Genomic DNA, 57,671 nt, shown 5'->3' with positions numbered 1-57,671 from the left:
TGACCAGCTTAACCGGATTTCCGTTTCCCGCTGGGGAAGCAATCATTTATAAAATTTCGTTATCTGGGGAGGTATCTGTTTATCAAAAAGGGCTTACTATGCTCGTAGATATCGTGGAAGGTGATAACTCCAATCGGCTTGTGGCACAACACGCCAGCTCGTTTAAACCGGCGTCTGGATTTGCCCCTAATTCAGGATCACTTATATGGACAAACGGAACAAATACAACGGTACTGGCAGATGGGTTGAGCCAACCCGTAGCTATCAAACAGGTGGACGACCATACCTGGTATGTGACTACATTGGGTGATGGATCGGTGATCAAGGTGACGTATCAATAAATAGTATTTTGGATTACTTGTCTGTCCTAACTTCAATGAGCGAAATTTAGAGTTCAATTCCTCGTATGTATCCATAAACTTTTGGACAAGTGATTGGAAAAGAAGGCCTGTTTATTTAGTTCTAATTCGTGGATCAGTTTCGGATGAATTTTCAAACATTACGGTTTCATCTAAGTATTCAATAACGACTCTGTTTTGCTGAAATTCTGACATTAAGGATTTTGTCATAGTTTCAATTTCAGTCTTAAGAACAGTTTCTTCCAATGGAAATTTCGGATAATTAATAAAATTGAGATTTAAGTGAGGCTCTTCTTGGCCACTTAATATAATGGTACATTCACTTAAAGAAATGCTCAATAATAGTCCCTTATCATTAACTAATTGATCTTGATAATTTTGAATAAATTTAATGACCAAGGATTTATCTATGGGCTCTTTTGAGTAGCCTTTCTCAAGACCTAAAGTGATTTTAGCGGAAAATGGTTTTATAGATACTCTTTTCAACTTTGAAATGTTTTAAAAATGCGTTTGAGATCTTCTTTTACTTTTAATGGAATCCTAATGTCAAGTCAGGTCTACTTCGTCGTTTAAAACCAGTGATTTTTTAAATTAGGACGAACGGATATTTTATTCACACCCAAATTTCAGCTCTATTTTTAAGATCTAATTCAGTTTCTTGATCTTGATATCTTTAAACTCTACGCCTTGGCCCTCTGCCTGTAGGGCAATAAAACCTTCAGTTAGCCTTTTTCCGTCGACTTTAATTTTCGGGTCATACCCATTGACCACGCCACCGCCAATTTGCGGTTTTGTATATTCTAGAACTTTTTTCCCATTTACCTTATGGATAACCAAAGAATCGCCATAAACGATTAATTCTGAAGAGACCCACTCATCCCATTCATGAGTTTCCGAGGAAGAATCGATACAATGTCTAGGATCCATTTCTCCATGAAAGTAGACTTCTGTGCCGGGAGAGCACATATTTCCCGTTGGTCTGGGTACGCCATCCTTTTCTCGAGCCAGCATTTGATATTCGACAGATATTGGCCAATCTTGTTCTTTTAAAATTGTAGCGGGATCCTGTGAATGGAACATGACCCCGCTGTTTCTGTACGTGTAGCCTGGAGCATCTGCCATCCATTGATCTGTAAACCGATACTTAAATTTCAAGTGGTAGGAAGAAAATGGTTCTTTATAATATAAATGTCCGTAACGTTGGTCAAATTTCTCATACCCATCGTAGTTCACCTGAATGACGCCATCTTTGACTCTAAACGTATCGGCGTAATTATCACCCACATCATGATGGTGTATTTTTACAATCCAGTCTTTTAAATCCTTACCGTTAAAAAGATGTTGCCATCCTTTCTGGCTTTCTAAAGAAGTATCCGTCTTTTCCGAATTGTTCTTTGAACTTAGACAGGAAGACATAATGGAAATAATTAATAAAGCGGGAATTATTCTACTAATCTTCCTGATAAATAACCGAAAGGCACTTGTTTTTGAGATCATAATTATATTAGAAATTCGGATTTGAAAATACTTAAAACTTTTTGTTTGGATATTGAGGTTTTACATCACTTCGGTTATTCCTGGTATTGGAATAGGATAGGTTCCATCTACTCCCGGAACGGTTGGGGGATTATCATCCCAAGTGACGACTGGCGGCATAAGAATTTTTTCTGATTTCAAGGCGTCCTCCCAATTGATCATCTGCCCGGAATAGGTGGCCATTCTTCCCATAATGGCAGACATGGTGCTTTTTGCTCCGTTTTCGGCATCACTGATCACTTCTTTATTCCGTATGGAAGCAAAGAGTCTGTCGTGTTCAACTTGATAAGGATTGGGGTCATTTCGGCCTCTGTAGTCAAAAATAGTATTGCCTTTATGATCGACAATACTTGCTGCTCCGGCATCATTCATATTTATAGTGCCATTGCTACTCTGGAAAGTTTCTCCCACTTTAGACCATGTTCCAGGTTGATGGCGACACTGGCTGGAGATTACCGCACCACTTGGGTATTTAAACTCCACAAAGTGATGGTCAAAAATTTCGCCGTGATCGAGCCCTGTTCTCACCAAACGACCGCCCATACCTTGTGCGGATATTGGATATTCACCAATATACCAATTAGCGACATCTATGTTGTGGATGTGCTGTTCTAGAATATGATCTCCGCAAAGCCAGTTGAAATAGTACCAATTGCGCATTTGGTATTCCATCTCACTTTGTTCGGGCTTACGAGGCCTTACCCAGACCCCGGCACTATTCCAGTAAACCTGGCCTGAAGTTATAGTACCAGCTTTTCCTTCGTCAATTTTCTGTTTTATTGCCAGATAATTATTTTGATAGCGGCGTTGCAATCCAACCACCACGTTCAATTTTTTCTCTTTGGCAATTTTTGCCATTTCCAACACTTTTCTTATTCCCGGTACATCGGTGGCAACGGGTTTTTCCATAAACACGTGCTTGCCAGCATTTATGGCATACTCAAAGTGGTAGGGGCGGAATCCTGGTGGTGTGGCAAGAATGACCACGTCGGCTTGATCGATTGCTTTTTTGTAGGCATCAAAACCGACATAACGGTGTTTTTCCTGAACATTTACCTTTTTGCTCCCCTCAAATTCTTTTTGAAGGCTCAAGAGACTTCCATTTAGCTGATCTTCAAAGGCATCAGCCATAGCCACCAATACCACATTTTCATCTGCCTTTAAGGCCTGATTGGCAGCGCCTGTACCACGACCGCCACAGCCTATTATTGCAAGTTTAAGGGTTTTGTCATTGAACACATTGACCATTGCGGACATTTCCATAGTTGGGAGCAGCATCCCCGCGGTAAAAATTGCCGTATTTTTAACAAAATCTCTTCGTGACGATTGAAGAATAGGTTTCTGATTTTTTTTAGAATGATTCATAATTTTAGTATAATAAGTTAATGGGCTTCTGAACCCCAGTATTTCTTATAATCGCTTTCTTTAGGTGGATTTTGTACTCTTACGATCCTAAAACCTACAAAAGGTGCATCTGTATTCCACCATTTGCTTTTTGGGAATTGTGGATCCCGCATTTTCCAGTTTTCAGTAGACCCCAACCGAGCAGCACTTCTTAGGTATTCGGCATCATCATAATAAGATCCACCTCTAACGGAGCGAGGGTATTCCTTTACAGGAAACTCTATGGGGTTTTGGGTTAACCCTGTTCTACTTCCATAAGCTTCCGGCAGGTATTGATCTAAGGTCCATTCTGCCACATTGCCGTACATATCGTACAGTCCCCACGGATTTGGCTTTTTCTGGCCTACCTTATGATAGGTGTCCTGACTGTTATCATAATACCAGGCGTATTCATTGAGCAATTCTTCATTATCCCCAAAATGAAATGCCGTTGTGGTTCCGGCACGTGCGGCATATTCCCATTCTGCTTCTGTTGGCAAACGATAAAAATGTCCAGTTTTGGCGGAGAGCCATTCACAGAATTTTGAAGCCGCGTAATGGGTGACATTGGCCACCGGTAAATCGTCACCGCTGCCCATTCCTAAACTCATATCCACATAAGGCACTGTAGCTCCGGAAATAGCATCTATGTCAATAGCAACTTGCGAAGCTTTAGTAGGATTTTCAACTTTGTCTATTGCGCGGTTCACAAATAAATTATATAAGTCCCAAGTGATTTCAAATTTGGACATCCAGAACGCTTCAATGCCGACTTTATGGGCGGGCGATTCGTCTTTTTGGTGGTGTCTTTCGTTTTCTGGACTTCCCATAGTGAAGCTGCCTTTGGGAATGGCAACCATTTCAATTTTTAAATCTGAACCTGCTATTGCTTGTGTGTAATTCTCAATTTTCTTTTCCTGCGCAACTATTAGTGTAGTTTGTAAAAGAAGCAGTAAAAAGAATAGGGGATATGTAATCTTCATGTGTTAATATTAAAGCTTTAATCTAAAAAATTCTCCGATGGTTTGAACATGCATTGCGTTTTGAGAAGTTTTTTATAGTAAGGGGTAACGTTCTAGTTTTTGAATGCTTATAGGCGAGTGATTTCTATTTTCTTGAATTCCACTTCGGCACCCTCCGCCTGAAGTGCAATTTGGCCTTTAGTGGCGGTCGCATTGAAGCCGTCATTCACCAGATTGCCGTTGACCCACACCTTGATGGTATTGCCTCGGCATTCAATGATCATCGTGTTCCATTGTCCCAAAGGAGATTCGGAACCATTGGTCAAGTTTCGGATTCTACGTTCCTTATCGCCGGTGGTACCCCAATTTTCTTTTGGACCACGTCGTTCTTCCATATTAGGAACTTCAATATCCTCTACGATGCACCAAAAATCGCCGGCATTTTCATGTTCCATCTGCACTTCGATTGATTTTGGGAACATCCCGTACAGAGCTCTTGGCGTGGACGCATGTACAAGAACACCACAATTGCCCGGTTCTCCTGGAAATCGGTAATCAATTTCTAATTTATAATATTGATAAATACTATCTGTAATGAGGTGTCCACGTGGCTCTCCCAAGCTTACAAGCATGTTGTCACGAACGATAAAAGGGTTTTTAGCTTGGGCATTTTTGTCCATTTCGGGTGCATCAACGTGCCATCCCGTAAGATCTTTTCCGTTGAATAAGCTATAGGGTTTATTTTCTTTTTTTAAATCAGGAATTTGCCAGGATAACAACAGAAAGGAGATCACAAAAAGTGGTATAAATGTTCGCATTGGTCTGGTTTTTCATTTGAACCACAATATAAGATTAATATTTACTATTTATATTTTGAGATGCTCTAAAAGGGGACGGAAAAATGGATCAGGTAATAAAAAAACCTTCTTGAATTTTGTATTTAGAGGTATGGAGCAGAAAATAGAAGTATTATAATATAAATTGGTTAAGTTTTTCGTGATTATGTGGTTCCCAGAAACTTCAACAGCTTTATCAGAAATTTTTACGGAAGAACTCAAAACACTCTCGGTGCTTGACCGTTTCTATACAACTGTATGTAGTAATTTTAGTCTATCGCTTCCGTATAACTCCAAGTCGATTTAGCATTATTTTTCCTGAATTCTAGTTTAATTTTAAAACTTTCTTCCAACTTGTTTTTCGAATTATCAATACAATCAGGGGTTCTTGATTCTTTATTGAGTTTTTCAATTAATTTTTTAACAATAAATGCGCGATAATCGTCATGCACTGTTTCAACGTGTAGCATATACCAATCGTGTTTATCGTGAATCAGTTGAAATGGCTTTTCGAAATTTTCATATTCACTATTTTTATTAACATCAAGTCCTTCTTCGGTAAAGTCATATTCGCTATGGTTATATAAAAACTTTTCTCCCGCTTTGGTTTTTTGTCGTTTAATATTAATTCCTCCACCTTCACCTAAAATTTCAAAAACTGTTTCTGTTATCATAATAGTTGTTTTTATTAAATCTATACTTGACACTCTTGAGCAAGATATAGTATTTATCAGAATCAGGCAATTGAAAAGGATTAACGGCTAAGTAATTGATCCACGATAGGATAAAACTCAAGAGACACTCATCTTTTTATTTCTTTTTAAATACCTTTAGATATTGAATATTTAAAGTGTTAGTTCAATTAGTTGACTTATTTATTTCAGAATATTTTTATAATTCCAATGAGTCGGTTCCGTGGATGTGCTCTTATTTCTAAACTTAAATATATTTAAAAATGTGCTATGATATAAAAACATCCGTTGAGGCCCAACTCAAGCGTGCGGAGCGAAAAGGAGATAGGAATGCCGTCAATGAAATAATGGAACGACTTGTTCCACTCACTGATTTACCGCTTTATCATGCCATGGGCTTTGACCATCCTAGCTTATTGATCTATACCGATCGATCTCCAGACTTTCCAGAAGTGGCAACTTGGGGCTTGATACCTCATTGGGTGCGTGACGAAGCACAAATGAAAAAGACTTGGAATACCACCCTCAATGCCCGTGGCGAAACCATTTTTGAAAAGAACTCCTTTCGGACTGCGGCTAAAAAATCGCGATGTCTAATTTATGTTGATGGATTTTACGAACATCATCATTTTAATAAGGAAACCTATCCCTTTTTTATTTACAGAAAAGATAAAGAGCCAATGATTTTTGCTGGGCTTTACAGTGAATGGCATCATCCAGAAACCGGTGGAACGATGACTACATTTTCAATAGTGACAACCAAGGGAAATTCGATAATGTCAAAAATCCATAACAATCCAAAATTAGATGGACCAAGAATGCCAGTCATATTACCTGATCAATTGGCTGATAAATGGCTGATGGATTATCAGGATGATCTTGACAAACAATCCATTGAAGATTTGATAAGAGAATACCCAGATGAGGAGTTATCAGCATACACTGTCAACACATTAAGAGGCAAGAATAGTGTAGGGAATAGTGAAGAAGCTTCTAAATTTTTTAAATATACTGAATTACCTGAGTTACAAATTAGGTAAACAGGGTTTTATTGATTGCTACCAATTCCAATGGAAAGAATGGTAATGCTTTCATACTTTTAAACCCGTAAACGATTGATTTAAAGGGAATAATTTTGAATCTGGATAGATTAACAGCTAGTTTGCAATCACTCTCATCGTGCAATTACAACTGTTTATCCTTTCAGCGCAGCGGCTTTAAAACAACAAAATCCGTTCAAGCAAGCCTGACGGATTTTTATGGTTTCAATTCACAAACCATTAGTGATTTATTGTGGAGTCGGAGAGAATCGAACTCTCGTCCAAACAAGTTACTAAAGGGCTTTCTACACGTTTATTCTTTTCTTGTTTTTTCGATTGCAAGCTGGTTAAAGACAACCCACTTACAACTTATCTTCTTTAGTTTCAAGAGCAAATCAAAGCGCTTTGCTCCCTATGTCAACATTTACGATGTCTCTGAGCTGACCGCCGCTGACCAGGGCTTTCAAGAGACATTTAGCTTCCCTACCTAGTAGGGATTAGCAAATCCTACTGTAATTCGGATTACGCAGCTAAAGCGTAGTTATTCTCGCCGTTTAAAAGTTTGAAATAGTCTTTTACGTGTTTCAATTTCATTACACGACGTGCTTACCGTTAAATAAATCTCGCTGTCAAAACCAGTCGACCCCATTATTCCTGCGTAGGCAGGAATCTTATTTATTAAAAAGATAATTTTTATTCTAATGGCGTTCCCTTTCAGGTCGCGCTCTCGGCAGTCGCTCTTTTCAAGGAGCTCCAACAATGCCTCCATCGCTAACGCAGCTTGCAAAGTTACCAAAAAGATTCTTCTAACCTTGCAACTCTGTCCAACTTATTTCAAAAATTATGCCAACACGGCCATTCATCCCAAATCATGCCAAAATGACCTTAACTGCTCAAATTAAACATAGAAAATTCAGGAAAATTGTATTATTTCACCTAAATAAAGTAATTGTGAGAAATTTGTAGGATAATATAGTATTGATAATTGCTAATTTAATATGATGATGTAATGGGCATTAAAGCTTAATTTTACAACCTTTGAACTTAAAGAAGTGACCATGACAAAACCAAGAGTTGCACTAGCGATTGGTATTATTTGTATATCAATATTTCCAATTTTGGTGAAGTTAAATTTAACTCCCGGACTTATTTCTGCGTTTTATAGGATGGCCATCGCTTCTGTCATTCTTTTGCCCTATGTGATTATCACCAAGCAGTTTAAGGTGACCTCTCGAAAAGCATTTTGGCTCTCAGTGATTTGTGGGGTTGTTTTTGGTTTGGATGTTGGCGTCTGGAATATTGCCATTCAACAATCCACCGCCACACAGGCAACACTCTTGACAAATTTATCGCCAGTTTGGGTGGGGATAGGTGCGTTCCTGTTTTTAAAGGATAAACCAAAACAAAATTTCTGGATCGGTACTGTGGTTGCTATTATAGGGATGGTGCTCTTGGTGGGCTTTGAATTATTTCTCAATTTCGATTTTAATCTGGCCTTCATTTTTGGGATCCTCTCAGGAATGCTCTATGCCATTTATATGTTGACCAGCAAACGCATTTTAGGAGAACTGGAAGTCATGACCTTTATGACCGTAAGTTTACTGTCTTCTGTTGTAGCATTAGGAATATTGAGCTATGCATTGGGCGAGCCTTTTGGTGGCTTTTCAAATATGGGGTGGCTTGTTTTGGTCATACAAGGGGTGGTGTGCCAGCTCTTGGCCTGGTTACTCATCAGTTTTGCTACCAAACACATGCGCGCCACTAGAGTGTCGGTGAGTTTGTTGGGACAAGCGGTATTGGCGTCAATTCTGGCGTGGTGGTTGCTTGATGAAATGATTTCGCTGCAAATGGTTATTGGAGGATTTGTATTGCTTTTGGGCATTCGATTGACCTTTTATGAAAGGCCATTCTTTAAAATGAAAAAATAAAACACTTTTCATAAGCATTCGCTTACATCTCAAGAATAACTCGTCTAAAATCCGCTAGACTTATAATGGGATTTTCGTAAGGGCGAAGATTACAAAGAAATAAGCACATTTCATAAATATTTTAATTAGGGAATGCTTGCGAAAACTCGCAAATCGACTTATTTTCGTGACCGTGCTAAAATAATAATTTTTCCTACCGATATCTATCGGGATTATGGGAATGACTAATCACCTTTTTATATGAAATTTGCCCTTATCAAAGAACGTAAAAACCCGCCTGACAGACGTGTCGTATTCTCCCCAGAAAAATTAGCGAATGTTAGAACACAATTTCCGCAGGCTGAGTTTATTGTGGAGTCAAGTGATATTAGGGTATTTCCCGATTCAGCTTATAGGGCCTTGGGATTTGAAGTTACGGATGATATCTCCGATGCTGATGTCTTAATAGGGGTTAAGGAAGTTCCAATAGAGGCTTTGATTCCGAATAAAAAATATTTTTTCTTTTCACATACCATCAAAAAGCAGTCTTATAATCGGGGTTTACTTCAAGCAATTTTGGAAAAGAATATCGAGTTGTTCGACCATGAAACCATCGTCAAACAAAGTGGCACCCGCTTGATCGGTTTTGGGAGGTATGCTGGATTGGTAGGTGCTTACAATGGTTTTAGGGCATTAGGCCTAAGAGATGGTTTGTTCAATTTGCCAAAAGTGGAAACGCTTGCTGATTTGAATGCTGTTAAAAGAGAGTTGGATAAAATAAGTATCCCACCAATCAAGATATTGCTTACCGGAACGGGCAAAGTTGCGCATGGCGCCAAAGAAATTATAGATCACTTAAATATAAAAGAGATCAGTGATGCGCTTTACCTGACCTCAAAGTTTACAGAACCAGTTTATTGTATGATTGATGTGATGGACTATAACAAACGTAAAGACGGAAAAGTAGGCTCCAAACAAAAATTTTATAAATACCCAGAGGATTATGAAAGTAATTTCATGCCCTATGCCAAGCAGACCGACCTATTTATTGCTGGACATTTTTATGGGAACAATGCACCGTATCTATACACTCGAAATGATGCGAAGTCGCCAGATTTCAAGATCAATCTTGTGGCAGATATCAGTTGTGATATTGATGGTCCGGTAGCTTCTACCTTGAGGGCTTCAACAATTGTGGATCCGTTTTATGGTTATGATGCCCAATCGGAAAAAGAAGTTGCTTTTGATGCTAAAGATGCCATTACTGTTATGGCGGTTGATAATTTACCTTGTGAACTCCCAAAGGATGCCAGTGAAGGTTTTGGTGAGATGTTTTTGGAGCACGTCATTCCGGCATTTTTCAATGACGATGAACGTGGCATTCTTAAGCGTGCTAAAATGACCCAAAATGGTCAACTCACAAAACGATTTGAATATCTACAGGAGTATGTGGACGGGGAGTAGTCTGCAGTCTGCTATCTTCAGTAGGCAGTCTTTAGTCCTCAGTTTGGTATAAATAAAAAAGTCTGAAATTAAATTTTTCAGACTTTTTAAATTTCTATATATTGTTATCCGTTTAAAAAAGTCATACTCGAGTTATCTTATATTGATAACTTCTATATCAAAAGTCTATATCCTATTAGTTATAATCGATCCTCTAATTACGATTTCAGATAATGAATAGGATAAATGGGTTTAAAACCTCTCAAATTACAGTTTCACAATCTATTCTATCTGTATCTTTTCACCTAGAAACTTTGGCTGTACATTGAATAACACGTCAATAGACGCTTTAACCCTTGCGAAATATTCTCTTGCCCGTGTTTTCAGTCCGTAGCGATTAGTGACATCCCTGGCATTAAACGCGATGGCATTGATATTAAAGTGTTTTGCTAAATAGACGGCGCGCTCATTATGGAACTTCTGGGAAATTATCGTAAAAGACTCTTGACCAAAAACTTCTTTTGCTCTCAACACAGAATCCAAAGTTCTAAATCCTGCAAAATCCAGTACAATTCTGTCTTCGGGAATCCCTCTTTTGATGAGGTCATTTTTAAACGTTGTAGGTTCATCGTAGTACTCGGTTTCATTGTCACCACTAACAAGGATATAGTCGATTTTTCCAGCGTTGAATAGAGCTACCGCCGCATCGATCCGATAGGCATAATAAAGATTGATGCCTCCTTGAACCCTGTATTTACTGGTGCCCAAAAGTAAACCCACCTTGTTTTTTGGAAGATCATTGACTTTAGAATACACATCGTCCTTTGCTTGGTAAATAATCCAATAGTTGCTTATAACCAAAACAGCAACTACAAGGATAACCATGAACAAGAGAGTTTTTAGGAATTTCATAAGTTAGAATATACAAGGTTAATTTGAATTATTGAACAATAATCACGTTCATATATCAACCTTATTAAAGCGGTTTAATTGTTTGGATGAAAAGATAGCACATCGAAAATCATCAATTCTGGTTTTTAACACTATTTTTTAAGGGATAGTCTCTTCTGGGAAGAATATCTAGGATTAACTGTCCAATTAATGATTATGGATTTATAATTGTGATTGTTGGTTGAGGCACAGGCTGAGTTCACTTTTGAATGTTCAATTACGGTAAAGTTCAGCCCAATGGACGCTATGAAAATTATTTTTTTTAACTTAGAAACAAGAAACAAGAAACAAGAAACAAGAAACAAGAAACAAGAAACAAGAAACAAGAAACAAGCCTGCCCGTCCGCCTGCCCGTCCGTAGGCGGGTAGCTTTTGCGAAGGCGGGAAACCAAAAACAAGCCAAAAACTCCAATCCCATGAAACCAGCCGAAGCCTATATTCTAAAACAATCTGAGCCATATCTGTCCATTAAACTGCATATAAAACGTTACGTTTATGAGCCGTTGCATGTTTAAAGATCGAATTATTCCAATTTGGAACCGACTGTGGAAGATCTGCAGGATTTTCCAAGTTGGACGAATTTAGCAATCGCTTATAGCGCTGCTGTGCGTAGTTTTTATTCGTTTATTTTCTTTTTTAGATCCATTCTCTCGTGTAAAATTCTTGCGATTTCGACATGGTTATCATTCAATGATCGATAGAAAATGATATGTCTATTCGATTTTATTCCAAGAAGATTTTGAGTAATTCCGTCATAGTTTTTTCCTAAACTTGTGTTATCAGCAATTTTTTGACAGTCAGAAATAAGCGATTCATAGTATATATCCGCTTGCCTTTCTGACCATACTTCAAACGTATAATCCCAGATTTTCGATAAATCCTCAACAGCTTTATTTGTAAACTTAAAATTAGCCATTTAAGTGTTTTTTCGATTTTAGAGATTCAAGATGTTTTTTAGGATCAAAATCGTGCGCGATTCCGCTATCAATGCCGTCCTGAATTGCGTTCCTCAGTGCAATTACCTTAATTTCTTCTTCTTCTAAAAGCCTCAATCCAGCCCGTATAACTTCGCTTACATTTTTAAATCGACCCTCTTTGATTCGACTTTGAACGAATTCTTCAAAATAATTTCCGAGTGATATTGATGTGTTTTTGCTCATTTTGTTTCAACTTTACTCAAATGTACCAAAAATTGGTAAAGCATCCAAGTATTCAAATTTTGAATAAGGTTTTTTGAGTGTTCTGAAAATTGACTTTTAGTGTTCTTTCATTTTCAGTTTATATTTTGATTTTCTTGAAAGGTAAGCTTTAAGAGATTAATTTTTCCCGAAATGGGAGACATTACACACAACTGCTGGTTGAGGTAACTATTCCTGATAGTGAGTTATTATTTAAGTGGCATTTACCGTTTTTTTATGTGGACAAGCGTCCCATTTGCTATATAAACCAAAGCAAGGGTTATGTGGATTTGGTGTTTTGGAATGCAGCACGTTTTATGAAATGCACAGAATTGCTGGTGGCAGATAAGCGGAAACGGATGAAGTCGCTGCGTTATACAACTTTAAATGATATTGATGATGTGGTCGTGATTGAAATGCTTAAACAAGCCTATCACTTTAGGGAATTTAAATTTCTGACTTAGTTTTTTTGAAGAACAGTTTTCCATTTATTAGATTCTGCAAATTCCTTAATAACTTGATTTCGATCTCTAAGAAAATTGGTCATGTATTTTTTAAGGAATAGGTAGTTGGCCAATTTACCTAAAATGCCAAAAGGCGACACAAAACTGAATATGTCCGTCATGACTGTAACACCATGAATATCTTTAAAATGATGCTCATGTTTAAAACTTTTAAAAATACCAGTGACCATTTCATCTGTAAAATAATTTGGGAAATTATACGCTGTTATTTTAGAGGTCAAAATATGATAAAATCCAAAATGCTTGGCACGCCAGACCACCGATTCATTTAAAATTATGAGTCCGCTCGTTCTTCCAGAAATGGCGGTTTCCTTTGTGTTTTCAGTTGATATTTTATGGAGATCAATACTGCGGGCCAAATCAAAAACGATTAATTTATCTGCCTTTATAGTCGTGGTTAAAATGATTTTTGGCATTCAGAAGGTAGTGAAATTTACAATTCTTTATATACCTTATAAATTTCAAAGGCCAGACCTTTATAGTTTTTCTTTTGCTTCTTTTCAACGAGGTAATATTGGTCTTCAAAAAATGGAAGGGACGTAATGCTAACATCGGCTTTGAGAACTTCATAGCCCTTTGCCAAGGCTTGAGATTCAATGATTCGCATCAATTTGATCCCAAATCCTCGTCGCAAATGATCTTTATGAACATAGAGCCCGTCAAAATAATTGCCTTTGGTGAGGTAGGCAAATCCTACGACAGTGTCTTTTAATTCGGCAACAATAAAATAGGAATTCATAATGCGGTCCTTCCATATATCGATGTCCAATGCACCTGATGTCCAGACGCGTATTTGCTTTTCAGAATAATCCTTTGCATTGACATGCGTGATGGAATCCCTAAAAATAGTCGTGATATAAGGAATGTCTTCTAAGGTTGCTTCTCTAATTTGTATCATTCTAAATTCTAAATTTTCCACCTAGGCTAAAAACGCTCTCCCCAAAGAAAAAGTATTGTGAAGCGCCTTCGTTTGCATTTTGGGTGGTTCTAATATTGCCCATATTGATATACCCGCCTCTCAGATCGCCTTGAATAAAAAAGTGCTTAAAGAAGGTCAAGTTCAAGCCGGCAGCAATTGAAAAGCCATATCCGGAAACATGAAATTCATCATAACGATCTCTGTCAAAAAGGGTCGTGTTGGTTTTTGGATAAAGAATGCCTGCGCCAACGCCCTCTGTGATGTTTATCTGGAATTTATCGGTATTTTGAATGTTGAAAAGTGAGGAGATATCATCATGTCGGGCAAATTCTAGGTACACATAATTTAGGCCGTCAGTATGTTCAAACTGTAAAAAATCTTCAGAAATCAAAAAATTCTGATTGTAATAAACGCCGTTAAATACCGATCCTACATCATCAGAAGGCAAATTGATATAGCCATCAACCACTCTTATTTTATCTTTGGGCATGACATACTTCATATGGTCCATTCCAATGGCTATGGAGTAATTATCTGAAATAAAATAGCCCAATTTAAAGTTGGTCTGCGGGATGGTAATACGTGTTGGATTGATATAATCTAAGTGCCAACCTTTTGGTTTGTCCTCTGCCGTAACATCTTTTATGGTAAAATTGTAATCCTCTCCTTTGAAGGTGATATCAGAATTTGTAAACGCTGCCCTGTTTCCACCCCAGCTCACAAAAAACTTGCCTTTGTTGGTTGCTGTGTACCTTATAGGTTCTGTAATGTCTTGTGAATAAGTATTGAATGTGAGCAAAAAAAGTAGTACACCAACTAGTGGTGTGTGAATTTTTTTAAACATTTAAAAGTATTATAAACTATTAATTGTTTGTCTAATGGCCACTAAATTAGTGAGTAGTTTTTCCAAATTGTCTAAGTGGAGCATGTTGGCGCCATCACTTTTGGCATTTGCAGGATCGAAATGTGTTTCAATAAACAAACCATCCACATTATTTACAACGCCAGCTCTAGCAATTGTTTCAATCATATCAGGCCGCCCTCCGGTAATACCGATGCTTTGGTTGGGTTGTTGCAAAGAGTGGGTGACATCCAAAATCGTTGGTGCATATTCGCGCATGGTAGGAATACCTCTAAAATCCACAATCATGTCCTGATAGCCAAACATCGTACCTCTGTCCGTGATCCAAACTTTCTCATTGCCGGCATCCTTCACTTTCTGGACCGCGTGCTTCATGGCTTCCGGACTCATAAACTGCCCTTTCTTAAGGTTGACCACTTTTCCGGTTTCTGCGGCTGCTACAACCAAATCTGTTTGTCTTACCAAAAAAGCCGGAATTTGTAAAACATCCACATATTCTGCTGCCATGGCGGCATCGGAAATTTCGTGAATATCAGTTACTGTTGGGATGTCAAAAGTTTCAGAAACCTTGAGGAGTATTTTAAGTGCTTTCTCATCGCCGATTCCCGTAAAACTATCTATTCTACTGCGATTTGCTTTTTTAAAACTCCCTTTAAAGACATAAGGAATTTGTAATTTATCAGTGATTGCTAAGACTTTTTCAGCAATGCGAAGCGCCATTTCTTCACCTTCAATGGCACATGGGCCACATAATAAAAAGAAATTATTAGCTGTTGTATGTTTTAATTTTGGAACGTCTTTGAGAGTCATTTGCTTATTAATTTAAAAATGCAAAGTTACGGAAAATAATGCACGAAGTTGTTCTTGTGGGATATGGAATTTTAATGTTAGATATGTTGCTGTTTTTCTTATGGCGCGTATCGCTTTTTGATGTTTTCGATCAAAGGTTTCTACAGTGTTTTTCGTTAGTGTCCATTAGAGAGTTAAGATAGGAATTGAGCAAACTGAGAATTTTAAATCTTCTAAAAATTCAATCTTATTGCGCTAACAGCGGTGCCATCCGCTATCTGTCTAAAATACCTTCCTGATGCTGTTGCGAATCATCCAGAGCGCCATCACAAAATTACCAACAACAAAAAACCATCCCATAATTAGGAAGCGTTTGGTTTCATAAGAAATATTCACGATGTTTAGGAGATCTGATAAATAAGCCAATATTATATAGGAGGAAAGACAGACGAATGTGATTCCCAAAGAAAAATTAAGCTTCTCATTAGGTTTTATCAGCTGCCATAAAAATGGGATTCCAAACAATAATATTGGATAGGCTGTAAGGCCTTCACTTCTGTTAACGTCAGTAAACCAATAGATAATTACTGCAATAAAATAGAGGTAGGGGATGAATTTTGAGTATGTTCTAAGTGTTTTCATCTGTAAATTGTAAAACTTCTAATCCCTGTACCTATCAAAAAAAACAATGGTTATTTTGCTAAGATGAACAGGTGTTTGAAATAGTAAACTATCAGATGTAAATTGCCAATGATTTAGATCGGATGTGGAATGGCTATTTACTATTAATCAATTCTAAAAGGAAAGATACCACTTGAAAGTCTGGATTTTTTCAATTATAACATTTTATTAACGATCTAAAATCGGCATAAATTTTGGGTTTAACCTACTAAAATTAGGACCTTAAATAGTTGGTATAAGGATATAACCAGCTTCATTCTAAACTCCTAATGGAGAAATCTGAAAATCTCAAAGCACTAAAAAGCTGTGTGAAAAAAAAATAACGTACATTTGCACGCTGAAAAAAAGCACCATATATATGGCTAAGATAAAAAATATTGCAATTATTGCACACGTTGACCACGGTAAAACCACCTTGGTTGATAAGATTATGTACCATTGTCACACGTTTCGTGAAAGCGAAAATACGGGTGATTTATTCCTTGACAATAACGATTTGGAGCGTGAAAGAGGCATTACTATTACCTCTAAAAACATTGCTGTAACTTACAAGGACACAAAAATTAATGTTATTGATACTCCAGGTCACGCGGATTTTGGCGGTGAAGTGGAGCGTGTATTGAACATGGCTGATGGCGTTTTGCTTTTGGTCGATGCCTTTGAAGGCCCAATGCCACAAACGCGTTTTGTGCTTCAAAAAGCACTTGATCTAGGTTTGAAACCTTGCGTTGTGGTCAATAAAGTTGACAAGGAGAACTGTACTCCCGATGAGGTGCACGAGGCTGTTTTTGATTTAATGTTCGAATTGGGCGCTGAAGAGTGGCAATTGGACTTCCCTGTCGTTTATGGGTCTGCCAAAAACAATTGGATGAGCACAGATTGGAGAAAACCAACCGATTCCATAGAGCCTTTATTGGACATGGTTATCGAACATATCCCGTCAATGGAAGTTGAAGAGGGAACTACCCAGATGTTGATCACGTCTTTAGACTATTCATCATTTACTGGTAGAATTGCTATCGGACGTTTACAACGTGGGATTTTAAAAACTGGAATGAACATTTCTTTGGTGAAACGCGATGGAAAAATCGTGAAATCCAAAATTAAGGAACTTCATGTTTTTGAAGGTGTAGGTCGTAGAAAAGTAGAAGAAGTACAAGCTGGAGATATCTGTGCTTTGGTAGGACTTGAAGGATTTGATATTGGTGATACCATTGCCGATTATGAAAATCCGGAAGGATTGGAATCTATTGCGATTGATGAACCAACCATGAGTATGTTGTTTACCATTAACGATTCGCCATTTTTTGGTAAGGATGGTAAGTTTGTTACGTCTCGACATATTAAAGACCGTTTGACAAGAGAACTTGAGAAAAATTTGGCACTACGTGTCAACGCTACGGATAGTGCTGATAAGTTTTTAGTGTTTGGTCGTGGTGTATTGCATTTGTCTGTATTGATTGAAACCATGCGTCGTGAAGGGTATGAGCTTCAAATTGGTCAACCTCAGGTAATCATTAAAGAAGTTGATGGTGTTAAATGTGAGCCTATTGAAGAAATGACTATTGATTTGCCGGAAAATGTATCTGGTAAAGCTATAGAAATGGTGACCATCCGTAAAGGTGAAATGTTAAGTATGGAAGCTAAAGGCGATCGTATGGTATGTAAATTCTTAATTCCATCTCGTGGTATTATCGGATTGCGTAACCAATTATTAACAGCTACGGCGGGTGAAGCGATCATGACACATCGTTTTGTAGAATACCAACCGCTTAAAGGTGGTATTCCAGAACGTCAAAACGGATCGTTGGTTTCTATGGAGAAAGGTCAAGCAATTCCGTATTCTATTGATAAATTACAGGATAGAGGTAAGTTTTTCATCGATCCGGGAGAAGATATTTATGAAGGTCAAGTGATCGGGGAAAATTCTCGTGGTGATGATATGGCGGTTAACGTCACAAAAACCAAGAAAATGAGTAACGTTCGTTCTTCAGGTACTGATGATAAAGCGCGTATTATTCCAGCGATAAAATTCTCATTGGAAGAAGCTTTGGAATATATCCAAAAAGACGAATATGTTGAGGTCACGCCACACCATATCCGTTTGCGTAAAATTTTATTGACGGAAACAGAACGTAAAAGAAATAAGTCGAACTAATAGTTTCGAATTGAAATAGTATCAAAAAGGAATTCCAAACGGAGTTCCTTTTTTTTATTTCTGCCAATAAATGCTTCAACATCAAATCGTTTCGATTCAAAGGAATAATCAGAAGTAAAAGAATGGCTTCATTAAAAATATTGTATTTTGGAAGCCAATTTTATTCTTAAAACTTTTAATCCTCAATGACCATTGAAAGCGTATTCCATTGAACAATATCAGCCCAAATTCAAGTCGGATTGGGACAACTTCGTAGCGTCTTCCAAAAATGCGACGTTCTTGTTCTACCGTGATTTCATGGAGTATCATCAAGATCGGTTTGAAGACTTTTCTTTGATGGTTTATAAGAAGGAAAAGTTGGTTGCATTATTACCTGCCAATAGAGTGGGAGATGAAATTCATTCGCATCAAGGACTGACTTATGGCGGATTGGTATTATCAAAAAATAGTCGATTTGAAAACGTTTTGCACAGTTTTGAAATGCTGTTGAAATTTTTATACGAAAAAAATATCACAACACTTTATATAAAGGAAATTCCATCGATTTATCATCAGATTCCTTCACAAGAAATCCATTATTTGAACTTTATTCTAAAAGCCAAATTGATACGAAGAGATACACTTTCAGTGATTGATAACCAGAATAAATTGAAGTTTTCAGGCAGCAGGCTTGAGGGGATAAAACGCGCACAGAAACATGCATTAACAATTGAAGCCACTAATGACTTTGAAAACTTTTGGAATGCGATTCTACAACCTAATTTGGACAAAAAGCACAACGCGAATCCAGTGCATTCACTGGAGGAAATAGAATACCTAAAAGAAAAATTTCCAAATAATATTCATCAATTTAACGTGTACCACCAGGGCAAGATTGTTGCTGGAGCGACGATCTTTGAAACTAAAAATGTCGCACATTGCCAATATATTTCAGGAAATGACGACAAAAACACCTTAGGAAGTTTGGATGCCTTACACGATTATTTGATCAATAAGGTCTATGACAAAAAGCGCTATTTTGATTTTGGAACCTCCAACGAAAATAATGGAAAAAATATGAATGCCGGACTGCAATTCTGGAAAGAAGGATTCGGTGCGAGAACGATGACTCAGGATTTTTATAAAATCGACACCAAAAACTATAACGCATTGAAATCTGTGCTCAAATGATAAAGTTTCTAGATCTTCATAAAATTAATGCACGTTTTGAAATCCATTTTCAAGAGCGGTTTAGGAGTTTTCTAAATTCAGGATATTATATTTTAGGAAGTGAAGTGGAGCGATTTGAAGCTGATTTCGCCTCATATTGCGGCACTAATTATTGTATTGGAACCGCCAACGGATTGGATGCTTTGACCTTGATTTTTAAAAGTTATATCCATTTAGGAAAGTTGCAACGCAATGATGAGGTCATCGTACCTGCCAATACGTATATTGCTTCAATTCTTTCTGTTATCAATGCAGGTTTGAAACCAGTATTGGTCGAGCCTGATCTTGAAACCTATAATATTTCACCTGAAGAAATAACAAAACACATTACTCCAAACACAAAAGCAATCTTGGTCGTGCATCTCTATGGTCAGCTGGCTGATATGAATGCGATTAATGCTCTTGCTAAGTCAGAGGGTTTACTGGTGATTGAGGATGCTGCACAGGCGCATGGTGCTGTTGCAAATCTTAATGTTAAAACTCCAAATTCCAAAATCCGTAAATCGGGCAACTTAGGGGATGCAGCTGCATTTAGTTTTTATCCGACTAAAAATTTAGGTGCTTTGGGAGATGCCGGAGCGGTCACCACCAATGATGAGGATTTAGCACAAACCGTCAAACTGATGCGTAATTATGGGAGTTCTAAAAAATATGTGAACGAGATTGCAGGAGTTAACAGTCGGTTGGATGAACTTCAAGCGGCATTTTTGAATATCAAATTAAAACATCTTGATGAAGACAATAGCAAGCGCCGATCCATTGGCAAACGCTATCTTCAGGAGATTAAAAATAAAAAGTTGATCCTGCCGTTTTATAGTTGTGAAAATGATCATGTGTTTCATGTGTTTGTGATTCGAGTTATAGATCGCGCAGATTTTGAAGCTTATTTACACGCTCATGATATTGGATATTTGATCCATTATCCGATTCCGCCACACCAACAAAATGCTTTGTCAATGTTTAACGAAGAACTTTTTCCCATTACCGAAAAAATCCATAAAACCATCATTAGCATTCCTATGAGTCCAGTTATGAGCGAGGATGAGATTTCTACAGTTATTAACGTTTTGAACGCGTATTAAGTGGGGAAATTCAATAACTATATTAATGAACATGTGTTGTTTAAGGTAGCCAATCTTAATACGGTAACCATCATCACTAAGATTGTTGCAGGTATTCTGACCTCTAAAGCAATAGCTGTTTTTATTGGTGTTGAAGGCATGGCGCTTATTGGTAATCTCAGGAATTTCTTGGGTGCCATCCATACCTTTTCAATTTTGGGTTTTTATAATGGCTTGGTCAAGTCTATTGCAGAGGTTAAAAATGATGTTTTTAAATTAAGTCAAACCTTATCCACTGCGTATTATTTAGGGTTTTTCTCAACGCTCCTGATCTCGTTTTTGAGTTATTATAATGCAGAATCCATTAATAATTTCTTATTTGCTGCCCATTATAATTATGCTTATGTCATTAAAATAATGGCTCTAGCATTGCCATTTTATGCTTTGAATATGTTCAGTTTTGCGATTATGAACGGGTTTTCAAAGTACAAGATTTTGCTGATCATCAATATTATTGGTCAGATTTTAGGTCTCTCCATCACCTTGCTTTTAATCTATCAAAACAATATTGATGGCGCTATGATAGCAGCAGTTATCGCACCTTCACTTATTTTTCTGATTACTTTTATCGGATTTGTAAACCAGCGCAGTCTGGTAGCTTCAATCAAAATATCAAATGTCAATTTTGGTGTTTTGAAGAAATTTGCACCTTTTGCTACGATGGCTTTGGTGACTGCTATAGCCATTCCGATGGTTTCCATTGTGATCAGGAATTATATTATCGATGAAGTGGGAATAAAGGAAGCTGGACATTGGGAAGCCATGCAACGTATTTCCGATTACTACCTGATGTTTATCAACTCGTTGCTCACCTTATATGTTTTACCTCGATTCAGTGAAATTGAGAGCAGAAAAGAATTCAGGTTGGAAGTCTTCAGTTTTTATAAATCGGCAATGCCCATCTTTGGAATTGGACTGGTCATTATTTATCTGTTGCGTTCTTTTTTGGTGCCTCTTATGTTTTCTGACGCCTTTAAGCCCACTGAGGATTTGTTTATGTGGCAACTTTTGGGCGATTTTGTAAAAGTGCTCTCCATAGTAATTGCCTATCAATTTATCGCTAAAAGAATGTTTACACATTTCATTATCATCGAAGTGTTTTTGGTGATTGTCATGTATCTGTCCAGTGTTTATTTGATTGATATTTTTGGCGTTAAAGGCGCAGTAATAGGTCACTTTGTGAGCTATTTGATGCATTATGGTATTATTTTGTTGATATTTGGTAGTTCGCTTTTTGGAGTGATTGATAATACGGATGACGATTAATGCATATCAAAACACACATGGATATTGAAAAGAATATTCCAATATATAAACAGTAACCTGCTGCTCAAAATAGCATCATTCAATTCTGTTGCTGTTTTAACAAGAGTAGTGGCTGGGTTTGTGACTTCTAAAGCAATTGCTGTTTTTATTGGTGCGGAGGGATTGGCTTTAATTGGAAATCTAAGAAATTTTCTAACCACAGTGGAGTCTTTTTCCACTTTGGGATTTTCAAATGGCATTGTCAAATACGTTGCAGAGTTTAAAGAAGATAAGACCAAACTTAATGAGGCTGTTGGTACGGTCTTAACCATCATCTTGATTACGGCACTCCTCATTTCATTGGGTCTCTATTTTAATGCAGAAAGTCTCGCGAATTGGATTTTTGATTCTCAAGGAGCGTATGTTTTTATCATAAAACTCCTGGCATTCATGCTTCCGTTTTCTGCCATGAATTTAGTCTTGATGGCCATCATCAACGGACTTTCTAAACACAAAACTTTCGTTAAGATCAATATTTACAGTCAGATTTTTGGACTTCTCTTGACCGTGATGTTGATATGGCAAAAGCAGTTGAGTGGTGCATTGATAGCGGCAGTAACAATTCCTGGACTGTTGTTTTTTGTCACTTTATTTAGTTTTTTTGATATCAGACATTTTTTTAAGCCGGTCGAATTATCGAAAATCAATTTGAACGTTCTAAAGAATTTTAGCCATTATTCTGCAATGGCTTTATTTTCTGCAGCGGTCATACCCTTGATTTTTGTATTTATAAGAAATTATTTAATTGACCATGTCAGCATGAAAGATGCGGGCTTTTGGGAAGCCATACGACGGATTTCCAATTATTATTTCATGTTTGTGAACTCATTATTGGCATTGTATATATTACCTCGCTTTTCGGAAATAACAAATGCGATAGACTTTAGAAAAGAGATCGTTCATTTTTATAAAACCGTGCTTCCCATTTTCGGAACTGCGTTGCTATTTATATATTTTTTGAGATCTTATATTGTTGCGATTTTATTTACTGAAGAATTTCAACCTGTGGAAGATCTTTTTATGTGGCAGTTATTGGGCGATTTTATAAAAGTGATCTCTTCTGTTGTTGCGTTTCAATTAATCGCTAAAAAAATGGTTGTATATTATATTGGCATCGAAATATTTTCGCTCGTTACGTTATATCTGGCCAGTATTTATTTTATTGATATTTACGGGGTTGAAGGCGCTGTTATTGCTCATTTTGTTAACTTCGCTCTTCATATGATGGTGATTGCCACTGTTTTTAAGAAGCTATTATTTAGCAAACAAAATTTCGAAATATGAGCAAAAGGCTAAAATTGAAAACTGTTGATTTTGTGATGTATTTAAGGAAAATGTTTTACAAGTTTGCTTCTACTAACGCGCGTGTAAAAGGTAAATATGTTGCATTCCAACCAGTCGTTATAAAAGGAAAAGGCCAAGTGGTTTTTGGTGAGCATGTTCAGATTGGTGTGGTAAATTCTCCTATGTTTTATAATACTTATGCTTATATTGAAGCACGAACAGAAGAAGCAACCATCAGTTTTGGCCATAATGTGAGTATCAACAATCAATTTACAGCGGTTTCGGAATTGGCAATTGTCATAAAAGATGATGTGCTTATTGGTTTGAACTGTTCAATTTACGACAGTAATTTTCATGACTTGGACAAAACAAATCGAAAACAAACAGATCCATCGCCAAAAAAAGTGATTATCGAAAAAAATGTTTTTATCGGTAATAATGTGACTATTTTAAAAGGTGTGACTATTGGCGAAAATAGCGTCGTAGCTGCAGGGTCAATCGTTTCAAAAAGTTTTCCAGCCAATGTGTTGATCGGTGGTTCTCCAGCAAAATTAATTAGAGAGTTGAATTAGTTATTGATCCAGGTATCGAGATACTTTTTGGCGATAGTTTTGTAATAATGTTCTCTTTCCACAAATTCCAGAGCATTTTTGGATATTTCTAAAATCTTTTCAGGATGCTCTATCAACCAACTTAATTTCTTTACTAAATAATCAACCTCAGGTAGGGCGTTGATCAGGATAGTATCCTCTTCCACTTCATAATAATCTAACCATTCCTGCTCAGCACCAGAAAAAACTACTTTCCCTTTTGCCATTGCTTCCAATGCGTTATACCCTTGATCATAAGAATAAACCTGATCCAATAAAATATGGCAATCGTTATAAACTTTTATGTATTGAGCGTAAGGCAGACTATGGGTGGTGGTGATTTCTACGGTATCACCGTATTTGATGGCGATTATTTTTAAGGCTTGGTTGAAATAATCATTTCCTTTTTTCATACTGGCCGCTGTATTGATGCCGTGGAATATTTTAATTTTTCCGCTTATTTCCATCGGAATATAATCTATCACATCGGTATTGATAGGATTTGGAATTAATCCTAAATAAGATTTATGGCCCAATAACGGAATGTGATAATCCATATCGGTGGCAATGACACCTTGGGCATTTTTGTAAATAAAATCGTGAAGTTTCTTAAAATCGTCGTTGAGATATTGTAACTGGAATTTATACAAAGGCTTAAGCGAAGGATCTTTTAAATACGGACTCATCACACTATATTTGAATTTTCCATCCATCATATAAGACATACATTGGTGGTCAATACCACATGAAAGGAGGTAGAGCTTCCCATTATTTTTTAGAAGTTGTTTAAGTATCTCCATCTCTAAATTGGGAGTGCTTTTTAACGAAAACTCATTAATTAACTGAACAACGTCAAATCCTCTCAGCTTTTTTGAAAACCATCGGACTTTAAGATAAATCTCAAAAGCACCTAAGTCAATCGACGTGAATTTGAAAAAACCAACCTTAAGTTTTTTTAATAATGGATGATGGAAAGAATGGTCGATTTTAAGATCAACAGGGAAATTTTTGAAATGATCACCAGAAGCCACTAAAGTTACCTGATGCCCTAAAGCTTCAAGCCCTTCCTTGAGTGAATTATGAAGCCGACTATATTCACCGACCAAAAGAATGTTCATTAATTGTATATTTGATTTTGTAAACTTAATAAAAATAGTGGTTGCTCATCATGAATCTCTTGGCAGAACCTAAATTGAAAATCTGCGTGGTCTCTATTTCTTTGGCTAAGGGAGGCGCAGAGCGTTCCACTTCTATTTTATGCAAAATGCTTCAAGACGAATGTTTTGAAGTGCACCTCGTACTTTTGAGCGATGCCATCGACTATGAGTTTCAGGGCAAGCTTTTAAATTTAGGACTGGATAAAGAATATCCCGACCGTCCGTGGAAACGCTTCAAACGCATCCAGAAATTAAGACACTATCTCAAAACCCATAATTTTCACTATATCATTGATAACAGAGCCAGAACTTCGGCATCCGTTGAATTGTTGTATTTAAATTATGTGTATCAAGGATTTAAATTTATATATGTCGTAAGAAGTCGCCATCTTGATAAATACCTCACAAAACACAAATGGGTTGCCCAATTGATTGTGAAAAGGGCGGATAAAATTGTTGGCGTTTCAAAAGATATTTCTGCAACTATCAATTCAGAATTTAAAACGAAAAAGGCACTGACGATCTATAATTCAGTTGAGAATTTCAATAAGCAACAAAGTGAAAGGGCTTTTCAGGAACCTTATATTTTGTTTTTGGGCCGATTAGATGACAAAGTAAAGAATTTTGGATTGTTGATTGAAGCCTATAAGTTGTCGAAATTATCCAACCATTCTGTCCGACTTTATATTGTTGGGGATGGTGAGGACAAGGAAATGGTCCAGCAAAAAATTAATTCTTACCAGCTCCAGGCACACGTCAAACTTTATTCTTTTACCACCAACGTAGATGGGCTATTGAAAAACGCGTTATTTTTGGTTTTAACCAGTAGACACGAAGGCTTTCCCCGTGTGTTAATAGAAGCACTTTCTGTAGAAACGCCAGTCATTTCAGTAAACTGTAAAAGTGGGCCATCGGAAATCATTGATCACGAGATAAACGGGCTTTTAGTAGAAAATCATAACCCGAAAGCCCTCGCTCAAGCATTTGACCGTTTTTTGTTGGATACAGATGTTTATAACACCTGTAAGTCAAACAGTAAGCAAAGCGTAGCTCACCTTAATCAAAGCATCATTGGGAAACAATGGTCAGAAATTTTAAAGCCATGGACAGAGTAAAACTTATAACCATCCCAAAAATTGAAGACACTAGAGGAAATCTTGCAGTCATAGAAAAAGAAAGTATTCCTTTTGAAATAAAAAGGGTGTATTATTTATACGATGTGCCAACCGGTGCTTATAGGGGAGCACATGCCCACAAAGAGCAGAGCGAATTTTTGATTGCACTTAGTGGCAGTTTTGAAGTGGTTTTAGATGATGGTATTGAAACCCGAAGAATCATGTTGAACAAACCAAATATAGGTCTGTTTATTCCCACGATGATGTGGCGTGAACTTGATAATTTTTCTTCCGGATCCGTCTGTTTGGTCTTGGCTTCTGATACGTTTGACGAATCGGATTATATTAGGGAATATGACAAGTTTAAGCTATTTAAAAGCACTTAAATGAATTCCTAAATGTTGCATTCGTTTTTTGAAAAAATGGAAACACCGCACCACGCTGACCGGTTGTTTTAATAGAAACTGCTGTTTTTTGTTCAGGTTCTTATAATCTATTGCTTTTTCAAACCTTTTAAAACTCTTTTGGTCATTTTCCAATTTCGATAAAATGGCCATCGAAAATCTGTTCAAATCGATAAATTTTTTCATACTGGGATTGACCGCTTCCAATTCTGTATAGCTATCAAATTTGGGTTTGTCAACCGCTCGCCTTATTTTATTGGAAAGACTCTCTTCTCCATAGCGATAAGTCACAAGCGGAAGATTGATAAAAACGATTTTGTAATGAATTCCAATTCGGATCCACAGGTCTGTGTCCTGACCACTTTTTATAGAAGTGTCATAAGTGCCAGCTTTTTCAAAAACACTAGGATGGACAACAGTACTGGAACTTGTCAACAGGGTGTTGATATAACTGGACTCAAAATAATCAACCGTATAAACTTCTCCGTCCGTGATATTTTTGATAGAGTAAACGGAGCGCATTTCGCCATTCGCAGTTTCAATAGTTACTGCAGTTGAAAATACCTTATGGTCGGGATAAGATGAAATTAGTTGATGTATTGTTTCGAGATAGTTTTCTTGCCAAAGATCGTCAGCATCTAACAGGGCAAAATACTGTCCACTGGCATCTGATATGGCAGCATTTCTTCCTGCAGAAGCACCTTTGTTTTCTTGTTTAAAATATTTGATCCGTTGATCTGAAAAAGAGTTTACCACAGTCTCACTACCATCTGTAGAACCATCATTGACCACTATAATTTCAAAATCCTGAAAAGATTGCGCCAGCACGCTTTCAATGGTAGATTTTATGAAACGCTCCTTGTTATATAACGAAATCAAGACGGAAAAAAAAGGCTTCATCTTTTTCTATTGAGGTTGAACTTATTGCACATATAAGAGATGCGATAGAGTTGCATTAAGGATATTGACGGATTTTCACTCAGGAGATTCTTTCGCATTGCTGATCCAAATGCGTCGTACAAATAAGAAAATAAATAATGTAATCGAAACTTTTTGAGTCTAATAAAAAATGAGAGCAAGTCATTGTCGTGTTCTTTTATTTGATCATTTTGATAAAGTTTTAATAATGTATCTGCAGCGTCCTTCTTTTTATTTAAAAAAATTACACTTGACTCAATTCCTAAATGAAGAACAGGATTGTTGATATGAAAAACGGTTATTTTATGCTGTTTTAAGAGCGCTCCAAAATAATTGTCATACCCGTAGCCACTATCTGATATATTCGAATTAATTAGATTGAAAACACTTTTTTTAATCATAAAATTGGCTGAAATAACAATCTTGTAGGGTTTTTTATTTCTTGCTCTTGCATCAATTCCTTCATGGCTTCTTCCATATTTCCAACGCAACATACGATCGGCTTCAGGTGGTGTTGGTGCATAAGAAAAACCACCGTAAATGGCATCAAAATTTTTCGGCATTAAATTCACGTAATTCTGAATATAGTTGGAAGTTTCGGGCATCACATCAGCATCTAAAAAGAGCAACCAATCATATTTGGCCTTATTGCTTAAAAGCTGGCGTGTTTGGGTCCGGCCGTGATTTTTATCTGATTTTTCAAGATGAGTATAGGATAAATCGTTGATTTCTGAATTTTCAATATTGAATTGACTTTTGGAAAAGTCATCCAAAGCGATAATTTCGAACGCTAATTTTGAGGATATAAGCTGCTGGTGAAGGTCTTTCACAAGCGCTACAATAATGTAATTATATACAGGAATTAAAACCGAAATCATTTCTCAAATTAAAATTTAAAAATACATTTTTTAAAGTGAAAATAATGGCATTGAGTTAATTGGTTTAGATTTGTGAGCATAAATCGCAATACTTATGGAGATTTTAAGCACTCATGAAATTTCAAAACTTATTTACCAGAATATAGAAAGTAAGAAAGAGGAGTTGAAGGCTAATTATGAAGCCTCAAAAGCAAAGATTGGCTATTTTTTTATAGATGATGTGCTGCCTATTGAAATTGCTAAAAAATGTTTTGAAGTGTTTCCAGAGCCATCTGCCATGCGCTGTCTTAAAAGTTTGCGCGAATATAAACACGTCTCCGCTCAAATGGATAATCATGACGGTTTATTGGAAGCTGTGATTTATGCCTTTCAAGACAAAAAAATCGTAGAACTTATTGGTGATATTTGTGGGATTGAATCACTTTATGCCGACGAATCACTTTATGCTGGTGGCCTATCATTAATGGCGAAAGATAATTTTTTACACCCACATTTGGATAATTCGCATGACGCTGAACGGGAGCGTTGGAGGGTTTTGAACTTACTTTATTATGTCACTCCCGATTGGAAACTGGAGAATGGTGGCCATTTGGAATTATGGCCCGATGGACCTAAACAAAAGCCAGTACTTATTGAGAGTAAGTTCAATAGGCTTGTGGTTATGGCAACGCACGATACCTCTTGGCATTCTGTTAATCAAGTTGCTGTTGATGGCAGCAGATGTTGTATTTCCAATTATTATTTTAGTGATTCCCCATTAAAACCTACGGATAAATTCCATGTCACTAAATTTAGAGGCCGTCCCGACGACACGTTTACAAATATTATTTTAGACCTTGATGCCAATCTAAGAATGCTGCTTCGGAAAATTTTTAAGAAAGGGGTGCGTAAGAATCCACATGTTTATAAGAATAAGATTTAGTGATTGGTTTATCAAAAACCCAATCCTATAAAATGGTACAATAATTGTATTTTCCGTTTTATGAAAAATATTTACATCTTACTTTTTGGGCTTCTAAGTGTTTCATTTGTCAATGCACAACAAGAATTTCACGTATTTCCAAATGGAAAATCTTCAGGAAACGGGAGTCTTTCAAGTCCGTGGGACCTTCAAACTGCTTTTAGCCAAAAACCTGATGTTGTAAATGGAGGAGACACCATTTGGCTGCATGAGGGTGTTTATACGGGGCGTTTTGTTAGTACGATAAAAAGCACAAGACCAAATCAATTCATCACAGTCGCCCCTTATAATAATGGGAAGGTTGTTCTGAATGGGAACATTAAATCTAGCAGCAATGGCGTCCTTGAAGTTAAAGGAGGGCAAGTTATTTTTAGGGATTTTGAGGTCACTTGGTTGGGAACGTTCTCTAGAGATGAAAGCGACAAGGATTTTCAGGCTTGTCCAGGTATTTCTCATACTTCAGGAGAAAATTGCAAATTTATCAATTTGCAAATTTATAATAATCCAGGATTAGGTTTTGGCTCATGGAAGCATACCGGAGGCAGTATTATTGAAGATTGCATGATTTATTTTAATGGCTATATGGCCAAAACAGGTAAAGGTGCAGGTGAAGGCATGTATGTTCAAAACCAAAGTGAGAGCACCAGAATTATTCGAAACAATATCATCTATAATAATTATTATAAGGGGATCGAAGTTTGGTCGGCAGGAAAACGAAAAGAGTTAGAGTTTGTAAAAAATATTACCCTAAAAAACAATGTGATTTTCAACAGTGGTGCACTTTCAGGGAATTCACGAGATAATTTAATTATTGCAACAGATGACCGGAACGGTATTAATATTGCGAAAAACATAAAGGTAATTGACAACATCTTCTACCATAACACTGATTTTTTAAAGAATGAAATCAATGGTGACGCGGCTTCTCTAACTTTAGGATTTAGAAAAAGTGCTCCAGTGGAAGATGTTTTAGTGCAGAATAATGTCATTATTGGAAGAAATAACGCACTGCGCTTACTGCATGTGAAGTCTGCAACATTTAAGGACAATAAGGTGTATTCTGGGTATGTTGCTTTGAATCCGGAGGAAATGACCTATATCTCAAACTGGAATTTTGATAACAATCATTTTTTCACTAAAAGGGAAAAGGCCTATCGCATTGACAATAATACACTTTACACACTTAAAGAGTGGCAAAATCTTTATAAAATAGATACCGACAGTAAATGGAGTCCTATCAAGGAATTTGACTTGGATCCAGTGCTGTCTGTTACGCAAAGTAGTCAGCAAACAAATCGTTTTACGGTTGTGCTTTTTGATAAAAAAGGAAAGGATGTTGCAGTCGATTTTTCGAAATATGATCTCACCAAATGGGATGGTTATAAAATTTATGATGCAGAAAACAGCAATGAAATTGTCGTGTCAGGTGTTTTAGGTTCAGAACAGGTTGTTGAGTTCCCTATGGATTTAAAAGTATTTCAAAAACCTTTACACAATACCATCGCACAAAAAACTCCTGCTAATTTTGGGGTGTTTATTATTGAATTTCAAAGTGAAGAAACTTCTGATAAAACACAATCTTTATTCAATCGCATATTTGGTTGGTTAGGATTTTGAAGCCATTAAAATTGTTTCTGGAGATCGATAGCCTAAATATTCGTCCTCTTGTTCAGGTTTAAATGATTTTACCGACACTTTAAATCCAACCTGCTCCAAACGTTTTTTCAATCCTTGAACGGAATAAATCCGGACATGATCGTCTTGACCAAAAGCTTCCAAGCGCTGTGATTTGTTGGTTTTAGTGGCGTCTTCGTAAATATCTCCATTCTTAAACGGCGTTTGGAGATAGCATGTGCCATTTGGTTTTAAAACTCGAAATAATTCCGCCATTGCCGTAAAGTCTTCTTCGATATGCTCAAGAATATGATAACAGATGATGGTATCGAAATAGGAATCCTCAAAGTCGATTTTTCTTATATCAATGGAATAATCGGCTACAAATTCATTTTCAAAATCTGTACTGAAATAGTTGATGGAGTCTAGTTTCTTAAAAGTTCTGTACAAACTTCGCGACGGCGAAAAATGCAGTACATGGCCTTCTAGCGCATTGTCTTGTAAAAGTAAATTATATAAGCGTCGCGTTCTACTTCTGCTCCCACAGGCTGGGCAAAGTAAGTCGTGGGATTCCAGTTTTATGAATCGGTTGAGTTTTGTTTTGCAAATGTCGCAGTGGTGATTATTTCCTAAGTAGTTTAGGGTGATCAATCGCCTAAAACGAAATTCGTGCTTAAAAAGAAATTTTTGAGGAATAAAGGCCTTCAGGATTATTTTTAAACCGTTGTACATTTTAGTTGCCTTTGCGTTGCACCACTTCAAAAACCTTATTTTCGTCACATTTTAAGGTTTTGTTTGGGTAACGCAGCAAGAGCGCATAATCGTGGGTTGCCATTAAAATGGTATTGCCATTTTTGTTGATTTCACGCAACACTTCCATAACTTCAATACTGGTCTGCGGATCTAAATTTCCCGTAGGCTCATCGGCCAAAATAAGTTCAGGATCATTCAATAATGCTCTTGCAATGGCAATACGCTGTTGCTCACCACCGGAAAGTTCATGTGGGAACTTAAAACCCTTAGTTTTCATGCCCACTTTATCGAGAACTTTTTCAACACGTTCCTTGATTTCATTTTTGTCCTTCCAACCCGTTGCTTTCAATACAAATTCCAAATTGCCGTTAACAGTTCTGTCCGGCAACAATTTAAAATCCTGGAAAACAATACCTAATTTCCGTCTTAAAAATGGAATGTCCTTTTCTTTTAGCGTTCGTAAATCAAAATCCACGACATGACCTTCTCCATTAGTCAGTTCCAGATCGCCATAAAGCGTTTTCATAAAACTACTTTTTCCGCTTCCAGTCTTTCCAATGAGATAGACGAAATCGCCTTTTTTCATTTCAACATTAACTTCAGACAACACCATACTGTCACCTTGATATATGGAGACATCCTTTAATTCTAAAACAGTTTCAGACATTTTTTACGTGAGTTTTTAAGAGTTGTAAATGTATCGTTAAAATAATCAAATATCAAATATTTTGGAAATGAGATGGTAGTCTGTAGAGGGTAGAGGGTAGTCGGCAGTTAGCAGTCTTCAGTTGGCAGTAGTTAATTTGCTAGTATTTAAATGTTTTAAGTTTTTGTAGCAGGTTTTCGCTGAGAATTGGGGTTGTATTGAGGATGTGGTAAAGGCGTATCTAAGGTAAATTGTAAATAAACGATTGTTTTTATCTTAAAATTTGTGTATTGATTGGCAGCTTGCGGACTGAAGACTGCGGACTGAAGACTTTTCATAACTCCGTGTATAATTAAAAAAAAATTCCTTCGTTATAGCTTTAAGTTTCAAGTATCTTTGATCGTCAAAAAAAAACAAATTTAATGCTTAATAAAAAACTCTCACTTTTGGTAGGTTTCCTATTACTTATAGGACATACTTACGCTCAACAATCGGCAACTTATACCAATGACTTGGTCGATTATCAAAAAGCACTTACTTTATATAACAACAAACAATATCAAGCAGCACAAAGTATGTTTGATAAGGTGAAAGATGCGACCGACAATGAACAGTTGATAGCAGATTGCACTTATTATTACGCTAATTGTGCAGTGCGGCTCAATCAGATTAACGCCGATGCGCTCATTGAGGATTTTGTTGAAAAACATCCTACAAGCACCAAGCGGAATTCTGCGTTTATGGATGTAGCCGATTATTACTTTGATAACGGTAAATATGCTTATGCCAGAAAATGGTATGAGAAAGTGGATGAAGGTAGTATTGGTGTTTCAGAACGCGATCGGTTTTCGTTCAATTACGGATATAGCCTTTACTCAACAAAAGATCAAGTTGAAGCGCAAAAATACTTTAATCGTGTTGTGAATTCGAAGGAGTATGGTTCTCAAGCCAAGTATTACATTGGATTTATGGCTTATGAAGGTGACGATTATGATCGGGCGAATGAATATTTTGAACAAGTAAGTGATAATGAAAAGTATCAAGAAAAACTCTCTTATTATCAAGCGGATTTAAATTTCAAGCTTGGAAAGTTTGAAGAAGCCATAAAACTTGCTGAAGCGCAAATGAAAAAGAGCAATCCGAGTGAAAAATCGGAATTGTCCAAAATCATTGGCGAAAGTTATTTCAACCTTCAAAAATATAAGGAAGCCATTCCGTATTTGACCGCATATAACGGTAAAAGAGGAAAATGGAGCAATACCGATTATTACCAATTGGGTTATGCCTATTACAAGCAAAATGATTTTGAAAAAGCCATTTCTGAATTCAATAAAATCATTGGTGGGAATGATAGTGTGGCACAAAATGCATACTACCATTTAGGTGAAAGTTATGTGAATCTCAATAAAAAACAAGAAGCATTGAATGCTTTTAGAAATGCGTCTCAAATGGATTATGATCTTAAAATTCAGGAAGATGCTTGGTTGAATTACGCAAAGCTGAGTTATGAAATAGGAAATCCATACCAATCGGTGCCACAGGTTTTAACCAGTTATTTGGAGAAATATTCACAAACGGCAAGTAAAGCTGAAATTGAAACCTTATTGATCGACTCTTATATCACCTCAAAAAACTATAAGGAAGCTTTGAGATTGTTGGAAGGTAAAAACAGCTTTGAAAATAAAGTGGCTTATCAAAAGGTCGCTTTTTACAGAGGCATTGAAGTGTATAACGAAGGCGATTATAGAGAAGCTAAAAACTTGTTCGAAAAATCTATAAAGGAACCACGTGACGCAAAATTTACGGCGAGAGCCACATTTTGGAAAGCAGAATCGGATTATAACATCGGAAATTATGATGAGGCATTGATCGGTTTCAGACAGTTTAAACAACAAAATGAAGCTGCTACAACACCTGAAATGACCAACATCGATTATAATTTGGGCTATACTTATTTCAAACAGAAAAATTATTCAAAATCGACCGAACATTTCAAAACATTTGTGACCCAGCGTAAGGATGATAAATTACGATTGAACGATGCCTATTTGAGATTGGCAGATGGCTATTTTGTGTCGTCTGATTACAAAGATGCCATTGATGCTTATGATAAAGCTATCGCCTTAAAACAAATTGAACCTGATTATGCCGATTTTCAAAAAGCAATGAGCTATGGTTATATCGGACAGGACAATACCAAGATTCAGGAACTGAACAATTTTATAAATAGATATAGCAAATCATCTTTAAGAGATGATGCGATGTACGAATTGGCAAATTCTTATGTAAAAGCCAATCAGAATGATAAAGCGATTGCTATGTATGACCGATTGAATTCGGAGTATAAGAATTCTGTATTCATTTCGAGATCAATTTTGAGACAAGGGCTTATTTATTATAATGCGGGTCAAAACGAACAAGCTTTGAACAAGTTTAAAAACGTTGCCAGAAATTATCCAAGTAGTGAGGAAGCCGTTCAAGCAGTATCCACATCCCGATTAATCTATATTGATACAGGAAGAGTTGACGAATATGCAGCTTGGGTGAAAACTTTGGATTATGTACAGGTGACTGATGCTGATCTTGACAATACGACCTATTTGGCAGCAGAAAAGCAGTATTTAGAAAACAAGACTGATAATGCCATCAAACAATTTAATGGGTATTTAAATCAGTTTCCAAATGGGATGCATGCTTTAAAATCGCACTTTTATTTGGCAGAATTATATACTAAAAAATCCTTGCCAGAAACTGCACAACCCCATTATGAGTTTGTAGTGAATAAACCTAAAAGTGAATATTCAGAGCAAGCCATCGTGAAACTATCAGAGATTTATTTGAACGGTTCACAGTGGAACAAAGCCATCCCGCTTTTAAAACAATTAGAAGTAGAAGCCAATTATCCGCAGAACATCATTTACGCACAATCTAACTTGATGAATGCCTATTACCAACAAGAAAAGTACAAAGACGCAGAAAGCTATGCTGAAAAGGTGCTGTCGGGTTCTAAATTGGACAATAAGGTTAAAAGTGACGCACAGATCATAATTGCGCGTTCTGCCATAAAAACCGGGAATGAATCTAAAGCAAAATCAGCTTACGCCACGGTTGAAAAAATAGCCACAGGCGCTTTGGCTGCGGAAGCTTTGTATTACAACGCCTACTTTAAAAACAAGGAGGGAGATTACGAAGCGTCTAATGCAACGGCTCAAAAATTGGCTAAGGATTTCGGGAGTTATAAATATTTTAGTGCAAAAGGCTTGGTGGTCATGGCTAAGAATTTTTATGCCCTTAAAGATGCGTTCCAAGCCACTTATATTTTGGAAAGTGTGATTTCAAACTTTCCTGAATTTAAAGACGTCGTACAAGAAGCACAGGCGCAACTCAGTACCATTAAAGCACAAGAAGCAAAAACAAATTCATCAATCACAACAGATAACTAAATTCCTGTCAAGACACCGTTTTCTGAAATATTTCACGATTATGAATGTCACTAACGGTTGGAATTTGGAATTTTATTTTTGGAAATTAACACGTAATAAACAATGCTAAAACAAATCAAATATATTTCCCTCATCGCAGTTTTATTAAGTACTGCATCTTTTGCACAAGAACGCACAAAAGACACTTTAGATTCTGAAGTGGTCAATGTCGTCAAACCTTATACACCAACGGTCGCGGATGCCTTCAAAATCAAGGAAACTCCAATTTTGGATGATGACGTCAACACCACAAAAAAAGAGATTAAATACAATATTTTTTCAATTCCTGTGGCGTCAACCTTCACACCTGCAAAAGGAAAGGCGGCAACGGTCAACAAACCTAAGGCTGTTAAATTATATGATAATTACGCGTCCTTGGGCGTTGGAACCTACACCACGATTTTAGGAGAAGTTTATTTAAATCAGGAATTAGGTAGAGGAGAGAATGTAGGCGGCTATTTCACGCACCATTCCTCAAGCGGTGGTATTGATGGCTTACTATTGGACGATGATTTTATTGACACCAAGCTGAATGTGAATTACAGCCAAAGACTTAGAGATTTATCGTGGACAGTGGAGGGTGGTGCTTTATATCAAAAATACAATTGGTACGGCTTGCCACAGCCTTATTTTGATGCTACAACTGCTGATGCTTTAGATGTAAGTCACACATTTTATGGTGGAAATGTTGGTGCTAAAGTGAAACTTCATGATTATCTAATTAAAGATGCCAGTGTTCGCTATAGAAGATTTGGAGATAACCAAGGCTCTGGCGAAAATCGTTTTGTGTTACGAGGTTCTGCGGATGTTCCTATTCAAGATGAATTGATTTCTACCGAAGTGACCATCGATTATATCAACGGTTCTTTTGATAGAAATTTTTATACAGACAATGAATTAAACTATGGCAATGTCAGTTTTGGCATTGCACCAAGTTATCAAATGACCCGAGATGATTTAACACTTAATTTAGGTGTGAATCTGGTATATAAGAACAATACGGGCGATTTTGGAGCTAGCAAATTGCATATTTATCCAAATATTACGGCATCGTTTAGAGTGGTGGACGAGTTGATGATTGCTTTTGGCGGTCTTGAAGGCGGACTCAAGCAAAACTCTTATTATGATTTTGCCCAAGAAAATCCATTTGTATCACCGACCCTTTATATCAGTCCCACCGATCAAAAATATAATTTGTCAGTAGGCTTAAAAGGGAAATTGTCCAATAGCATCAGCTATAGTGTCAGTAGTCGTTATATCAATGAAAATGATAAAGCATTGTACACATCAAACCCTGTATATATTGGAGCTACTGAGGATTATCAATATGGAAATTCCTTCGGAATGGTCTATGACGATGTCAAAACGTTTTCCTTTGGTGGCGAATTAAATGTCGATGTCAACCGAAATTTTAAACTAGGTGCCAAAGCCGAATATTTCTCTTATAGCTCCAGTAGACAAGCAGAGGCTTGGAACCTTCCAGACCTGAAAGCTTCGTTATTTTTGGAGTACCAAATTGACGAAAACTGGTTTGCAGGAGCAGGGCTGTTCTATGTAGGCGAACGTAAGGATCAGTTTTTGGAGGAAAATATTAATGAATTTGTGTTACCCATACAACAGACCATGACCTTGGATAGTTATTTTGATGCTAACGCCCATGTTGGTTATCGTTTTGATGACCAATTATCATTTTATGTTAAAGCAAATAATATTGCAGATAAGAAATATCAACGCTGGATAAATACGCCAGTTCAAGGTATTCAGTTTTTGGCTGGAGCCACTTATCAATTTGATTTCTAAAAACTCCCTGCGAAAGCAAATTCCTGCGAAGGCAGGAATCTTTTGATGAGAAGTGAAAGTTAGTTGATTCGACTACCGTAAGACATTTAAAGCACCCTAATTTTGGGTGCTTTTCACATTTATAACATTTTCTTGTAGAACGCGGATAAAACAGATGGAACAGATTTTCACTGATCCGTCTTGCCTTGTTTGCTTTGTTAATATAAATCATCGATTTTATCTACCTGAAGTAATGGATAAGTCTGTGTTCTATAAAAAAATTGTTATTGACATTTTGAAAATAAAATTTCTCCGTTCAAAGAGGTTCTTGCTACTTCCAATCATCTTAATATCGGATAGCCTATAATTAGAGTATATCCGATAAAAATAGTATCTTTGTGAAGTGAAACATTTAGATTTAACATATCGCGAAGAAATGACGCCTATTTTTGAGCGTCTTGAAACGAAGTTGGAGCAATTAAAAAAGCACCGGCCTTTGCCTTCAATGGCCTTAAATAAAATCAGGGAAGCTTTGACGGTTGAGTGGACCTATAATTCAAATAGTATAGAAGGTAATACTTTAAGTTTAAGAGAAACCCAAATGGTTTTGCAAGATGGCATTACTATAAAAGGGAAATCATTAAGAGAACATTTCGAAGCAAAAAACCATGAACGGGCCATAAATCTTCTTTATAAAATGGTAGAACGTCGTGAAACACTTTCTATTCATGAAATTCTTTCTTTACATGGGCTTCTTTTAAATTCCATAGAAGAGGAATTCGCTGGAAGACTTCGTAATGGTGGTGTGCGCATTTCGGGAGCAAATTTTGTGCCGCCAAATGCCGTAAAAGTATCTGGTTTGATGGATGATCTAGTAACATTTATCAAGGAGAATCCTTTAAATTTGAATGTTGTTGAGCTTGCTGCCGTGTTTCATCATCGGTTTGTTTGGATACATCCATTTTTTGATGGAAACGGCAGGACCGTAAGGTTGGCGATGAATTTGTTGTTGATAACCCATGGTTTTCCGCCAGCTATTATTCTGACAAATGATCGGATTAAATATTATACAGCGCTTAATGATGCCAACAAAGGGCATTATGGAAAGTTGATGCTTCTTATGTCGCAAGCCATAGAGCGTACCTTAAATATTTACCTTAATGCGTTGCCAGGAAACACCTTAGAATACTCAGAGATCTCCAATTTGGTAGAAGAAGAAAATCTTCCCTATGGGCAGGAATATATCAGTCTTTTGGCACGTACAGGAAAGATAGATGCTTATAAGGAAGGCAGAAATTGGCTAACTACAAAGGAGGCTATAGAAGATTACGTGAAAAACAGAAAACGTAAGAGATAAGTTTTGAAAAGCATTTCAATTGGAATGCTTTTCTTATTTTTACAAGACAATCAATATCCAACTGAAACCAATCATTAAGATGAAAAAACTATTAGTTCTCCTGTTTGTAGCCCTTATTTTTTCTTGTGAAAGCGAAAAAACTGAGGTTGATTCGATTTTTATCAATGCCAATATTCATACGGTAAATGACAATTCTGATAAAGCCGAGGCCTTCGCTATTAAAGATGGAAAATTTCTCGAAGTTGGAAGTTCTAAAGCTATTCAGGACAAATATGCTTCCAACAATATCATCGATGTTAATGGAAAAACCATTGTCCCTGGATTTATTGATGCGCATTGCCATTTCTTGGGATTGGGATTAAACCAACAATCGGTTGACTTGGTGGGGACTAAAAGTTTTGAGGAAATCATTCAGCGCATCAGCGAATTTCAGAATGAAAAAAACCTCGACTTCATAACAGGTCGTGGTTGGGATCAAAATAACTGGGAAGTCAAGGAGTTTCCTAATAAAGCATTATTGGATGCACTGTATCCTGATACGCCAATCGTTTTGACGCGTATTGACGGGCATGCCATTTTAGCCAATCAAGCGGCTTTGGATTTGGGCAAAGTAACAGTTGATAGTAAAGTGAGTGGTGGAGAAGTCGTTATTGAAAACGGAGAATTGACAGGAGTTTTAGTAGATAATGCAGAGAATTTAGTGATGGCGCATTGGCCAAAATCTTCTAAGAAAGAACTGATCAATGCATTTTTGGACGCTCAGAAAATCTGTTTTGATTACGGATTGACCACAGTTGATGATGCGGGTTTATCTCGACAAGCCATTGAACTTATTGATAGTTTACAACAATCAGGCGATTTAAAAATCCGAGTCTATGCCATGGTGTCGGGATCAAAAGAAAACGTCGATTATTATTTGAACAAAGGGGTGAGTAAAAACGATAGGCTTAACGTTAGTAGTTTTAAGTTTTATGCCGATGGTGCCTTGGGTTCAAGAGGAGCTATGTTAAGAGCACCATATAGTGATAAGCCAAACCATTTTGGATTGATGGTAACGGATTTAGAAACCTTTAATAATGCCGCAAAACGAATTGCAAACTCTGAATTTCAGATGAATACTCATGCTATCGGCGACTCTGCCAATCATGCGGTATTGCAAACCTACAATAAAGTACTAAAAGATCAATCGGATAGACGCTGGCGTGTGGAGCATGCGCAGATTGTGTCACCTGGAGATTTTGAGCTTTATAAAAACGTGATGCCATCGATTCAGCCAACACATGCCACTTCCGATATGTATTGGGCAGAAGACCGTTTAGGATCAGAACGTATTAAAGGAGCTTACGCTAACAAACAGTTATTGGACGCTTACGGAAAAGTCGCTTTGGGAACTGACTTCCCAGTGGAACAAGTGAGTCCGTTTTTGACGTTTTATGCCGCTACAGCCCGTCAGGACTTGGAAGCATATCCAAAGGATGGCTTTCAAATGGAAAACGCATTGAGCCGAGAGGAAACTTTAAAAGGTATGACCATTTGGGCGGCTTATTCCAATTTTGAGGAGAATGAAAAAGGAAGCATCGAAAAAGGTAAACTCGCCGATTTCATCATCCTTGATAAAGATATTATGACCGTTGAGGTTCATGAAATCCCGAATATTAAAGTGGAAGGAACTTTTGTGGGTGGGGAGAAACAGTAACTTCTTACAGCACGATTCTTTTTATACCGTTTTTTAAGGTTGTTACATGGAAGTTTAGTAATAAACCTAATTTGTAATTTCCAAGCTTAAGGTAAGTAAGAACTTGAGCGAGATGTACATCTGTAAAGTTTTCGACGGTTTTAATTTCTATAACGACTTTGTTTTCTACCAGTAAATCAATTCTATAACCATGATCTAATTTTATGTCTTTGTACACAATTGGTAATGCCAGTTCTTTTTTGGTGCTAAGTCCTAATACTGAAAGTTCATGAAATAAACATTCTTTATATGCAGATTCTAATAGTCCAGGACCGAGTTGTTTGTGAACTTCAATTGCACAACCAATTATCTTGTTCGACAGATTATTTTCGATAATCATAATTTAATGGATTGAAAGTTGTAACACTAAGTTACACAAAGAAAGCACAAAGTTTCACAAAGATTTTCTTCGTGTTTTTTGTGCCTTCTTTGTGTCTTTTGTGTAACAATACGCAACTTTAATCTTTAATAAACTCGCGCCAAATAATCATAATGCTCACCCTCCATTATCAGTTCGCATTGTAATCCCACCGATTTGCAAGCCGTTACTAAAGTTTCAAAATCGATATAAAGCCAAGTGGTAAGTGGTTCTGATTCGCCTTTATAACTCACCAAATAATCGAGTTCGCCGTAGTAATTCGCATTCAAATCCTTCCAATATCCACCGTCCTCATCCTCATACATATATATGATATCTGTAGAATCGAGTAATATCTGACCCCCAGGATTTAATAGTGACTTGAGATGATTCAAATAGTGGGGTACTTTTGACAGTTCCTGAAAAATGCCACTTCCATTCATCAATAATAGAATGGTATCAAATTTCTCGGTTTCATCTAAAAGCGCAATGACTTCGGCATTTTTGATTCCACGTCTTTTTGAAACCTCTATGGCACCTTTTGAGACATCAATAGCCTTCACGTCAAAACCTTGTTCTTGAAGATACAAGGCATGACTTCCCGCACCGCAACCAACATCCAGGACCCTGCCCTTAACATGTTCCATGGCTTTCTTTTCTAATGGTGGCATTTCATCATAATCTCTGAAAAGGAAGGGCAAAGGCAGTTCATCCTCATCAGATATGTTTGTAGAGGTGAAAACATCTTCCGTATAATTCCCGTTATAATAATCCAATAATGCTTTTCCGAATATATCTCTCATTGAAAGTTTTATTTCATTTCCGTAAAGTTGGAAATCTTAAGTTCTAAATGTGTTATTTTTACACTATGTAAGAGGTCGTCCAGAATCTCACAGAGTGGGGCAAAGATAAGCATAAGGTAAATAGAACCTTCTGTGGCATGATAAAAAAGTAACTGCCAATAAAGTCGGATTCTGCCTTGTGTGTTTTTGTGAATTCATAGTAATTGCTGATTTTATTACGTCAGATAAGAGGTTTGTCAAATACCAATCTAAGAAATGAACGAATAATTAAGCTTGCACTAAGGATGTCGTTATCTGTTTAGAAGTATTAATTTTGTTGAAGAAAAAAACATAAATAAAAATAAAGTTATGATCATGAAAAGAGGTGTTCTGTTTTTAATGTTGACCTTGTCAATGTCCAATTATTGTTTGTCTCAAGAATGGTTGACCTCTCTGGATGCTGCCAAACGCATTGCTTTAGTTCAGGATAAATTTCTATTTATGATGTGGGAGGATGCCACTTCAATACCGTATCCCGTAATCATGACGGATACAAATGGCACTCAAGTGTTATTTGACGATTTATTTAAAAATGAAGAGATCAATGAAATCATTTGGAAATACTTTGTGCCTGTAAAGGTGAATGAAAATCTTTATGGCGAATTATATGATGCCGTAAAAGATAGCAGGAGCAAGAGTTATATGTTTCAATTTGAAGATGACAACATAAAGATTATGGATGCTAATTTAAATATTGTCAACACCTCATTTTCCCCTGAAGCTTATTTTAATTTATCAGAATTCATCACCAATTATGGGTTGAATACTTCTTTTTTGAATTCGGAATTGCGCAATTACGCGGAGCATAAAGATTTCGGGACCTCCTATCGATTGGCTTCAAAATATATGGATTATGCGATTCTGGTTAATAAAAACGTGAGAAAAGACATTGTTAATTTAGCTGTGGTCTATTTAGATGAAGCGAAAAAACATTTGTTAACCAAAGAGTTGGAAGGTAAGAAGGACTTTGAAGATAAAATCAACTTATTAAATTACTCACAATACCTTCTTGACAATAAACCAAGAAAAGTGCTGCGTTTATTAAAGAAATTTGATGCTTCAGAAATTGATGAAACCACTGAATCTCTTCTCGCTTTTGTTTATTATACCGCGTACCAACTTAGAAAAGATGAAAAAAATTCAGAGCTATGGAAAAGTAAAGTTTCTTTAGTGAATTTAAGGAAAGCCGAATTGATCACTCAACTTTATTTATAGCTCATTGTTAATAAAGCATGTATAAGTGGTTTTAAATCCTTCCGTCAAGACACCGAAGCATTATTTCATTTTATCGGTATAAAGTATATTTATTACGAGTTGTTTTGAAATCTTCAAGTCCTTTTGTCCAAGTGGCTTTAATTTCCTTTTCAGAAAGTCCTTTTTCTATTTGCTCCTGAAGTTTTTTGGTACCTGCCAATTTCACGAAAAATGCATTAAAAAACTTCGACTTATCTGCTGTATAAGTATAGGCGTCAATGACGTAATTTAAATTCAATCCTGAGGTCACCTGAACTTGTGTCAAATCCTCTCCATAACACATTTTTCCTTGTTGCGGAGGCGTTTTTGCGCCTTCATTAGGTTGTGGTGTAAAACTGAAATTAAAGTGATTCTTGTCCAAATCTGGACTTCCGAAAACCTGGAACTGCTTATTGGTACCGCGCCCAACACTCACATTGGTGCCTTCAAAAAAGCACAGGCTTGGATACAAGGCAATCGATTGGTCGTTTGGTAAATTTGGCGATGGTTTAATAGGTAAACTATATGGCATGTCGTGAGTGTAATTAGCCATCGGAATAACGGTCAATTCACATTGAATACCATCTTTAAGCCATTTTTCGCCGTTGATCATTTTGGCATATTCACCAATCGTCATCCCATGAGCAATTGGAATAGGATGCATTCCCACAAAACTGGTATACGCTTTTTCTAAAATTGGACCGTCTACATAATGTCCATTTGGGTTTGGTCGGTCTAAAATTAAGAGAGGAATGTTCGCCTCAGCACAAGCCTCCATGACATAATGTAAAGTAGAGATATATGTGTAAAAACGGACGCCCACATCTTGGATGTCAAAGATTAAAATATCCAAACCCTTGAGTTGTTCTGGTTTTGGTTTTTTGTTATCGCCATAAAGGGAAATGATAGGCAATCCTGTTTTTGGATCCAATCCATCTTGAATTTTCTCACCAGCATCAGCGGTGCCTCTAAATCCGTGTTCTGGCGAAAAGACTTTTTTCACGTTTATGTTCAGACTAATTAAAGAATCCACAAGGTGCGTGTAGTTTGTATGATCAGTTTGCTGATTTGTGTTCTTAAAGATGACGCTCGACTGATTTCCAACAACGCCAACCTGTTTGCCCTCCAATAATTTTAGATAGTTTTCCATTTGATTGGCGCCGACCTTTATTGTTTTTAGAGAAACATCTTCTGTCATCGGTCGTCCGTCCTCCGTCTTTTGATTTTTAGATCCGTTTCCACAGGAAATCAATACTAAAACAATCGCCGTTATTATCGGGAATAATGTATTTTTGAACATCTTTAATCGCATTTTAAAATTTTGAATTACGAGTTTTTTATAGCTAAACGTATTATAGGCAGTAAAGCGTATAAAAGTAGTGTATCGGCACCAATAATAAAAATTGGTATTGCAGCAATTGCTATTGGCATTGTGGTAATGCTTATCGCGATTGCTACAGGAATCGGTCTTCAGCAAAAAATAAGAGATAAAGTGGTGGCTTTTAATGGCCATGTCTCCATTACCAATTTTGATAGTAATGTGTCTGATGAATCTGAAATTCCAATCAGCAAAAACCAAGATTTTTATCCTCAGTTTAAAAACATTGATGGCATCAGGCATGTACAGGCTACGGCTACAAAATTTGGGGTCATTCGCACGGCAACTGATTTTGAGGGGGTTGTTCTCAAAGGTGTTGGTTCAGATTATGATTGGCGGTATTTTAAAGAATTTCTGGTTGAAGGAAGATTGCCGGATTATTTGGGTGAGATGAGCAATGAAGTTCTGATTTCTCAATATTTGGCCAACCGATTACAGTTCAAGTTGGGCGAAAACTTTCAAACCGTTTTCAAAAAAGAAAGTATTGATGAGATGCCCTTTTTACGTGCTTTTAATATTGTGGGCATCTACAATTCTGGAATGAGTGAATTAGATGAGAAATTTGTGATTACCGATATTCGCCATGTGCAACGACTCAATAAATGGACTGAAGATCAAGTTGGGAATTTTGAAGTGTTTTTAGACGATTTCAATCAAATAGAAACTAAAGGGATAGAGATCTACGAGAATATCCCTTCCGATATGGATGCAATTACGGTGAAGCAAAAATACATTTCCATATTTGAGTGGATCAACATTTTTGATAACAATACCTATGGCATTATCGGGATCATGATTCTTGTGGCTGGCATTAATATGATCACCGCATTATTGGTCCTTATTTTGGAACGTACCCAAATGATTGGCATTTTGAAAGCTTTAGGAAGCAATAATTGGAGCATTAGAAAAGTGTTTTTATATAATGCGACTTATTTGATCGGATTGGGATTGTTCTGGGGAAATTTAATCGGGTTGGGATTGTTGTTGGCTCAAAAGTACTTTGGATTAATAACTTTGAACCCTAAAGAATATCACGTAACAGAAGTTCCGGTTTATCTCAGTTTAGATTATATTTTACTTCTGAATTTAGGGACATTTATTGTGTGTTTGTTGATGCTTTTAATTCCTTCGGTGATCATAACTAAGATTTCTCCGGTTAAGGCGATGCGATTTGATTAGTTAGAGTATAGTGTGTAAAATGGCTTTTGATGATCTTTCCCGCAGATTTCACAGATTGACGCAGATATCAAAAAAACTCTGTGGAACTCTGTGATTTCTCCGTGCATCTCTGCGTAATAGTTTTCGGTGAACTTTCCCGCAGATTTCACAAATTGACGCAGATCTCAAAAGAACTCTGTGAATCCTCCGTGATTTCTCCGTGCATCTCTGCGTAATAGCACCAACAATTTAATAAATCAAAAATTCCACTTACCTTTGCATTCTTAAAATAAAACGCATGCACTACGCAGAAAATATTCTTGAAACCATTGGAAATACTCCTTTGGTCAAACTCAATAAATTAACTAAAGATTTACCATGCTTGGTCTTGGCTAAATATGAAACCTTCAATCCAGGCAATTCTGTTAAGGACAGAATGGCTGTTAAAATGGTTGAAGATGCTGAAGCTGACGGGCGATTGAAGCCAGGAGGAACCATCATAGAAGGCACATCTGGAAATACCGGAATGGGATTAGCATTGGTCGCGATCGTGAAAGGTTACAAATGTATTTTTGTGATGAGCGATAAACAATCCAAAGAAAAAATGGATATCCTACGTGCCGTTGGTGCTGAGGTTATAGTTTGTCCTACCGATGTGGCACCAGACGATCCAAGAAGTTATTATTCGGTTGCCAGACGTTTGAGTGAAGAAACGCCAAATTCTTGGTACGTGAATCAATACGATAATTTAAGCAATGCAAAAGCCCATTATGAAAGTACTGGTCCTGAAATTTGGAAACAAACGGGTGGCAAGATTACCCATTTTGTGGTAGGAGTAGGGACTGGAGGTACTGTTTCTGGTGTTGGCAAATATCTGAAAGAACAAAATCCGGATATCAAAGTCTGGGGAATTGATACTTATGGCAGTGTTTTCAAAAAATATCATGAGACTGGAATATTTGATGAAAACGAAATCTATCCTTACGTGACTGAAGGAATTGGTGAAGATATTCTTCCTAAAAATGTCGATTTTGATATCATCGATGGATTCGAAAAAGTGACTGATAAGGATGCCGCCGTTTATACCCAATTATTGGCAAAAGAGGAAGGCATGTTTTTGGGCAATTCAGCAGGAGCCGCCATTAAAGGTTTGTTGCAATTGAAAGAGCATTTTACTAAGGATGATGTGGTGGTGGTTTTATTCCACGATCATGGTAGCCGTTATGTGGGTAAAATGTTCAATAATGAATGGATGAGGGAGATGGGGTATATAGACTAAGTTCCGTCTGTTATAAATAAAATTAGGAATAGAATTAAGCCTGCCCGTCCGTAGCTTTTGCGGAGGCGGGAATTAAGACCGCTTCGCTGCTAGAATCAAGAGACAAGACCGTTGTTATAGGTTAGACGCTCAAATGCTTTTTATTATTTATCTACAGTTAAAAACCAAGCACGCCCAAACTTCTCCTCCTTTTTAAGGAGGAGTGGCTTCTGCTTCCTTCGAGAAGCAGAAGACGAGGTGGTTTTCGACTTGGATCAATTCAATGCGTAAAGGTATTCTTCTTTATTCCTAAATTGGTGCTTTTTGAATTAATAAACCCTTCCGTCTTCATCCCGTATCCGCGGGATGAATCCACCTTCCCTTTTGAAGGGAAGGAATTTATTGGTCTGCGTGCGATTGAAATTAGCGCTATAAGCTTAATTTAATCCTATTTCCACCTTCCAACTTTTCGTCACTTCCAGCTTCTGGGTTAATTTTATTATTTATCTACATTTAAAAATTAAGCATGCCACAAACTTCTCCTCCTTTTTAAGGAGGAGTGGCTTCTGCTTCCGCAGAGAAGCAGAAGACGAGGTGGTTTTTACTTGGAGCAATTCAATATTCCTTGCTTTTCTCTTTTATTCCTAAATCATCGCTTTTGAATAAACCCTTCCGTCTTCAATTCCTTTTCTGAAATTGAATCCACCTTCCCTTCATTTCGACAAGCTCAATGGGCGAGGGAAGGAATTTTTTGTTTCAGCTAGGTTTGATGTTATGCCGGCAAAGTCTACTTCTAACTCCATCCTTCCAGCTTCTCGCTTTTTACTTCACCTTCACTCGAACTCCTTCACTATGACTCATGAATTCTGGAGCGTACATGCTTTGAATGGTCGTGATGCCATTGCTCATGTCGCCGCTGTTGTTCACACGTAAATCGTATTCAAAAACGTAAATGCCTTTTGGTAAATAGTCAAAGAAGAAATTAGTGGCGGCATCTTTTGTGCTTTCATAATAGCCCAATCCGTCTTGATATTTATAAGAAGACAACACGTTAACGGGTTCAAAACCTGCCGCACGCATATCTTTCATGTGCAAGAATTCCATAGCTCTGTCGCTGCGCAATTCGATTCGAACTCTTACCAAATCGCCAACTTTTAAATCGGTTTTAGAAGTGATTTCTGTAAGTTGTTCGCCTTTATCGGTGTTTGATTTTAAGAACAGTTTTTTCTTTAATTGCAAAGGTGTTTCGGCAAAAGTTATTTTATCCAAATCTTCAAAATATTGCCAGTACAAACTTCCCCAAGCAATACCATCGCCTTTTTTGGTCAAGGTGACATTTGCCATCTCTGGTTTTATTTCAGAACCATTCCAAGCTGTTTTATAATAACCCGTTCCGACCTCAACTTTTACATTCTCTAATTTTGATGCTTCAATTTTTTCACCACCTACCGCAACTTCTACCATGTCGGTTACGCTCAACCAATCGCTACCTTGCAATAATAATGCATAAACGGCTTCAGTAGTAGCTTTGGTGGTTTTCCAACCGTTGGTCTGTTTGTTTTTTAGTAACCAGATTTTTAAGTTATCGATGGTCTTGACGTCATCTTGAATTTCTGAAAAAGCTTCAATCATTAGCGCTTGGGTTTCAATTGGCGCTTGGTACCAAAACCATGATGCAGTATTATCTTTCCAATACATGCCCAATTCGTCAGAAGTAATACTGTTTTCTTTTAAGGATTTCAATATTTTATCAGCTGTTTTAGAATCTTTGTTACGATGTGAAACCATCGCCATAAGTCCTTTGGCATATAAAGATCTGCTTAACCAATACTTCTGAATTTGTGTTTGGTAGTAAGCAGTTATAGTTTGGATTTCTTTACTTTTTGCGACTTCTGGAAAGAAGCTGCGCATATATAAATAATGCAATTGGGTATAGCTTAAATGGTCTTTGCTCAAATCGACATTTTTATCGTATTTGCGAAGGTCTGTGTATTCTTGAACAAATTCAGCATCTAAATAAATGATGGCTTTTTTGATCATTTCATTAGAAGTTTCTTTGTCTTTAGAGGACTTGACATTAAGGTGGTCTAAATGCCCAAAACCAACAATGATCTGTTGTGTAATAAATCGGTTTGGTCGTCCGCCTTCAAACCATGCCCACGCGCCGTTGCTTATTTGATTGTTCTGAAGTTTGCGTTGTGCCGATTGCAATTCATTGGACATTTTGTTCATGTCGAAGAGTAAAGCAATGCGTTTTTTTTGCTCAGTTTCAGATTGAGCATCGCGTAACCACGGTGTTTCCTCAATGAGAATGCTTTTTAATTCCTCATTCTTTTCAAGATTGCTGATTAAGGCATCTTGAGAAGCCCATTGATCAAACACTTCTTTAATTCTTGGATTGCTGTTAGCAATATGGCTTGCCAAAGCATTCGCGTAAAATCTACTAAAGATCTGTTCATTGCAATCATAAGGATATTCCATTAAATAGGGTAACGCCTGGACGGCATACCACGCTGGATTGGAAGTCATTTCCAAGGTTAATTTATGGTTTTTAAGTGTTTTGGAACTGTTGGCAGCGCCTGTTGAAGCCAATTTATCCAATGTGAACGTTCGTGTTTCATTTGAGCGAATCCACATCGGTAAAGTTTCTGTAACCAACATCCGGTTTGAAAGTACAGGCAGCAGATTTTGTTCACCATCACTGAAAGCGCCCGATTTTGCAATCACTTTATATTGAACGGCATCCACGTCATCAGGAATTGTCAGGCTCCAAGTAACTTGGGTATTGCCGTTGGCATCTACAGCGAATGATTTTCTATTATCTGAATTGTTAAGTTTAGCGTCAATAGGGTTCCCGGTCATGGCATCAAAAAGTTGTAGAACCGCTTCTCCTGATAATGTGTTTTCAGTGAGGTTGGCAATTTTCGTACTGATAGAAATGACATCGCCATGACGTAAAAAACGAGGTGCATTCGGGATGACCATCAATTCTTTTTGGGTGACGGTTTCCAAAGTTGTTGTTGCACTTTCCAAATTTTTGGTATGCGCCAAGAGTTGCACTTTCCATCTGGTCAAGGCTTCAGGTGTTGTGAAGCTGAAGATGACATTGCCTTCGGTATCCGTTTGCAGCTGTGGAAAAAAGAAAGCGGTTTCCTGAAGGTTTTTACGAATGGCAACCGATGTAAAATCTTCTTGAGGTTCAGGCGGCATTGGAGGAATCGGTGGATTGGCTAATTCTTCCTTTGTGTCATAGCCTTCAGTTACTACTTCCTCTAATTCTGCGGCTGAATCTTCAACAGCTATCATATTTGATTTTTCCATTCGAACACCAGGCGCACTTCCTCTCACCGTACGCATCAGATTGTGATTTCCACGACCAAAATAAAATCCGAACCAATTCCATTGATCATAGCTTTGATAAGGATAGCTCATATTACTGGTCGGTAAGTACACATAAAAACTATTGCTTCCAAAACTCTTGATGGCACGTCTTTGGTTGGAACTATAATAATTAGGTTGAAAAAGAGGACTAAATTGCCATTCGTGCGGTTGAAATTGATCCAATGACATATCATACATGCTTGCCAAGAGCTCAGCGCTAACTTTATCGCCTTGTGGACCTTTGATGTTGAAGCTCCAGGTTTCGTCTGTCCCTGGTTCTAATTTATCCCTGAAAGTTTTGGTTTCGATGGTCAGCTCCGATTTTGGATGTGGGACTGCAATAGTCTGGGTTCCAGTTTTAAAACTATTAAAAGCGGCGAAGCTGTAGTGAATGGCAAATCCACCCAAGTCTGCATCGGTTACGGGAATCGCAATTGTTTTTTTGTTGTTTAACGGTATGATATAGGTGTTGATGATTTTATGTCCTTTTTCAACATCTACAGTAACGACCACATTTTCTGCTGCAGAGCCAAAAGTAATGATCACATTTTGACCGGATTTATAAGTCGATTGATCCGTGCTAACGCTAAATAACTGATTATCCGGAAGCTTTATATCATCTGGACTGAACACAAAAGTCCGCGCTTGATCTGTCACTAATTGTCCAAATCGATCTTTACTTTCTAAAATGATGATATAATTGCCAGATTCCCATTGTTTAAGGCTTTCCAATTTAATCTCCTTCGATTTTGAAGTATCAAAATTGGTTTCAAAAACCATCTTGCCTTTTTCCCAAGTTTCTAGATTGTGCTCCTCTTGATAGGCTTCATGCGGGAACAATTTTTTAAATTCTTCGCGGGAGAGGACTTGATAATCCGGCGCCGACCAAGGGCGTGGTCTTAAAACTTCTTTTGGCGATTGAAGTTTGTAAACTTGAATAGTGCCTTGTGCGGCAACAAATTCGCCATTTAAGTTTTTGGTACTTAATGAAAGTTGATGCTCCTTTTTTGATTTATCCAATTGTCCTTCTATACTTATATTGGCCAGAAGCGCATGGTATCCGACATTCAAAATAGTAGTTGCGCTGCGAGTTTCACCATTTAAATCGGTGACATCTGCAGTGATTTCATAATTGAATACGGGCAGATTGCTTTTGTCCACGCTTGCATCCGGAATAGCTTTAAATTTTATCTCAAAATTCCCGTCCTTATCGGTCATGCTTTCGCCATGCGCAATTTCCTGTGGTTCACTGCTAAACCAAGGTCGGTACCAATAATACCAACGTGGATATTGTACTTTTCTGTGCACGCGATAGACTACTTTTGCATCTGAAATGGTACTGCCAGCATAGGCTAAAGCATTTCCTTTGATAGTTACCGAATCATTGACTTTGAAGGTTACAGTGATTGGAAGTAGTTTGGTCTCAAATTTTGGACGTTTGTATTCTTCAACAGAAATGTTGGCATATCCATAACTTCCTGCATTGATGCTAAGGCTAAATTCACCTGTTAATCCGTCACTAGGCAATATGAATTCTCCAGAAACCGAACCATAATCGTTGGTTTTGAGCTTGAGTTCCTTGACCACTTCTCCATTGACATTTCTAAGTGCCACTTGTACCGATTGGTTGGTATATACTGTGGTCTTTTTGTTTTCGGTTTTGGTGGCAATCCCTTTAAAATAGACCACTTGACCTGGTCTATAAATACTTCGGTCTGTGAATAAAAATGGGGTATACGTTGTCAATTCTTGATCATCAGCTTCGTTATAATAACTTCTGCTATAATAATCCTTAAAGTATGCCGTGTCTGAATTAGAAATCACAGTGATATCCATGTTGTAATAACGGTTTTGGGAATTTATCATGCTGAATTCACCGTTCTTATCCGTTTGGAAATTTTGGGTTTTGTACGCGTTATTATAATTTACTTGGTACCTCACCGTCACTTTTGCGCCTTCAATTGGTTGGCCATTGATTCTATTGATCAATTGAAAAAGTTCTTTGTCGGTGTCAGATTTAGTCACCAAAGCCATATTGGTCACTTGAATGGATTTAAAAGCAAAAAACGCCCCGTTGGAGACATTTGGAGTCGCCACAATAAGATACTGTCCATTACTCAATTTAGGAAGGACGACTTCAGTAGTATGCACTTGAAAGTCCTTTTCATCCCTGAGTTGGCTATCCCATTCCTCCGCGACTTTTAACTTTTTGATAAAAGCAAGTTGTTCTTCTTGACGGTGTGTTTTATTTAAAGTCTCCATCTGTGCGGGCGTCAGCGGATAAACCCTAAATTTTAAGTGGGATAAATTCGAGTAACGTACCAAAATCAAGCTGTGCTCTTGAATTGGAATACTGTTTTCTGCAGTCAGCTCTAAGGTGGGTTTTGAGATGTTATTTTTTAAAACCGCGCATTTTTCGGCACCGTTACTTTTTGGGAAATCCTGTGTTACCGCATCGCAGATCGTCATAGCTTCTTTAAGTTTCCAACGGACGTCAGCGTTGGTTTTAGTGTCAAAATTTTGACCTTGTTGATAGTATAGTGAGGCGATTTCAAAATTGTAGAGTGCAGAAACTTCATGGTTTTTATAAGTTGCTAACGCTTGTTGGAGACTTTTTAAATAAATAGCGTCCTTATCGACAAACGTTGCATTGTCTTTAACGAAATGCAGACGCTGGATATCCACATTCGCTAATGCGTAAGGCACTTTGTCTTTAAAGTGGAAAGTGATTAAATCTTGGTAAATCTTTAGAGCTTTTAACTGTAAAGACGTAGAATCTTGGTGTCTGATGTTCAGTCCAGCAAAGGTTTTGGCATCCAAAAGGAACTCTGGATTATCAATCTGGAATTTATAGGCAGGTTGAGTGATGCTGTTTTCATCGGTTTGATAAAATTCCAAAGCATTGTGGTTCAAAAAATCAAAAAGAGTTGGTCGGTATTGTTTCGAGTTTTTTGATAATTGTAACAATTCATCATAATTAACCAATGGGGTATCTTGAAGAACTAAACTGTTTTTAAGCGAATTTTGAAAATAAACATCAATTTCTTCAAACAAGGTGCGTAAATCCCAAGTTCTGAAATCGTCCGCATCAACTTTGCTTTCCGTATGGGTTCGGTTATAAAACTGATAACGGTTTTGTTGAAAATATTGCCAGTACAAATTGGCGAGCATATTTTCAAGAATGTTCTTGGTGGGAATTTCGCTAGTGGCAATCTGAGATTTAAAATCGTTTATAATTTTAAGTTGCGCGTCTTCTTCTAAAATGAGTGCATATTTACTTTTATACAGTAAACTTTTGATGTGCTGGGAGGTATTCTTATCGGCAACGGCCAATTTGGAAATTTGCTCTGTGACCTCCAAAGCTGATTTGGTCAAACCTTCATTTTCATGTTTTTCAACATCTTTCCATAGTTTTTCGTAATTATTGGATTGCGCCTTTGCGAAATTTGCGAAAAATAAAATCATAAATAGTGTTATAAACTGTTTCATCATATGAATAGATTTTAATCCTTGACCTGGATTTATTCGAAAGCTAGTACACTTAGACCTTTTAAAAAAAACGAAATGTGTAAGACCTGCGTTTGATTGAGTGAAGTTAACATATTTTGAAGTTAACTTTATTGCTTTTTATCAATAAGCAAAAACAATACCACAACAATTGACGTTGGGTAAATATCGAATATCCAATATCGAATAAAGAATAGTGCGTGAGAATGTCTATTTTTGATTTCATAAACTTCACTATGAAATTTTTTATTTATGTTTTCTTTTTTTCATTAGCGGCATTAGGTCAGACCGATATTCAAAAAACTGAACAGTTTTTGGCTGACAAACAATTTTCAAAAGCGGAAGCGCTCATGACTACTTATGTGAAGAATAACCCTACTAACGTTACAGGTATTGAGCTTTTGGGAGATGCGTATGGCCATCAAAAAAAATGGGATGGCGCCATCGAAAACTATAAGAAATTGGTGGATTTAAGCCCCAAAACCGCGAACTATCATTATAAATATGGTGGCGCTTTGGGCATGAAAGCCTTGTCGGTCAATAAAATGAAAGCCCTAGCCATTATAGGTGATGTCAAGCAGGCATTTATCACAGCGGCAGAGCTTGATCCAAAGCATATTGAAACCCGCTGGGCCTTGGTGGAATTGTATATGCAGTTACCGGGAATTATTGGTGGTAGCATGAGTAAATCACTTAAATATGCCGATGAGTTGCAAAACCTTTCAAAAGTAGATGGCTATTTGGCAAAGGGCTATATCTATGACTACGATAAAGAACCTAAAACTGCTGAAAAGTATTATAAGCTCGCAGTTGTGGAAGGTGGATCTCTATTATGTTTCCAGAAACTCACTAATTTATATGAAGCCCAAAAGCAGCCAGATAAAGCCATTGCCAATATGGAAGCCGCTCAGGTTAAGCATGATAATAACGACTTGAATTACCAAATAGGAAAAGTGGCAGCTGAAAACAACACCCAATTGAGCAAAGGTGAAAAGCACCTTCGCCTATACATTATTAATTTTTCAGTGAAAGATGATCTGCCAAAAGCGTGGGCAAACTACCGATTGGCGCAGATCTACAAACTGCAAAGCAAACAAGCAGAGGCACTAAAACACATCGAACTCGCTCTAGCTGAATTACCCAAGAATGAACTTTTTCAGTCAGAGAAAACGGCTATTCTTAGATTATAATAGCCACAAATACACGAATATTTCTACTAATTTTCTGCGTTTCTCTGTTTATCTCTGCGAAACTTTGTGTAACAATTATCTTCTTTTCAGATTCATTTTCATTCGCATTTCGTATCAAAAAAACTATCTTTGGAGTCTTCAAAATTAAACTATGAACGTACATTTTATAGCTATTGGTGGCAGTGCCATGCACAATCTCGCCATAGCTTTGCACCATAAAGGATATCAGGTAACAGGAAGTGATGATGAGATTTATGAACCTTCGAAAACAAGGTTGGAGCAGAGAGGCTTGCTTCCAAAAAACTTTGGTTGGTTTCCTGAAAAAATAACCACTTCTATGGATTGCGTGGTTTTGGGGATGCATGCCAAAGCAGATAATCCCGAACTGTTACGAGCTCAAGAATTAGGATTGAAAATTTATAGCTATCCAGAGTTTTTGTACGAGCAGTCCAAACACAAAACCCGAGTGGTGATAGGCGGCAGTCATGGAAAAACAATTATTACGTCCATGATCCTTCATGTCATGGATTATCACGATAGAGATGTGGATTATATGGTGGGCGCACAGTTGGAAGGATTTGATGTGATGGTGAAATTAACGGATGACAATGATTTTATTGTATTGGAAGGTGATGAGTATTTGAGCTCGCCGATTGACCGACGGCCAAAATTCCATTTGTACCAACCCAATATTGCGTTATTGAGCGGGATTGCTTGGGATCATATTAATGTTTTTCCAACGTATGAAGGTTATGTAGAGCAGTTTAAAATATTTGTGGATAGTATAGTTAAAGGAGGAAGTATCACTTATAATGAAGAAGATGACGAAGTGAAAAGAATAGTGGAAGCTTCAGAAAACACGATCAGAAAATTACCGTACCATACGCCAGCCTATAAAATTGAAAATGGTGAAACACTTCTGGAAACGTCAGAAGGTCTGTTGCCGATTGCGATTTTTGGAAAGCATAACTTAAATAACCTCGCTGGGGCCAAATGGATTTGTCAACATATGGGTGTTGACGAAGACGATTTTTATGAGGCCATTGCCAGTTTTAAAGGCGCCAGTAAACGTCTGGAGAAAATAGGAGAGGGAAAGAACAGCATTGCATTTAAAGATTTTGCACATTCCCCAAGTAAAGTTAAAGCGACAACCAATGCCGTAAAGGAGCAATTTCCTGATAGAACTCTAGTGGCTTGTTTAGAGTTGCACACCTTCAGTAGCCTGAATGCAAATTTTCTGAAAGAATATAAAGGTACTTTGGATGCTGCCGATGTAGCCGTCGTGTTTTATTCGCCGCATGCGGTGGAGGTTAAAAAACTGAAAGAAGTGACACATGCTCAAATCGCCAATGCTTTTGAACGTGATAATCTCATTATTTACACCAATCCTGACGATTTTAGGAACTTTCTGTTTTCGCAAAAATTTGACAACAAAGTTTTATTGCTGATGAGTTCTGGTACTTATGGCGGATTGGATTTTGAGGAGGTGAAAGACTTGATGGTCTAATGCTTTTTTCTCCAGCAGATTTTCACGGAAGGATTTGGATGTTAGATAAAATGGACTAAAAACTACTTTTGAAATGGTCTTCCACCCATCTGCAAGATAGTTGCTAGGTTGAACATGTGTAACAGATTCCATCTGCCAGCATCCACGTCATCCTCTGGAAACAAAAAAAATACGCTGATCTGAATTTGGATTACTTCAATTAAAAAAGCCATTCACGATTAGTAAATGGCTCTATAATGAAACTATGGTATTTCTATTTAATCTCAACCAATTCTAAGTCAAAAACTAAATCTTGACCGGCTAATGGATGGTTGCCGTCTACAACAATATGATCTTCTTTAACTTCCACAACTCTAAACTGGTGTTCAGTACCATCTGGTGCTTTAGATGCTAATCCCATTCCAACTTCTGGTTGGATGTCCTGTGGCAATTGATCTTTTGTAACTTGATGAAAAAGTTCCTTCTGGATATCGCCGTAAGCCTCTTCTTTTACAATTTCAACTGTTTTTTTCTCGTTCACTTTCATATTGATGAGAGCTTTTTCAAAACCCGGGATCAGTTTACCTTCACCGACAGTGATTTCTAAAGGCTCACGCTCCAAAGAACTGTCAAAAACTTGACCGTTGGTTAACTTTCCTGTGTAATGTACTTTCACTGTATCATTCTCTTTTACTTGACTCATAAATTCTTTTTAATATTAATATATTTTACAAAATTATGATTTATATGCCCAAAGCCAAGATAATGACGTCTTAATCAACTTTAATTAAGAAAAGCTTAACGCAATCCCCTAATTTTAAATTCAATTGGAAAAATATTATTATTATTATTATTATTATTATTATTATTATGGAGAGTCTTGGTAATTGGATTTTGATATTATTTAATAACAAAGCTTTTTCTTCAAACGACTATTGTGTTTAGATATTTATATTCCATGCATACCACTTAACCCAGATATGATCTATTAAATCTATTATGATTGTTATCGTTTGGTTGTCAAGTCAATCAATCATATCGATATATTTGGATCTCTTTTTTTTAGTTTAAAATTTTGCGCATAAATGCGCATTATCAGGATTTTTATATTGTATTGTGATTTATGTTATTTTTGATACATTCTATTAGAAGTAGAAATTTCCCCCTTTTTATTAAAAACACCATTTAATTCTATTCCAAAATAAATCGTTATCGCCTATGAAAGTGTAAGCTCCCCCTAAAACAGAACTGTTTAAAAGTAGAATAATTATCTTAATTTAGACAGTATTATGAGAAAGAGTAAATTTTCACCACAGCAGATCGCAAAGATCCTAAAGGAGTTCGACAACGGA

Annotated in this window: 48 protein-coding genes and 1 other RNA gene (1 of these 49 running past the window's edge); 24 read left to right on the top strand and 25 right to left on the bottom strand. The window is 37.0% G+C overall.

The genetic code is table 11. From position 1 onward, the window contains the following. Positions 1-341 carry the 3' end of a ScyD/ScyE family protein gene (locus ESZ48_RS12410; protein ID WP_129017816.1) on the top strand. 739 nt of this gene lie to the left of the window's left edge, so the window shows 341 of its 1,080 coding nt (coding positions 740-1,080); its start codon lies off the left edge, out of view; it ends in the stop codon at positions 339-341. A 111-nt stretch (positions 342-452) separates the two neighbouring features. Here ESZ48_RS12410 and ESZ48_RS12405 read toward each other — a convergent pair whose 3' ends face one another. The 6 genes from ESZ48_RS12405 to ESZ48_RS12380 form a co-directional block, all read right to left on the bottom strand. Then, positions 453-845: a hypothetical protein gene (locus tag ESZ48_RS12405; RefSeq protein ID WP_129017815.1), complete on the bottom strand. Its 393-nt coding sequence runs from the start codon at positions 843-845 to the stop codon at positions 453-455. Positions 846-1,004: 159 nt separating this feature from the next. Beyond that, entirely contained in the window at positions 1,005-1,775 is a 771-nt protein-coding gene (locus tag ESZ48_RS12400; protein ID WP_129017814.1) for a 3-keto-disaccharide hydrolase, read from the bottom strand. Between the two features lie 141 nt (positions 1,776-1,916). Continuing rightward, complete coding sequence (locus ESZ48_RS12395) at positions 1,917-3,260, bottom strand: Gfo/Idh/MocA family protein (protein WP_129017813.1); 1,344 nt, start codon at positions 3,258-3,260, stop codon at positions 1,917-1,919. A gap of 17 nt (positions 3,261-3,277) precedes the next feature. After that, positions 3,278-4,261, bottom strand: a complete 984-nt coding sequence (locus ESZ48_RS12390; RefSeq protein ID WP_129017812.1) for a formylglycine-generating enzyme family protein — start codon at positions 4,259-4,261, stop codon at positions 3,278-3,280. 107 nt (positions 4,262-4,368) lie between these two features. Beyond that, a complete protein-coding gene (locus ESZ48_RS12385; protein ID WP_129017811.1) occupies positions 4,369-5,058 on the bottom strand; it encodes a 3-keto-disaccharide hydrolase in 690 nt (229 codons plus the stop codon). A 287-nt stretch (positions 5,059-5,345) separates the two neighbouring features. Beyond that, a complete protein-coding gene (locus ESZ48_RS12380) occupies positions 5,346-5,750 on the bottom strand; it encodes a hypothetical protein (protein ID WP_129017810.1) in 405 nt (134 codons plus the stop codon). Positions 5,751-6,031: 281 nt separating this feature from the next. On the opposite strand from ESZ48_RS12380, the gene ESZ48_RS12375 reads away from it, so the two are divergent. Next, positions 6,032-6,808: an SOS response-associated peptidase gene (locus ESZ48_RS12375; protein WP_129017809.1), complete on the top strand. Its 777-nt coding sequence runs from the start codon at positions 6,032-6,034 to the stop codon at positions 6,806-6,808. A 251-nt stretch (positions 6,809-7,059) separates the two neighbouring features. Here the strand turns inward: ESZ48_RS12375 and ssrA are convergent. Next, positions 7,060-7,455, bottom strand: a transfer-messenger RNA (tmRNA) gene (ssrA, locus tag ESZ48_RS12370). 411 nt (positions 7,456-7,866) lie between these two features. On the opposite strand from ssrA, the gene ESZ48_RS12365 reads away from it, so the two are divergent. Further along, on the top strand, positions 7,867-8,736 hold the full coding sequence (locus ESZ48_RS12365; RefSeq protein ID WP_129017808.1) for a DMT family transporter: 870 nt from the start codon (positions 7,867-7,869) through the stop codon (positions 8,734-8,736). Between the two features lie 240 nt (positions 8,737-8,976). Then, the gene (locus ESZ48_RS12360; RefSeq protein ID WP_129017807.1) at positions 8,977-10,179 is read left to right on the top strand and encodes an NAD(P)-dependent oxidoreductase; all 1,203 of its coding nucleotides are present in this window, start codon (positions 8,977-8,979) and stop codon (positions 10,177-10,179) included. 261 nt (positions 10,180-10,440) lie between these two features. On the opposite strand, the gene ESZ48_RS12355 is transcribed toward ESZ48_RS12360, so the two are convergent. The 3 genes from ESZ48_RS12355 to ESZ48_RS12345 all read right to left on the bottom strand — a co-directional run bounded on the left by ESZ48_RS12355 (position 10,441) and on the right by ESZ48_RS12345 (position 12,269). Then, complete coding sequence (locus ESZ48_RS12355) at positions 10,441-11,043, bottom strand: SanA/YdcF family protein (protein ID WP_223266440.1); 603 nt, start codon at positions 11,041-11,043, stop codon at positions 10,441-10,443. 682 nt (positions 11,044-11,725) lie between these two features. Then, positions 11,726-12,025 (bottom strand): type II toxin-antitoxin system RelE/ParE family toxin, encoded by a 300-nt coding sequence (locus ESZ48_RS12350; protein ID WP_129017805.1) that lies wholly within the window; start codon positions 12,023-12,025, stop codon positions 11,726-11,728. Further along, a complete protein-coding gene (locus ESZ48_RS12345; RefSeq protein ID WP_129017804.1) occupies positions 12,018-12,269 on the bottom strand; it encodes a type II toxin-antitoxin system ParD family antitoxin in 252 nt (83 codons plus the stop codon). Before ESZ48_RS12345 ends, ESZ48_RS12350 begins: the two co-directional genes overlap by 8 nt. 155 nt (positions 12,270-12,424) lie before the next feature. Between ESZ48_RS12345 and ESZ48_RS12340 the strand changes: the two genes are divergently transcribed. Then, entirely contained in the window at positions 12,425-12,751 is a 327-nt protein-coding gene (locus tag ESZ48_RS12340; protein WP_129017803.1) for a DUF1801 domain-containing protein, read from the top strand. Here ESZ48_RS12340 and ESZ48_RS12335 read toward each other — a convergent pair. The 5 genes from ESZ48_RS12335 to ESZ48_RS12315 form a co-directional block, all read right to left on the bottom strand. Beyond that, the gene (locus ESZ48_RS12335) at positions 12,748-13,227 is read right to left on the bottom strand and encodes an SRPBCC family protein (protein WP_129017802.1); all 480 of its coding nucleotides are present in this window, start codon (positions 13,225-13,227) and stop codon (positions 12,748-12,750) included. The two genes, ESZ48_RS12340 and ESZ48_RS12335, sit on opposite strands and share 4 nt — an antisense overlap. Before the next feature lie 17 nt (positions 13,228-13,244). Continuing rightward, positions 13,245-13,709, bottom strand: coding sequence for a GNAT family N-acetyltransferase (locus tag ESZ48_RS12330; protein ID WP_129017801.1), 465 nt, complete (start codon positions 13,707-13,709; stop codon positions 13,245-13,247). Between the two features lies 1 nt (position 13,710). Continuing rightward, positions 13,711-14,574 (bottom strand): hypothetical protein, encoded by an 864-nt coding sequence (locus tag ESZ48_RS12325; protein ID WP_129017800.1) that lies wholly within the window; start codon positions 14,572-14,574, stop codon positions 13,711-13,713. A gap of 9 nt (positions 14,575-14,583) precedes the next feature. After that, positions 14,584-15,402, bottom strand: coding sequence for a 3-deoxy-8-phosphooctulonate synthase (gene kdsA, locus ESZ48_RS12320; RefSeq protein WP_129017799.1), 819 nt, complete (start codon positions 15,400-15,402; stop codon positions 14,584-14,586). A gap of 261 nt (positions 15,403-15,663) precedes the next feature. After that, the gene (locus tag ESZ48_RS12315) at positions 15,664-16,023 is read right to left on the bottom strand and encodes a hypothetical protein (RefSeq protein ID WP_129017798.1); all 360 of its coding nucleotides are present in this window, start codon (positions 16,021-16,023) and stop codon (positions 15,664-15,666) included. Between the two features lie 397 nt (positions 16,024-16,420). Between ESZ48_RS12315 and typA the strand changes: the two genes are divergently transcribed. The 6 genes from typA (at position 16,421) to ESZ48_RS12285 (ending at position 23,711) form a co-directional block, all read left to right on the top strand. Further along, on the top strand, positions 16,421-18,220 hold the full coding sequence (gene typA, locus ESZ48_RS12310; protein ID WP_129017797.1) for a translational GTPase TypA: 1,800 nt from the start codon (positions 16,421-16,423) through the stop codon (positions 18,218-18,220). A gap of 192 nt (positions 18,221-18,412) precedes the next feature. Next, positions 18,413-19,390: a GNAT family N-acetyltransferase gene (locus tag ESZ48_RS12305; RefSeq protein ID WP_129017796.1), complete on the top strand. Its 978-nt coding sequence runs from the start codon at positions 18,413-18,415 to the stop codon at positions 19,388-19,390. Then, positions 19,387-20,511: a DegT/DnrJ/EryC1/StrS family aminotransferase gene (locus tag ESZ48_RS12300; protein ID WP_129017795.1), complete on the top strand. Its 1,125-nt coding sequence runs from the start codon at positions 19,387-19,389 to the stop codon at positions 20,509-20,511. Before ESZ48_RS12305 ends, ESZ48_RS12300 begins: the two co-directional genes overlap by 4 nt. Continuing rightward, positions 20,512-21,816, top strand: a complete 1,305-nt coding sequence (locus ESZ48_RS12295) for an O-antigen translocase (protein WP_129017794.1) — start codon at positions 20,512-20,514, stop codon at positions 21,814-21,816. A gap of 24 nt (positions 21,817-21,840) precedes the next feature. Further along, complete coding sequence (locus ESZ48_RS12290; RefSeq protein WP_129017793.1) at positions 21,841-23,139, top strand: O-antigen translocase; 1,299 nt, start codon at positions 21,841-21,843, stop codon at positions 23,137-23,139. Then, complete coding sequence (locus tag ESZ48_RS12285) at positions 23,136-23,711, top strand: acyltransferase (protein ID WP_129017792.1); 576 nt, start codon at positions 23,136-23,138, stop codon at positions 23,709-23,711. Before ESZ48_RS12290 ends, ESZ48_RS12285 begins: the two co-directional genes overlap by 4 nt. Here the strand turns inward: ESZ48_RS12285 and ESZ48_RS12280 are convergent. Then, on the bottom strand, positions 23,708-24,847 hold the full coding sequence (locus tag ESZ48_RS12280; protein ID WP_129017791.1) for a glycosyltransferase: 1,140 nt from the start codon (positions 24,845-24,847) through the stop codon (positions 23,708-23,710). The genes ESZ48_RS12285 and ESZ48_RS12280 overlap by 4 nt on opposite strands. Positions 24,848-24,897: 50 nt before the next feature. Here ESZ48_RS12280 and ESZ48_RS12275 point away from each other — a divergent pair, with 50 nt between their 5' ends. Both ESZ48_RS12275 and ESZ48_RS12270 read left to right on the top strand, forming a co-directional pair. After that, on the top strand, positions 24,898-26,001 hold the full coding sequence (locus ESZ48_RS12275; protein ID WP_129017790.1) for a glycosyltransferase: 1,104 nt from the start codon (positions 24,898-24,900) through the stop codon (positions 25,999-26,001). After that, positions 25,989-26,387 (top strand): sugar 3,4-ketoisomerase, encoded by a 399-nt coding sequence (locus tag ESZ48_RS12270; protein ID WP_129017789.1) that lies wholly within the window; start codon positions 25,989-25,991, stop codon positions 26,385-26,387. The genes ESZ48_RS12275 and ESZ48_RS12270 overlap by 13 nt, the downstream gene beginning before the upstream one ends. Here the strand turns inward: ESZ48_RS12270 and ESZ48_RS12265 are convergent. Next, a complete protein-coding gene (locus ESZ48_RS12265) occupies positions 26,370-27,305 on the bottom strand; it encodes a glycosyltransferase family 2 protein (RefSeq protein ID WP_129017788.1) in 936 nt (311 codons plus the stop codon). The two genes, ESZ48_RS12270 and ESZ48_RS12265, sit on opposite strands and share 18 nt — an antisense overlap. Further along, positions 27,302-28,201 (bottom strand): glycosyltransferase, encoded by a 900-nt coding sequence (locus ESZ48_RS12260; RefSeq protein ID WP_129017787.1) that lies wholly within the window; start codon positions 28,199-28,201, stop codon positions 27,302-27,304. The genes ESZ48_RS12265 and ESZ48_RS12260 overlap by 4 nt, the downstream gene beginning before the upstream one ends. 94 nt (positions 28,202-28,295) lie before the next feature. Here ESZ48_RS12260 and ESZ48_RS12255 point away from each other — a divergent pair, with 94 nt between their 5' ends. Together ESZ48_RS12255 and ESZ48_RS12250 are read left to right on the top strand one after the other, a co-directional pair. Continuing rightward, complete coding sequence (locus tag ESZ48_RS12255; RefSeq protein WP_129017786.1) at positions 28,296-29,123, top strand: 2OG-Fe(II) oxygenase; 828 nt, start codon at positions 28,296-28,298, stop codon at positions 29,121-29,123. Positions 29,124-29,183: 60 nt separating this feature from the next. Further along, complete coding sequence (locus ESZ48_RS12250; protein ID WP_129017785.1) at positions 29,184-30,779, top strand: right-handed parallel beta-helix repeat-containing protein; 1,596 nt, start codon at positions 29,184-29,186, stop codon at positions 30,777-30,779. Here ESZ48_RS12250 and ESZ48_RS12245 read toward each other — a convergent pair. Together ESZ48_RS12245 and ESZ48_RS12240 are read right to left on the bottom strand one after the other, a co-directional pair. Then, positions 30,768-31,508 carry a class I SAM-dependent methyltransferase gene (locus ESZ48_RS12245; protein ID WP_129017784.1) on the bottom strand — a complete coding sequence of 247 codons (741 nt, stop codon included), beginning with the start codon at positions 31,506-31,508 and terminating at the stop codon, positions 30,768-30,770. The genes ESZ48_RS12250 and ESZ48_RS12245 overlap by 12 nt on opposite strands. A gap of 1 nt (position 31,509) precedes the next feature. Then, positions 31,510-32,196 (bottom strand): cell division ATP-binding protein FtsE, encoded by a 687-nt coding sequence (locus ESZ48_RS12240; RefSeq protein WP_129017783.1) that lies wholly within the window; start codon positions 32,194-32,196, stop codon positions 31,510-31,512. Positions 32,197-32,597: 401 nt separating this feature from the next. Here ESZ48_RS12240 and ESZ48_RS12235 point away from each other — a divergent pair, with 401 nt between their 5' ends. From ESZ48_RS12235 to ESZ48_RS12220, 4 genes are all read left to right on the top strand, one after another. After that, a complete protein-coding gene (locus ESZ48_RS12235) occupies positions 32,598-35,618 on the top strand; it encodes a tetratricopeptide repeat protein (protein WP_129017782.1) in 3,021 nt (1,006 codons plus the stop codon). Between the two features lie 102 nt (positions 35,619-35,720). After that, positions 35,721-37,457, top strand: coding sequence for a porin family protein (locus ESZ48_RS12230; RefSeq protein ID WP_129017781.1), 1,737 nt, complete (start codon positions 35,721-35,723; stop codon positions 37,455-37,457). Positions 37,458-37,839: 382 nt separating this feature from the next. Beyond that, positions 37,840-38,793 carry a Fic family protein gene (locus tag ESZ48_RS12225; protein WP_129017780.1) on the top strand — a complete coding sequence of 318 codons (954 nt, stop codon included), beginning with the start codon at positions 37,840-37,842 and terminating at the stop codon, positions 38,791-38,793. A gap of 79 nt (positions 38,794-38,872) precedes the next feature. After that, positions 38,873-40,489, top strand: a complete 1,617-nt coding sequence (locus ESZ48_RS12220; protein ID WP_129017779.1) for an amidohydrolase — start codon at positions 38,873-38,875, stop codon at positions 40,487-40,489. A 4-nt stretch (positions 40,490-40,493) separates the two neighbouring features. Here the strand turns inward: ESZ48_RS12220 and ESZ48_RS12215 are convergent, their stop codons facing one another. Both ESZ48_RS12215 and ESZ48_RS12210 read right to left on the bottom strand, forming a co-directional pair. Beyond that, on the bottom strand, positions 40,494-40,868 hold the full coding sequence (locus ESZ48_RS12215; protein ID WP_317127991.1) for a GxxExxY protein: 375 nt from the start codon (positions 40,866-40,868) through the stop codon (positions 40,494-40,496). Positions 40,869-40,993: 125 nt separating this feature from the next. Next, the gene (locus ESZ48_RS12210; RefSeq protein ID WP_129017778.1) at positions 40,994-41,689 is read right to left on the bottom strand and encodes a class I SAM-dependent methyltransferase; all 696 of its coding nucleotides are present in this window, start codon (positions 41,687-41,689) and stop codon (positions 40,994-40,996) included. A gap of 348 nt (positions 41,690-42,037) precedes the next feature. Between ESZ48_RS12210 and ESZ48_RS12205 the strand changes: the two genes are divergently transcribed. After that, positions 42,038-42,943, top strand: coding sequence for a hypothetical protein (locus tag ESZ48_RS12205; protein WP_129017777.1), 906 nt, complete (start codon positions 42,038-42,040; stop codon positions 42,941-42,943). Between the two features lie 70 nt (positions 42,944-43,013). Here ESZ48_RS12205 and ESZ48_RS12200 read toward each other — a convergent pair whose 3' ends face one another. Further along, positions 43,014-44,261: an exo-beta-N-acetylmuramidase NamZ family protein gene (locus tag ESZ48_RS12200; RefSeq protein ID WP_223266439.1), complete on the bottom strand. Its 1,248-nt coding sequence runs from the start codon at positions 44,259-44,261 to the stop codon at positions 43,014-43,016. Positions 44,262-44,282: 21 nt separating this feature from the next. On the opposite strand from ESZ48_RS12200, the gene ESZ48_RS12195 reads away from it, so the two are divergent. Both ESZ48_RS12195 and ESZ48_RS12190 read left to right on the top strand, forming a co-directional pair. Continuing rightward, positions 44,283-45,518 (top strand): ABC transporter permease, encoded by a 1,236-nt coding sequence (locus ESZ48_RS12195; protein ID WP_129017775.1) that lies wholly within the window; start codon positions 44,283-44,285, stop codon positions 45,516-45,518. A gap of 277 nt (positions 45,519-45,795) precedes the next feature. Beyond that, a complete protein-coding gene (locus tag ESZ48_RS12190; RefSeq protein WP_129017774.1) occupies positions 45,796-46,776 on the top strand; it encodes a PLP-dependent cysteine synthase family protein in 981 nt (326 codons plus the stop codon). An 801-nt stretch (positions 46,777-47,577) separates the two neighbouring features. Here ESZ48_RS12190 and ESZ48_RS12185 read toward each other — a convergent pair. After that, a complete protein-coding gene (locus tag ESZ48_RS12185; protein ID WP_129017922.1) occupies positions 47,578-53,625 on the bottom strand; it encodes an alpha-2-macroglobulin family protein in 6,048 nt (2,015 codons plus the stop codon). A 254-nt stretch (positions 53,626-53,879) separates the two neighbouring features. Between ESZ48_RS12185 and ESZ48_RS12180 the strand changes: the two genes are divergently transcribed. Both ESZ48_RS12180 and ESZ48_RS12175 read left to right on the top strand, forming a co-directional pair. Then, entirely contained in the window at positions 53,880-54,833 is a 954-nt protein-coding gene (locus ESZ48_RS12180) for a tetratricopeptide repeat protein (protein WP_129017773.1), read from the top strand. Between the two features lie 151 nt (positions 54,834-54,984). Further along, complete coding sequence (locus tag ESZ48_RS12175; RefSeq protein WP_129017772.1) at positions 54,985-56,340, top strand: UDP-N-acetylmuramate--L-alanine ligase; 1,356 nt, start codon at positions 54,985-54,987, stop codon at positions 56,338-56,340. A 253-nt stretch (positions 56,341-56,593) separates the two neighbouring features. On the opposite strand, the gene ESZ48_RS12170 is transcribed toward ESZ48_RS12175, so the two are convergent. Next, a complete protein-coding gene (locus ESZ48_RS12170) occupies positions 56,594-57,022 on the bottom strand; it encodes an FKBP-type peptidyl-prolyl cis-trans isomerase (RefSeq protein ID WP_129017771.1) in 429 nt (142 codons plus the stop codon). Positions 57,023-57,671 lie beyond the last annotated feature (649 nt).

It is taken from the genome of Gelidibacter gilvus, from assembly GCF_004115975.1.
Taxonomy (GTDB): domain Bacteria; phylum Bacteroidota; class Bacteroidia; order Flavobacteriales; family Flavobacteriaceae; genus Gelidibacter; species Gelidibacter gilvus.
The sequence above is the reverse complement of the archived record's forward strand: the minus strand, read 5'-3'. Positions and strand labels throughout refer to the sequence as shown.

What these genes read in the sequence shown, in the direction of transcription:
- ESZ48_RS12180 (WP_129017773.1), top strand. Translation starts at nt 53,880, where the DNA reads ATGAAATTTTTTATTTATGTTTTCTTTTTTTCATTAGCGGCATTAGGT.
- ESZ48_RS12315 (WP_129017798.1), bottom strand. Translation starts at nt 16,023, where the DNA reads ATGAAAACACTTAGAACATACTCAAAATTCATCCCCTACCTCTATTTT.
- typA (WP_129017797.1), top strand. Translation starts at nt 16,421, where the DNA reads ATGGCTAAGATAAAAAATATTGCAATTATTGCACACGTTGACCACGGT.
- ESZ48_RS12325 (WP_129017800.1), bottom strand. Translation starts at nt 14,574, where the DNA reads ATGTTTAAAAAAATTCACACACCACTAGTTGGTGTACTACTTTTTTTG.
- ESZ48_RS12220 (WP_129017779.1), top strand. Translation starts at nt 38,873, where the DNA reads ATGAAAAAACTATTAGTTCTCCTGTTTGTAGCCCTTATTTTTTCTTGT.
- ESZ48_RS12355 (WP_223266440.1), bottom strand. Translation starts at nt 11,043, where the DNA reads ATGGTTATCCTTGTAGTTGCTGTTTTGGTTATAAGCAACTATTGGATT.
- ESZ48_RS12205 (WP_129017777.1), top strand. Translation starts at nt 42,038, where the DNA reads ATGATCATGAAAAGAGGTGTTCTGTTTTTAATGTTGACCTTGTCAATG.
- ESZ48_RS12255 (WP_129017786.1), top strand. Translation starts at nt 28,296, where the DNA reads ATGGAGATTTTAAGCACTCATGAAATTTCAAAACTTATTTACCAGAAT.
- ESZ48_RS12190 (WP_129017774.1), top strand. Translation starts at nt 45,796, where the DNA reads ATGCACTACGCAGAAAATATTCTTGAAACCATTGGAAATACTCCTTTG.
- ESZ48_RS12275 (WP_129017790.1), top strand. Translation starts at nt 24,898, where the DNA reads ATGAATCTCTTGGCAGAACCTAAATTGAAAATCTGCGTGGTCTCTATT.
- ESZ48_RS12235 (WP_129017782.1), top strand. Translation starts at nt 32,598, where the DNA reads ATGCTTAATAAAAAACTCTCACTTTTGGTAGGTTTCCTATTACTTATA.
- ESZ48_RS12240 (WP_129017783.1), bottom strand. Translation starts at nt 32,196, where the DNA reads ATGTCTGAAACTGTTTTAGAATTAAAGGATGTCTCCATATATCAAGGT.
- ESZ48_RS12265 (WP_129017788.1), bottom strand. Translation starts at nt 27,305, where the DNA reads ATGAAGCCTTTTTTTTCCGTCTTGATTTCGTTATATAACAAGGAGCGT.
- ESZ48_RS12375 (WP_129017809.1), top strand. Translation starts at nt 6,032, where the DNA reads ATGTGCTATGATATAAAAACATCCGTTGAGGCCCAACTCAAGCGTGCG.
- kdsA (WP_129017799.1), bottom strand. Translation starts at nt 15,402, where the DNA reads ATGACTCTCAAAGACGTTCCAAAATTAAAACATACAACAGCTAATAAT.
- ESZ48_RS12215 (WP_317127991.1), bottom strand. Translation starts at nt 40,868, where the DNA reads ATGATTATCGAAAATAATCTGTCGAACAAGATAATTGGTTGTGCAATT.
- ESZ48_RS12360 (WP_129017807.1), top strand. Translation starts at nt 8,977, where the DNA reads ATGAAATTTGCCCTTATCAAAGAACGTAAAAACCCGCCTGACAGACGT.
- ESZ48_RS12335 (WP_129017802.1), bottom strand. Translation starts at nt 13,227, where the DNA reads ATGCCAAAAATCATTTTAACCACGACTATAAAGGCAGATAAATTAATC.
- ESZ48_RS12175 (WP_129017772.1), top strand. Translation starts at nt 54,985, where the DNA reads ATGAACGTACATTTTATAGCTATTGGTGGCAGTGCCATGCACAATCTC.
- ESZ48_RS12350 (WP_129017805.1), bottom strand. Translation starts at nt 12,025, where the DNA reads ATGGCTAATTTTAAGTTTACAAATAAAGCTGTTGAGGATTTATCGAAA.
- ESZ48_RS12395 (WP_129017813.1), bottom strand. Translation starts at nt 3,260, where the DNA reads ATGAATCATTCTAAAAAAAATCAGAAACCTATTCTTCAATCGTCACGA.
- ESZ48_RS12400 (WP_129017814.1), bottom strand. Translation starts at nt 1,775, where the DNA reads ATGTCTTCCTGTCTAAGTTCAAAGAACAATTCGGAAAAGACGGATACT.
- ESZ48_RS12390 (WP_129017812.1), bottom strand. Translation starts at nt 4,261, where the DNA reads ATGAAGATTACATATCCCCTATTCTTTTTACTGCTTCTTTTACAAACT.
- ESZ48_RS12380 (WP_129017810.1), bottom strand. Translation starts at nt 5,750, where the DNA reads ATGATAACAGAAACAGTTTTTGAAATTTTAGGTGAAGGTGGAGGAATT.
- ESZ48_RS12285 (WP_129017792.1), top strand. Translation starts at nt 23,136, where the DNA reads ATGAGCAAAAGGCTAAAATTGAAAACTGTTGATTTTGTGATGTATTTA.
- ESZ48_RS12250 (WP_129017785.1), top strand. Translation starts at nt 29,184, where the DNA reads ATGAAAAATATTTACATCTTACTTTTTGGGCTTCTAAGTGTTTCATTT.
- ESZ48_RS12365 (WP_129017808.1), top strand. Translation starts at nt 7,867, where the DNA reads ATGACAAAACCAAGAGTTGCACTAGCGATTGGTATTATTTGTATATCA.
- ESZ48_RS12230 (WP_129017781.1), top strand. Translation starts at nt 35,721, where the DNA reads ATGCTAAAACAAATCAAATATATTTCCCTCATCGCAGTTTTATTAAGT.
- ESZ48_RS12210 (WP_129017778.1), bottom strand. Translation starts at nt 41,689, where the DNA reads ATGAGAGATATATTCGGAAAAGCATTATTGGATTATTATAACGGGAAT.
- ESZ48_RS12245 (WP_129017784.1), bottom strand. Translation starts at nt 31,508, where the DNA reads ATGTACAACGGTTTAAAAATAATCCTGAAGGCCTTTATTCCTCAAAAA.
- ESZ48_RS12170 (WP_129017771.1), bottom strand. Translation starts at nt 57,022, where the DNA reads ATGAGTCAAGTAAAAGAGAATGATACAGTGAAAGTACATTACACAGGA.
- ESZ48_RS12260 (WP_129017787.1), bottom strand. Translation starts at nt 28,201, where the DNA reads ATGATTTCGGTTTTAATTCCTGTATATAATTACATTATTGTAGCGCTT.
- ESZ48_RS12185 (WP_129017922.1), bottom strand. Translation starts at nt 53,625, where the DNA reads ATGAAACAGTTTATAACACTATTTATGATTTTATTTTTCGCAAATTTC.
- ESZ48_RS12345 (WP_129017804.1), bottom strand. Translation starts at nt 12,269, where the DNA reads ATGAGCAAAAACACATCAATATCACTCGGAAATTATTTTGAAGAATTC.
- ESZ48_RS12200 (WP_223266439.1), bottom strand. Translation starts at nt 44,261, where the DNA reads ATGTTCAAAAATACATTATTCCCGATAATAACGGCGATTGTTTTAGTA.
- ESZ48_RS12385 (WP_129017811.1), bottom strand. Translation starts at nt 5,058, where the DNA reads ATGCGAACATTTATACCACTTTTTGTGATCTCCTTTCTGTTGTTATCC.
- ESZ48_RS12330 (WP_129017801.1), bottom strand. Translation starts at nt 13,709, where the DNA reads ATGATACAAATTAGAGAAGCAACCTTAGAAGACATTCCTTATATCACG.
- ESZ48_RS12300 (WP_129017795.1), top strand. Translation starts at nt 19,387, where the DNA reads ATGATAAAGTTTCTAGATCTTCATAAAATTAATGCACGTTTTGAAATC.
- ESZ48_RS12270 (WP_129017789.1), top strand. Translation starts at nt 25,989, where the DNA reads ATGGACAGAGTAAAACTTATAACCATCCCAAAAATTGAAGACACTAGA.
- ESZ48_RS12280 (WP_129017791.1), bottom strand. Translation starts at nt 24,847, where the DNA reads ATGAACATTCTTTTGGTCGGTGAATATAGTCGGCTTCATAATTCACTC.